This is a genomic window from Streptomyces sp. NPDC048590 (genome assembly GCF_043199535.1).
Taxonomy (GTDB): domain Bacteria; phylum Actinomycetota; class Actinomycetes; order Streptomycetales; family Streptomycetaceae; genus Streptomyces.
The window spans coordinates 57672-115342 of record NZ_JBICWC010000003.1 but is presented as its reverse complement, the minus strand read 5'-3'; the positions used below and the strand labels follow the sequence as shown (position 1 = coordinate 115342).

The following is a 57671-nucleotide window of genomic DNA, read 5'->3' as shown; positions in this document are numbered from 1 at the left end:
CGGTGTCCTGCTCGAGCTGAAGTGCGAGACGGACTTCGTCGCCAAGGGTGACAAGTTCCAGGCCGTCGCCAACACGCTCGCCGCCCACGTCGCCGCCACCTCCCCGGCCGACCTCGAGGCGCTCCTGGCCTCGGAGATCGAGTCCGGCAAGACCGTGCAGGCGTACGTCGACGAGGCCAACGCCAACCTCGGCGAGAAGATCGTCCTGGACCGCTTCGCGCAGTTCTCGGGCGCCTTCGTCCACGTCTACATGCACCGCACCATGCCCGACCTGCCCCCGCAGATCGGTGTCATGGTCGAGCTGGACAAGGCCGAGGCCGACCTGGCCAAGGGCCTCGCGCAGCACATCGCCGCCTTCGCCCCGAAGTACCTGTCCCGCGAGGACGTCCCGGCCGAGGTCGTCGAGGCCGAGCGCCGCGTCGCCGAGGAGACCACGCGCGCCGAGGGCAAGCCCGAGGCCGCCCTCCCGAAGATCGTCGAGGGTCGTGTCAACGGCTTCTTCAAGGAGGCCACCCTCCTCGGCCAGCCGTACGCGCTGGACAACAAGAAGTCCGTTCAGAAGGTCCTGGACGAGGCCGGTGTCACCCTGAAGCGCTTCACGCGTATCAAGGTCGGCATCTGAGTCCGTCCGCGAACAACGGTGGACCCCGATAGGGTCTAGTGCAGTCGACGGCCGCACTCATGCCGGACGACCGCAGATCTGACGAGGAGGCCATTGCCGCTGAGGGACACCAGACCCACCGGCAATGGCCTTCTTCGTATGTGCACGAGGAGAATTTCCATGGAAAAGGGCGCGGACGCCACACAGGGTGACCACAAGCGCGACGACGGCACGATTTCCGGGCGCTTCATGCTGAAGCTGTCCGGCGAGGCCTTCGCCGGCGGAGGCGGCCTCGGTGTCGACCCCGACGTCGTGCACGCCATCGCCCGCGAGATCGCCGCGGTCGTACGCGACGGCGCCGAGATCGCCGTCGTCATCGGCGGCGGCAACTTCTTCCGTGGCGCCGAGCTCCAGCAGCGCGGCATGGACCGGGCGCGGTCCGACTACATGGGCATGCTCGGTACGGTCATGAACTGCCTGGCGCTGCAGGACTTCCTGGAGAAGGAAGGCATCGACTCACGCGTCCAGACCGCCATCACCATGGGCCAGGTCGCGGAGCCGTACATCCCGCTCCGTGCCGTGCGGCACCTGGAGAAGGGCCGAGTCGTGATCTTCGGCGCCGGTATGGGAATGCCGTACTTCTCCACCGACACGACCGCGGCGCAGCGCGCCCTGGAGATCGACGCCCAGGCGCTGCTGATGGGCAAGAACGGGGTGGACGGGGTCTACGACTCCGACCCGAAGACCAACCCCGGCGCGGTGAAGTTCGACGCTCTGGAGTACGGCGAGGTGATCGCCCGGGACCTCAAGGTCGCCGACGCCACCGCCATCACCCTCTGCCGTGACAACCAGCTGCCGATCCTCGTCTTCGAGCTGACCGCGGAGGGCAATATCGCCCGTGCGGTCAAGGGTGAGAAGATCGGCACGCTGGTGAGCGACGAGAGCACCCGGGCCTGACAGCCCGAAAGATGGACAACGGCCTGCCGGTCGGACACCGTGCAGGTGAGGACGCGACGCAGGATCCGACGATGCCGGGTCCGCTCAAGACACGCAGGAGCACGTGGTGATCGAAGAAATCCTCCTCGAGGCCGAGGAGAAGATGGAGAAGGCCGTCGTGGTCGCGAAAGAGGACTTCGCGGCGATCCGTACCGGCCGCGCGCACCCGGCGATGTTCAACAAGATCGTCGCGGACTACTACGGCGCGCTGACCCCGATCAACCAGCTCGCCTCGTTCTCGGTCCCGGAGCCCCGGATGGCCGTGGTGACCCCGTTCGACAAGACCGCGCTGCGCAACATCGAGCAGGCGATCCGCGACTCCGACCTCGGCGTCAACCCGAGCAACGACGGCAACATCATCCGCGTGACGTTCCCCGAGCTCACGCAGGACCGCCGCAAGGAGTACATCAAGGTCGCCAAGACCAAGGCCGAGGACTCCAAGATCTCGATCCGCTCCATCCGCCGCAAGGCCAAGGAGTCGCTCGACAAGCTCGTCAAGGACAAGGAGTCCGGCGAGGACGAGGTCCGCCGCGCGGAGAAGGAGCTCGACGACACCACCGCGAAGTACGTCGCGCAGGTGGACGAGCTGCTCAAGCACAAGGAAGCCGAGCTGCTCGAAGTCTGATGAACGACTCTTCCTGGGGCGCCCCGCAGGGAGCCGGATACCGGAGCGCGCCCGAGATGGGCGCCGCCCCGGCGGGTCCCGCCTACGATGTGCACGCCGCCCAGCAGACTCGGCCCATGCCCATCGTGCCGGACGTTCCCGACGCAGGTAGAGACGCAGACGACCGCGACGACCGGAACGGGGACGCCGCGCGCGTCAGCGGCCCCCTGTTCCGTGACGAGAAGCCGCAGGAGCCCATGTCCACCCCGATGCCGTCCCCGCCGCAGAAGAAGCGCGCGGGGCGTGACCTGCGTGCCGCCATAGGGGTCGGTGTCGGTCTCGGTGCCCTGGTCGTCGGCGGTCTCTTCATCGTGAAGGCCGTCTTCGTCGGCGTCGTCGTGCTCGCGGTGGTGGTCGGCCTCTGGGAGCTCACATCCCGGCTCAAGGAGCGCAAGGGCATCAATGCCCCGCTCGTGCCGCTCGCCGTCGGCGGCGCCGCGATGGTGGTCGCGGGCTATGTGAGGGAGGCCGAAGGCGCGTGGGTCGCCATGGCGCTCACCGCACTCGCCGTACTCGTATGGCGGATGACCGAGCCTCCCGAGGGATACCTCAAGGACGTCACGGCGGGTGTCTTCGCCGTGTTCTACGTGCCGTTCCTGGCCACCTTCGTCGCCATGATGCTCACCGCGGACGACGGCGCGTGGCGGGTCCTCACCTTCCTGCTGCTCACCGTGGTCAGTGACACCGGTGCGTATGCCGTCGGCTGGCGCTTCGGGACGCACAAGCTGGCCCCGCGCATCAGCCCCGGGAAGACCCGCGAGGGTCTGCTCGGAGCCGTCGGTTTCGCGATGGTGGCCGGCGCCCTGTGCATGGAGTTCCTGATCGACGACGGGACCTGGTGGCAGGGGCTGCTGATGGGCCTCGCGGTCGCGGCCAGCGCCACGCTGGGGGATCTCGGCGAGTCCATGATCAAGCGGGATCTCGGCATCAAGGACATGGGCACCCTGCTGCCCGGGCACGGCGGAATCATGGACCGGCTCGACTCGCTCCTGCCGAGCGCCCCGGTCGTCTGGCTGCTGCTGGTGCTGTTCGTGGGATCGGGCTGAGTCCACCCGTACGTTGTGGCCGTGGGGGCCGTCGCGCGGAAGCGACGGCCCCCACAGCTGTGTCGCGTGGCACTGCGGGGTGCTCCACCGGGACGGTGAACGGCGCGGCGCGGGGTACCCGGAGAGCGACGGCGTCATCGTGTCGAGTCCCTGGAGGTGGGTGGCCGTGCGCACCCTGAAGGCCGTGCTCGACCGCAGTCTGACCGCACAGGCCATAGTGATCTTCGTCTTGGGCGTCGGGGTCTACGCCCTGATACGGCGCGACACGAGCCCCGTCCTGTGGGTGGTACAGAGCGCTCTCATCACCGCCATGGCCGTCGGAGCCATCGCCGTGCAGCGCCGGAGAGCCGGCCGCGCGGCCGGCACCGACGCGCGTGGGATCGCCGAGCTCAACCGGAAGATACGGCACCGTGACGTGCCCCGGGACCCGCGGGAGCGGGCAGCCATGGGCCGACTGGTCGCCGAGCAGTTGGGCAGGATGGAGCGCGGCGGCCGCTGGCTGCCGTACTGGCTGGGGTGCATGGGCCTGATCGCGGTGGGCCTGCTGGTCCTGGGTATCACCACCGGTTCGCTGGTCTACCCGCTGGTCTTCGCCGTGGGGACGGTGGCGTTCTGCTGCTGGGTGATGTGGATGCGCCGGCGCGCCATGGAACTCCACCGCCACATGCGCGCGGCCCTGGAGGGGCAGGGCTGACAGTCAGCGGGTCCGCCCGTGTGATCCGTCACGGCCCCGGGGCCGTGTCCGGGCCGCAGTGGCGCTCCGCGAGGCCCTGCCGGCCCTCCCCGGCCCCTCGGCGGCCCTGAGTACCACGGCGTGTCTGCCACACTGGAAGAACCATGCCTAAGCCCGGAGAACTCACTTTCGTCGCGCCCCGCGGAGCCAAGCGGCCGCCGCGGCACCTCGCCGACCTCACGCCCGCCGAGCGCAAGGAAGCAGTCGCCGCGACCGGCGAGAAGGGCTTCCGCGCCCAGCAGCTGTCGCAGCACTACTTCACGCGGTACTCGCACGACCCGGCGGAGTGGACCAACATCCCGGCCGCCTCGCGGGAGAAGCTCGCCGAGGCGATGTTCCCCGACCTGATGTCGGTCGTGCGGCACATCAGCTGCGACGACGACACCACGCGTAAGACGCTCTGGAAGATGCACGACGGCACCCTCGTGGAGTCCGTCCTGATGCGGTATCCCGACCGGGTGACCATGTGCATCTCCTCGCAGGCGGGCTGCGGGATGAACTGCCCTTTCTGCGCCACCGGGCAGGCGGGCCTCGACCGCAACCTCTCGACCGCGGAGATCGTGCACCAGATCGTGGACGGCATGCGGGCGCTGCGCGACGGCGAGGTCCCGGGCGGGCCGGCGCGGCTCTCCAACATCGTGTTCATGGGCATGGGCGAGCCGCTGGCCAACTACAACCGCGTGGTCGGGGCGATCCGCCGGCTGACCGACCCGGAACCGGACGGCCTGGGGCTCTCGCAGCGCGGGATCACCGTCTCCACGGTGGGCCTGGTCCCGGCGATGCTGCGCTTCGCCGACGAGGGCTTCAAGTGCCGCCTCGCCGTGTCGCTGCACGCGCCGGACGACGAGCTGCGCGACACCCTCGTCCCCGTGAACACCCGCTGGAAGGTCCGCGAGGTCCTGGACGCGGCGTGGGAGTACGCGGAGAAGTCGGGGCGTCGCATCTCCATCGAGTACGCGCTGATCCGCGACATCAACGACCAGGCCTGGCGTGGCGACCGGCTGGGTCGGCTGCTCAAGGGCAAGCGGGTGCACGTCAACCTCATCCCGCTGAACCCCACCCCGGGCTCGAAGTGGACCGCGTCGCGGCCCGAGGACGAGAAGGCCTTCGTCGAGGCGATCGCCGCCCACGGCGTGCCGGTCACCGTCCGGGACACCCGCGGTCAGGAGATCGACGGAGCCTGCGGGCAGCTCGCCGCGTCCGAGCGCTGAGCCGCCCGGCAGGGGAGCGCCATCCGGCCGGTTCGCCACGATCCGGCCGGTGTAGCCTGGCGCCGTCATCAACTTCATATTCCGACAGGGGAGCGCCACAGCGCTGAGAGTGCGGCACCGAGGACAGGTCGGCCGCAGACCCTCTGAACCTCGCCCAGGTCATTCCGGGTAGGAAGTTCGGACCTTACTCAAGCTGTTGCGCCCTGCCCGCTCGCCGAGCGGGCAGGGCCGCGTCTCTTCCTGGTCACTTCCAGGAGGAATCACATGAACACCACCAGGTACGCGGCGACCGCCGTGGCCGCCGCGCTCGGCGTGACCGTGCTCGCGGGATGTGGCGGATCCGACGACGAGTCGTCCGGTGACACCGGGACCGGCTCGAAGACCGTCACCCTGGTCAGCCACGACTCCTTCAACGCCTCGGACGCGGTCCTGAAGGCGTTCACGAAGGAGACCGGCTACAAGGTCAAGGTGCTCAAGAGCGGTGACGCCGGAGCCGCGCTCAATCAGGAGATCCTGACCAAGGGCTCCCCGCGGGGCGACGTCTTCTTCGGCGTGGACAACACCCTGCTCTCCCGTGCCCTCGACAACGGCCTGTTCACGCCCTACGAGGCCAAGGGCCTCGACCGTGTCGCGGCCGACACCCAGCTCGATGCCGAGAAGCACCGGGTCACACCGGTCGACACCGGTGACATCTGCGTCAACTACGACAAGAAGTACTTCGCCGACAGGAAGCTCGACCCGCCGAAGACCTTCGACGACCTGCTGAAGCCCGCCTACAAGGACCTCCTGGTCACGGAGAACGCCGCGACGTCCTCTCCCGGCCTCGGCTTCCTGCTCGGCACCGTCGCCACCTACGGAGAGACCGGTTACCAGGACTACTGGAAGAAGCTGAAGGCCAACGGCGTCAAGACCGTCGACGGCTGGGAGCAGGCGTACAACGAGGAGTTCTCCGGTTCCGCCGGCGGCAGGAAGGCCAAGGCGGACCGGCCGCTCGTGGTCTCCTACGCCTCCAGCCCGCCCGTCGAGGTGCTGTACGCGGACCCGCGGCCCACCGAGGCCCCGACCGGCGTCGCCACCGGAACCTGCTTCCGGCAGACCGAGTTCGCGGGGCTGCTGGACGGCGCGAGGAACGAGGCGGGAGGCAAGGCCCTGCTGGACTTCCTGATCAGCAAGAAGTTCCAGGAGGACATGCCGCTGAACATGTTCGTGAACCCGGTGGTGAAGGACGCCGAACTGCCCGAGGTCTTCACGAAGTTCGGGGCGACCGTCGACAAGCCTGCGACGGTGGACCCCGAGAAGATCGCCAAGAACCGTGAGCAGTGGGTCCAGTCGTGGTCCTCGCTCGTCGTGAAGTAGCCGCGCGGCCCTCCGTGCGGGGAAGCGCGGTGCGGTTCGGCCTGATGGCCGTGCCCGTGCTGTTCTTCGCCCTGTTCTTCGCCTACCCGGTCGTCGCGATCGTCGGCCGGGGGCTGAGGACGGGGGGCCAGTGGCAGTTCGGCCGGATCGGCACGGTGCTGAGCCGGCCGGACATCCTGGACGTCCTCTGGTTCACCACCTGGCAGGCGGTCGCCTCGACCGCGCTCACCCTCCTCGTCGCGCTGCCCGGCGCCTATGTCTTCGCACGCCTGCGGTTCCCGGGCAAACAGCTGCTGCGGGCCGTGGTGACCGTGCCGTTCGTACTGCCGACCGTGGTCGTCGGCACCGCGTTCCTGGCGCTGCTGGGGCGAGGAGGCTTCCTCGACGAGCTGTGGGGGGTCCGGCTCGACACCACGGTGTGGGCGATCCTCCTCGCCCACGTGTTCTTCAACTACGCGGTCGTCGTACGGACCGTCGGCGGACTCTGGTCGCAGCTGGACCCGCGCCAGGAGGAGGCCGCCCGGGTGCTCGGGGCGGGCCGGTTCGCCGCCTGGCGGCGGGTGACCCTCCCCGCGCTCGGCCCGGCCGTGGCCGCCGCCGCGCTGATGGTCTTCCTCTTCACCTTCACCTCCTTCGGGGTCGTCCAGATCCTCGGCGGCCCGGCCTACTCCACCCTGGAGGTGGAGATCTACCGGCAGACCGCACAGCTGCTGGACCTGCCGACCGCCGCCGTACTGACGCTGGTGCAGTTCGCCGCGGTCGGCGGGATCCTCGCCCTGCACGCGTGGACCGTACGCCGCAGGGAGACCGCCCTCAGACTGGTCGACCCGGCACAGACCTCCCGCCCGCCCCGCGGAGCCGGGCAGCGCGCGCTGCTCGGTGGTGTCCTGCTGACCGTGCTCGTCCTCGTCCTGCTGCCGCTCGGCGTGCTGGTGGAGCGCTCCTTCGACACGTCGGGCGGTTACGGCCTCGCCTTCTACCGGGCGCTGCAGTCCGCCGACGCCAACGGCTCCACCTTCCTGGTGCCGCCGCTCGACGCCATCGGCAACTCCCTGCGGTACGCACTGGTGGCGACGCTCATCGCCCTGGTGATCGGGGGCCTCGCGGCGGCGGCCCTCAGCAGGCGGGCGGGGAAGCTGGTGCGCGGATTCGACGCCCTGCTGATGCTGCCGCTCGGGGTGTCGGCCGTCACCGTCGGCTTCGGCTTCCTGATCACCCTCGACGAGCCCCCGCTCGACCTCCGTACATCGTGGATCCTCGTGCCACTCGCCCAGGCGCTCGTGGGCGTCCCCTTCGTCGTACGGACGATGCTGCCGGTCCTGCGGGCCGTCGACGACCGGCTGCGGGAGGCCGCCGCGGTACTCGGCGCCTCACCGCTGCGGGCCTGGCGGGAGGTGGATCTGCCACTGGTCCGGCGTGCGGTGCTCGTCGCCGCGGGCTTCGCCTTCGCGGTCTCACTCGGCGAGTTCGGGGCGACCGTTTTCATCGCCCGCCCCGACAACCCCACCCTGCCGGTCGCCGTGGCCCGGCTGCTGGGGCGCTCCGGAGAGCTCAACTACGGGCAGGCGATGGCACTGAGCACGATTCTGATGCTGGTCTGCGCCGCCTCGCTCCTCCTGCTCGAACGTATCCGTACCGACCGATCCGGGGAGTTCTAGAGATGCTGGCAGTCGAGTCGGCCACCGTCCGTTTCGGGAAGCGGACCGCGCTGGACGCGGTGGACCTGGAGGTCGCCGACCACGAGATCGTGTGCGTGCTGGGTCCGAGCGGCAGCGGCAAGTCCACGCTGCTGCGCGCCGTGGCGGGGCTGCAGCCGCTGGACGGCGGGCGGGTGCTGCTGGACGGGGTGGACCAGGAGCCGCTGCCGGTGCACCGGCGCGGGCTCGGCCTGATGTTCCAGGACCACCAGCTCTTCCCGCACCGGGACGTCGGCGCCAACGTCGCCTTCGGCCTGCGGATGCACGGCGTCCCTCGCGCCGAGCGTGAGACCAGGGCCGGGGAACTGCTGGACCTGGTGGGGCTCCCGGGGGCCGCCCGGCGGGCCGTCGCCGCGCTCTCCGGCGGTGAGCAGCAGCGGGTGGCACTCGCCCGGGCCCTCGCCCCCCGCCCCAAGCTGCTGATGCTCGACGAACCACTGGGACAGCTCGACCGAGGTCTGCGCGAACGGCTCGTCGTCGAACTGCGCACCCTCTTCGGCCGCCTCGGCACGACGGTGCTCGCCGTCACCCATGACCAGGGTGAGGCCTTCGCTCTCGCCGACCGGGTCGTGGTCATGCGGGACGGCCGGATCGCGCAGGCGGGAAGTCCGCTGGAGGTGTGGCAGCGGCCGGCGTCCGCGTTCGTCGCCCGTTTCCTCGGCTTCGACAACCTGGTGGAGGCCACCGTCACCGGGACGGCTGCCGACACCGTCTGGGGCAAGATCCCGGTGCCGGACTCGTCCGTCCAGGGCCGGTGTGAACTGCTCGTACGGCCCGCCGGGGTCCGGCTGGGCGACGCGGCCGACGGCCTGCCCTGCACCGTGGGCGTACGTACCTTCCGGGGGCATCACGTCACCGTCGCCCTGCACCCCGCCGACGGGCCGGCCCTGGAGGCGGAGTGCGGGCTGCGGGACGCACCGGAGGAGGGGGCGGTGGTCGGCGTGACCTTCGACCCCGCGGAGACGGTGGTCCTTCCCCCGGTCTGACGCCCCGCGTCTCCGCCCGCCTCATGCGGGCCCAGGTCAGCCCGTCAGCCGGGCGAGTGCCGGGGCGGCCTCCTCGACGGTGTCGACCAGGGCGATACGGGACTCCATCGCCCGGCCCGACGCGAGCGCGCTCAGCAGCGGCCAGGCGGGCAGCTTCTCCGTCCAGTGCGAGCGGTTCACCAGCACCATCGGGGTCGGTGCGGAACGCGACTCGTAGTAGTTCGGCGTCGCGTTGTCGAAGATCTCCTGGACGGTCCCGGCGGCGCCGGGCAGGAAGATCACCCCGGCGGTCGAGCGGGCCAGCAGCCCGTCCTCGCGCAGGGCGTTCGCGAAGTACTTGGCGATGTGGTCCGCGAAGGCGTTCGGCGGCTCGTGGCCGTAGAACCACGTCGGCACCGCCACGGAGGAGCCTCCGTCGGGCCAGCGCTCCCGCACGGCGAAGGCCGCCTTCGCCCAGTCGGTGACGGAATCGGCGAACGAGGGCGCGGAAGCGAGGAGTTCGCACGCCTTGACCAGCATCGCGTCGGAGTGGGGAGCCGCGTACGCGCCGAGGTTGGCCGCCTCCATCGCGCCCGGGCCGCCTCCCGTGGCCACGGTCAGACCGCTGCGCGCCAGCTCCCTGCCGAGCCGGGCGGCCCCCGCGTACTCCCGCGAGCCGCGGGCCATCGCGTGACCGCCCATCACGCCCACCACACGCGCACCCACCAGGTGCTCGTCCAGTGCGTCGGAGACCGCGTCGTCGTGCAGGGCCCGGAGCATCGAGGCGAAGACGTCGCCGTTCGCCTTGGTCAGCTGGAACCAGCCGTACGCCCGGGCGTCGGGGGTGGCCGGGTAACCGCCCTCCGACAGGCCCTCGTACAGGGCGTCGGGGGTGTAGAGCAGGCCCCGGTACGGGTCGAAGGGCAGTCCGGGGACGGGTGGGAAGACGAAGGCCCCGTCGCCGCGGACCTTCGCCTCGGCGCGGGGCTCCATCCGGCAGCCGAGGAAGACCGCGCCTCGGGTGGCGGTGGTGAGGAGGGCGTCGGACCTGTCCGTCAGGTCGACGGACTGGACGCGGTGGCCGGCGAGCGTGCCGGCCCCGACCGCCTCGTCGAATGCGGTGAGCGTCTCTATCTCGACGCCGGGTTCACAGATGTTCTCGTCCGGTTTCTCCACGCCGCCATGCTACGGACCGGCCCGGCGGGAGGTGTCACCCCGTCAGAGGCAGTGCCGCGAGCTCAGCGATCACCCAGGTCAGGGGCACGAACACGATCACCAGAACCAGGGCGCGCAGGGCCGCGGCGCTGCGCAGCGCGGAAGCCGGCGCACCGAGCCGCAGCAGGGTCCTGGCCGTGCGGGCGCGTGCCTGACGGGCCTCGAGCGCGGTGGTCAGGAGGGTGGCCACGGTGCAGCCGATGACGAGCACGGCGCCGAGCGCCGTGAGAGGTCCGAAGGGCCGGGGGCCACCCGTGTACAGCACGGAGGCCGCGATCACCCCCGACACCACCGCGCAGACGATGCCCAGCGGCCGTCCGATGCGGGACGCCTCGTCCATCAGGACCCGGCCGGCCAGCAGCCGGACGGCACCCGGGCGCACCGACTGCAGCAGCCGGCCGCACAGATGGGTCAGGCCGGGGCCCACCATGGCCAGGCCGACCGCGGTGAGGACCCAGCCCGCGAGGACGGCCGTGGGCGTGGAGTCCAGGCGGCCGGGCAGCGGAAAGGGACTGCCGCCCGAGTTCCGGCTCGTGTACGCCTCCACCGCGAGGCCCGCGGCGGTGAGAGCGACGCCCCACGGGAGGCCCGTGGGCACCGGGGACGGCGCGAGGTCCTCCTCGGCCTCCTGCGCCTCGGACGGCGCGACCGGCCTCGAGCGTACGGCGAGGCCGGCGGCGACGGCCGAGGCCAGTGGCACCAGGGCCAGCAGCATCAGCGTCGCGGCGAGCGGCAGCGGCGTCCCCGCGCCCAGGAACTCCGCGGCCCCGCCGTCGAAGGGCAGACCGGTCAGGTCGCCGCGCAGATGCAGGAAGAACAGCAGCGCCAGGACCGACCCCAGCGTGGTGGACACCGCCGTGGAAACAGCCGCCAGGACCGAGAGCCGCGCGGGCCCGATGCCCGCCGCGAACAGCGAGGGCCGTGGGCGGGTGCTCGGATCGGTACGCGCCACGGCAACCGCCAGCTGGACGGTCGCGGCGAGCGGAATCGCGCACCACAGGAGCCGCAGGACGGAGCTCGATGCCTGCGCCGGGTGCCCGGAGGCGTATCCGAGGGTGCACAGGAGCAGGAAGCCGACCCCCGCGGACGCGGCGGCGAGGAACAGCCGCCGCATCAGGACCAGGGGGTGTGAACCACGGGTCAGACGGAGAGCGAGCACGCCGAGCGGCCTTCCGTATCGGACGCGGCGGGCAGGGAGACGTTGTTGACGCGGCGGCCGTCCAGCATGCCGACCACCCGGTCGGCGAGCGAGGCGACCTCGGCGTCGTGGGTGGCGAGCACGACGGTGATCCCGTGGGACCGCGCCGCGGTGGTGAGGGTACGCAGGAGCTGCGAGCGCTCCGCGTGGTGCAGCGTCGCGGTCGGTTCGTCCGCGAAGATCACGGACGGCGACGCGGCCAGCGCCCGGGCCACCGAGACGCGCTGGCGCTGCGACTGGAGGAGGGCGTGCGGTCGCTTCTTCGCGAGCGGACCGATGTCCAGGCGCTCCAGCCACTCGGTGGCCGCCTTCTTCGCCGCCCGGTGCGAGACACCCCGCAGCAGCAGCGGCAGGGCGGCGTTCTCCCAGGTGCTGAGCTCGGGCACGAGCTGAGGCTCGGCCGCGATCCAGCCGAATCTGTCCCGGCGCAGCTGCTCCCGCAGACGGGGACCCATGGTGTGCACGGGCACGCTGTTGAACCAGACCTCGCCCTGCTCGGGGACCAGCTGGCCGGAGAGGCAGTGCAGGAGCGTCGTCTTCCCGCACCCGCGGGGCCCGGCCACGGCGAGGATCTCGCCGTCGCGGACACCGAGGGAGACACCGCCCAGGCCCGGCGATCCGTTGTGGGAGTGGTGCAGGGAACGTGCCCAGATCACGTCGTTGTCGGGCGGGGCCACCATGGCGTACACCTCGGTTCGGATCAGATTTCCCGGTCCCCGTCACGGGGAACGAATACAACGAGAAAGCGGCCGATCGGTCACTCGGCACGCTAGGCAGCCGGACCGGGGTGTCGGGACAGTACGCGGCCCGGATACCCCCCTTCTCACTCGAAAGGGCGCATCCGGGCCGTGTGGTCCCCAGGCGGCGGCTGTCGGAGACAGCCGGTGTAGGTGCTCAGAGCTTCGTCCAGGCCTCCGTCAGGACGTGCCGCAGAATGCCCTCGATCTCGTCGAAGGTCGACTGGTCGGAGACCAGCGGCGGCGCGAGCTGCACGACCGGGTCGCCACGGTCGTCGGCCCGGCAGTAGAGGCCGTTCTCGTACAGCGCCTTGGAGAGGAAGCCGTACAGGACGCGCTCGGTCTCCTCGTCGGTGAAGGTCTGCTTGGTGGCCTTGTCCTTCACCAGCTCGATGCCGTAGAAGAAGCCGTTGCCGCGGACGTCGCCGACGATCGGCAGGTCGTGCAGCTTCTGCAGCGTCTTCAGGAAGGCGCCCTCGTTGTCGAGGACGTGCTGGTTGAGGCCCTCGCGCTCGAAGATGTCGAGGTTGGCGAGCCCGACCGCCGCGGAGACCGGGTGGCCGCCGAAGGTGTAGCCGTGCAGGAAGGTGTTGTCGCCCTGGTAGAACGGTTCGGCCAGCCGGTCGGAGACGATGCAGGCGCCGATGGGGGAGTACCCCGAGGTCATGCCCTTGGCGCAGGTGATCATGTCCGGCACGTAGCCGAACTTGTCGCAGGCGAACATCGTCCCGAGACGGCCGAACGCGCAGATGACCTCGTCCGAGACGAGCAGCACGTCGTACTGGTCGCAGATCTCGCGGACCCGCTGGAAGTAGCCGGGCGGCGGCGGGAAACAGCCGCCGGCGTTCTGTACCGGCTCCAGGAAGACCGCGGCGACGGTGTCGGGGCCCTCGAACAGGATCTGCTGCTCGATCTGGTCGGCGGCCCAGCGGCCGAACGCCTCAGGGTCGTCACCGTGGATCGGGGCGCGGTAGATGTTGGTGTTAGGCACCTTGTGCGCGCCGGGTACCAGCGGTTCGAAAGGCGCCTTCAGCGCGGGAAGACCGGTGATGGACAGGGCTCCCTGCGGGGTGCCGTGATAGGCGACCGCACGCGAGATGACCTTGTACTTGGTGGGCTTGCCCTTGAGCTTGAAGTACTGCTTGGCCAGCTTCCAGGCGGTCTCGACCGCCTCGCCGCCGCCCGTGGTGAAGAAGACCTTGTTGAGGTCGCCCGGGGCGTGGTGGGCCAGCCGCTCCGCCAGTTCGACGGCCTTGGGGTGGGCGTAGGACCACACCGGGAAGAAGGCCAGCTCCTGGGCCTGCTTGAACGCGGTCTCGGCCAGCTCGCGGCGGCCGTGTCCGGCGTTGACGACGAACAGGCCGGAGAGACCGTCGACGTAGCGCTTGCCCTTGTCGTCGAAGATGTACGTGCCCTCGCCGCGCACGATGGTGGGAACGGGCGCGTTCTCGTAGTCCGACATGCGGGTGAAGTGCATCCACAGGTGGTCGTACGCGGTTCGGCTGAGGTCCTTGCTCACGGCTATCGGGTTCCCCACATATAGGTCTGCTTCTTGAGCTTGAGGTAGACGAAGCTCTCGGTGGAGCGCACTCCGGCTATGGACCGGATGCGTTTGTTGATCGTTTCCAGCAGGTGGTCGTCGTCCTCGCAGACGATCTCCACCATCAGGTCGAAGGAGCCCGCGGTCATCACCACGTACTCGCACTCGTCCATGGCCGACAGGGCCTCGGCCACCGGGTCGAGGTCGCCGTCGACCTTGATGCCGACCATCGCCTGACGCCGGAAACCCACGGTGAGCGGGTCCGTGACGGCGACGATCTGCATCACGCCCTGGTCGAGCAGCTTCTGGACCCGCTGGCGTACGGCGGCCTCGGAAAGGCCCACGGCCTTGCCGATCGCGGCGTACGGACGGCGTCCGTCCTCCTGGAGCTGCTCGATGATTGCGAGGGACACGGCATCGACCGCTGGTGACGATCCGCTCCCGTTCCTGGAGTCTGCGCTACGACTGGCCACGCCCCCACTGTGCACCGATACTCATCCGTCTGGCAAGCCTGAATCGATGAAATTCGTTGTTTGTGTCTCCGAATCTCACTGAATCCGAAGGAGACGGCGGGTGGGTATGTCGAAAGCGTCACCGAACGGTCTAGGGTGGAAGTCTCACCCATCGGACAGCCGACAGGAGGGGTGGTCGTGACCACCGAGGTGCGCCGCCTGCGCAACTACATCAACGGAGAATTCCGGGACGCCGCGGACGGGCGGACCATCGATGTGGTCAATCCCGTGACGGAAGAGGTCTACGCGACCTCTCCGCTCTCCGGACAGGCCGACGTCGATGCCGCCATGGAAGCCGCCGCCGCGGCGTTCCCCGCCTGGCGTGACCTGACGCCCGGCGAGCGCCAGAAGGCACTGCTGAAGGTCGCCGACGCCTTCGAGGAGCGGGCCGAGGACCTCATCGCCGCCGAGTCGGAGAACACCGGCAAGCCGCTCGGTCTCACCCGCACCGAAGAGATCCCGCCGATGGTGGACCAGATCCGCTTCTTCGCGGGCGCCGCCCGGCTGCTCGAAGGCCGCTCGGCCGGCGAGTACATGGAGGGGCTCACCTCCATCGTCCGCCGCGAGCCGGTGGGCGTCTGCGCCCAGGTGGCTCCGTGGAACTACCCCATGATGATGGCCGTGTGGAAGTTCGCCCCGGCTCTCGCCGCGGGCAACACCGTCGTGATCAAGCCCTCCGACACCACCCCGGCTTCGACGGTGCTGATCGCCGAGATCATCGGGCAGATCCTGCCCAAGGGCGTCTTCAACGTCATGTGCGGTGACCGTGACACCGGCCGTGCGATGGTCGAGCACCCGACGCCGGCCATGGCCTCCATCACCGGGTCGGTGCGGGCCGGGATGCAGGTCGCCGAATCCGCGGCGAAGGACGTCAAGCGGGTCCACCTGGAGCTCGGCGGCAAGGCGCCGGTCGTCGTCTTCGAGGACGCCGACATCGCCAAGGCCGTCGGAGGGATCTCCGAGGCCGGCTACTTCAACGCCGGGCAGGACTGCACGGCCGCCACCCGTGTCCTCGTCCACGAGTCCGTCCACGACGAGTTCGTCACCGCCCTGGCCAAGGCCGCGGCCGACATGAAGACCGGCCTGCCGGACGACGAGGACGTCTTCTTCGGCCCGCTCAACAACGCCAACCAGCTGGCGCAGGTCAGCGGCTTCATCGAGCGGCTCCCCGCGCACGCCAAGGTCGAGGCCGGTGGTCACCGGGTCGGCGACAAGGGCTACTTCTACGCCGCGACCGTCGTCTCCGGCCTGCGCCAGGACGACGAGATCATCCAGAACGAGGTCTTCGGACCCGTCATCACCGTGCAGTCCTTCACCGACGAGTCCCAGGCCGTCCAGTACGCCAACGGCGTCGAGTACGCCCTGGCGTCCTCGGTGTGGACGAAGGACCACGCGCGTGCGATGCGGATGTCCAAGAACCTCGACTTCGGCTGCGTGTGGATCAACACCCACATCCCGCTGGTCGCCGAGATGCCGCACGGCGGGTTCAAGAAGTCCGGCTACGGCAAGGACCTCTCCGCGTACGGCTTCGAGGACTACACCCGCATCAAGCACGTCATGACGTCCCTCGACGGCTGATCCGTCCGCAGCGCCTGCCGCGGCCCCGGGCTCACGCCCGGGGCCGTCGGCGTGCCCGGCCGCGAACGGCGGCGGCCCGTCGTATGGACAGGGTGTGCGCAACAGGGCGCTCTCGCTGGACGATCGGTCGATTGCCCGCAGCGGAGACCCGCGGGCATGCTGCGCTGGTGCGCTCGAATCCGCCTCACCTCATGTCCCGCCGTTCCCTTCTGCGCGCCCTCGGCGCGGGGTCGGCCGGCGCCGCCCTGACCGCCTGCGGGGTGCCGGCCGCCTACGTGGAGCCGGGTGACCGCGCGGGCCACGACAGCTCGGGCACGGACCACACCCTGCACTTCGCCAACTGGCCGCTCTACATCGACACCGACGACGAGGACCTGTCGAAGCGGCCCACGCTCGCGGGGTTCTCGCGCCGGACGGGGATCTCCGTCACGTACACCGAGGAGATCAACGACAACGACGAGTTCTTCGGCAAGATCAGCCCCGCGCTGATGAACCACCAGTCGACCGGCCGCGACCTCGTCGTCATCAGCGACTGGATGGCCGCGCGCTTCGTACGCCTGGGCTGGGTGCAGGAGATGGACCGGTCCCGGCAGCCCAACGTCTCCCGGTACCTGGATCCCCAACTGCGCGGGCCCGCCTTCGACAAGGGGCGGCTGCACAGCGTGCCCTGGCAGTCCGGGATCACCGGGATCGCGTACAACCGGGCGAAGCTCGGCCGGGAGATCCGGCACACCGGTGAGCTCTGGGCGGACGACCTCCGCGGCAGGGTGACCCTGCTGTCCGGGCTCGACGAGGCCTTCGCCCTGCTGATGCAGGGCAACGGCGCCGACATCACCCGCTGGACCGCCGACGACTTCGACGAGATGTGCGAGCAGGTGGAGAAGCACGTACGGTCCCGCCACATCCGCCGCTTCACGGGCAACGACTACATCAAGGACCTGTCCAACGGCGACGTGCTCGCCTGCCAGGCCTACTCGGGAGACGTACTCCAACTCCAGGCCGACAACCCGGACATCGAGTTCGTCGTGCCCGAGGAGGGCGCCGAACTCTGGTCGGAGTCCCTGATGATCCCCAACCTCGCCTCGCACAAGCGCAACGCGGAGAAGCTCGTCGACTACTACTACGAGCCGGAGGTCGCGGCCGCCCTGGCCGCCTGGGTCAACTACGTCTGCCCGGTGCCCGCCGCCCGCGACGTCCTCGCCTCCGCCAAGGACGAGGAGACCGCCGCCCTCGCCGCCAACCCGCTGATCTTCCCCGACGACCCGATGCGGGAACGTCTGGCCATCGCGCGCGACATCACCTCCGAGGAGCGCACGGAGTACGCCAAGAGGTGGAACGCGATCGTCGGTCTGTGAGGCGGCCGGGAGCTCAGCCGAAGATCTCGTAGGTCCGCCGGTAGAGCGCGTCGGTGTGCTCGCGTACGTCCCGGTACACCGGCTCCAGGCGCCGGTACACCTGGTGGCCCTCGTGATCGGGCAGGAAGACCTCGCCGGGGCGGACCATGGCGTCGACGGCCTCGTCGAAGCCCGGGTACACACCCAGCCCCACGGCCGCGCAGATCGCCGAGCCCAGTCCGGCCGCGCTCGACGCCTCGGCACGACGGGCCGGCACACCGTACACGTCGGCGTGGATCCGCATCATCAGATCGGACCGTGAGCCGCCGCCGGAGACGATCACCTCCGTGTACTCGGTGCCGAGTTCGCCCGCCATCAGGTCCGCCGCGCCGTGGACGGTCATGGCGAGCGCCTCCAGGACGGAGCGGTAGATGTGGGAACGGCCGTGGCGGCCGTCGAACCCCAGCAGCGTCCCCTTGCGGTAGGGGGCGTCGCCGGGTGCGAGCCAGTCCAGGACCGTCATGAGGCCGTCGGAGCCGGCCGGCACCCTGGACGCCTCGGCGTTGAGGTGGTCCTCGATGCTCAGCCCCGCCTCGCGGGCGGCCTTCGCCGCCTCCTCGCCGAGCAGGTCGCGGTACCAGCTGACGGTCCACATGCCCCGGCGGACACCGCCCGACTCGTAAAGGTACGCGTGCGGCGCGCAGGCGTAGTTCGTCCAGAAGCCCTCGGCGTCCGCGATGTTGCGCGGCCCCGTCGCCATGCCGGCGACGTACGTCCCCAGGGACACCAGGAGCGAGTCCGGCGCGCGCAGGCCGCAGCCCAGGGCCTCCACCGCCTTGTCGTTGGCGGTCGCGACCACCGGGAGGCCGGCCGGGATGCCCGTGTGGAGGGCCGCGGCCCGGGTGACCTCGCCCAGCACCTCGCCGGGCAGCACCAGTTCGAACAGCATCTCTCGGGGGATCCCGGACGCGGCGAGGACCGGCTCCTCCTCGCTCCACCGCCAGGTGTCCGGGTCCAGGGGCCACATTCCGGCGTAGTTGGCCGCGGTGTCCCGGAACTCGCCCGTCATCCGGTGGCTGATGTAGCCCGAGGACGTCGTGACGTACGCAGCCTCGGGATCGGTGTGCGCGTAGGGCAGCCCGACCCGCTCGTCCATCCAGCTCATGACGGGCTGGGCCAGTGAGCCGTCCGCCTTCAGGACGGCACGGCAGAAGCGGATCGTGCACAGCCCCACACCCATGATGTCGGCCGGATCACCGCCGAATCCGGCCAGAGCGGCCCGGCTCGCCTCACCGATGGAGACCCACAGGTCGTCGTCGGGATGCTCCACCACGCCCGGACGGGGAGTGTCGTACGGGCGCAGCGCGGCGCGTCCCTCGCTGACGGCGCGGCCGCGGTCGTCGAAGACGGTCACCTTGGACGACTGGGAACCGTTGTCGATGCCGATGAAGTAGCGGGGACGCGTGCTGGTCATGCCCACTCCGGGGGACTCGTGGGGGACGGGGAGGAGGAAGGAGCCGTGGCCCCGGGCGTACCGCCCGGGGCCACGCGGCGAGGGGCGGCCTCAGGCGTCGATCGGGAAGATCGTGCCCTTGTTCATGATCCCGTTCGGGTCGAACGCCTTCTTCAGCCGGGCGAGGATCTCGTAGGCGCTGCCGTGCTCCTGGGTGGTCCACGGCGCGCGGTACTTGCCGATGCCGTGGTGGTGGACCATGGACCCGCCCACCTTCAAGGCCTCCTCGACGATGATCGCGTTGAGCGGGATGTGGTACTTCCCGATCTCCTCGCGCGGCTCGCAGTTGATCCTGTAGTCGTAGACGAAGTACAGATTCGTGCCGGTCTGGTAGCTGTGCGAGGAGTGGGCCCCGAGCATCACCAGGTCGTCGGCGTCCGGGAACTCCGAGCGGATGCGGCCGATCACGTTCTCGTACAGCTCGACGGTGTGAGACCAGTCGACGGACACCTCCGTGGTGTAGCCGAGTTCGGCCTTGGCGAGCATGACCTGCTTCTCGGCCTCGATCTTGTCGGTGCCCCAGTTGAGGTTGTCGAACCAGTTCTCGATGAGCTTCGGGTCGACCTTCTCGTGCGCGTACTGCTCGATCACGCGCTCGATCTCCTCGCTCGTGGCGCGCACCAGGCCCTTGGGACCCTCCGCCACGAACACGACGACGACCTTGTCCTTGTAGAAGTGGGCGAAGTGCTGGCGGGCGTCCTCGGGGGAGTAGACGCGGACCACCGACGGCTTGAAGCCGTTGGTGACGACCTCGCGGATCACCTTGATGCCGGTGGCCATGTCGTCGACCAGGAAGCCGTGGAACTCGTTGTTCTCCGGCTGGTACTTGAAGACCTTGACGGTCACCTCGGTGATGTAGCAGAGGGCGCCTTCGTTGCCGATGACGATGTGCCGGATGTCCGGGCCCGCGGAGCGGCGCGGGACGTTCTTGATACGCGTGACCGTGCCGTCGGGGAAGACCGCCTCCAGGCCGACGACCATGTCCTCGACGGCCCCGTACAGGGTGGAGAACTGGCCGATGGAGCGGGTGGAGACCAGGCCGCCGTACTGCGCGAGCGGCTTCGACTGCGGGGAGTGCCCGGTGGTCAGCCCCTGCTCGCGCAGCTTGTCCTCCAGAACCTGGAGCGGCACCCCGCACTGGACCGTGACCTGCATGTTCTCCACGTCGACCGAGATGATCTCGTCGAGTGACGAGCCGTCGAGCACGATCGTGTCCTCGACCGCGGTCTCCAGGCCGCCCTCGGTGCCGGTGCGGCCGGTGCGGGCCACCACGTTGATCCTGTTCTCGTCGGCGAAGGCCAGGACCCGTGACACGTCCTGGGTGGAGCGGGCGTTCACGATCGCGGCCGGGATCGGGCCGTCGAAGATGCCGTGCACCGACTGGTACTTCTTGAACCGGTCGACGCTCGCGAGCTTCAGCTGCTCCTCGTCGGTGACGATCTGCTCGGGGGTGAGCAGGGTGGTCAGACGGGCGACGATGTCGTCGCGGGTGAGTGCGGAGAGCGACTGGGTCATGGTGATCTACCTCGTTGTTCCGGTGTGGGGGGGAGGGCGGGCTGTGGGGTGTGGGCGGCGCGGTCGTCAGCGGACCAGATAGCCCCCGTCGACGGGCAGGACATGGCCGTTGACGTAGTCCGAGGCGCGGGAGGCGAGGAAGACCGTGGCTCCCATGAGGTCGGCGACGTCGCCCCAGCGGCCCGCGGGGATGTGCTCCAGCACGCGCCGGTTGGCCTCGGGGTCGGAGCGCGTCTCCTCGGTGATCCGGGTGGCGAAGTAGCCGGGGGCGATCGCGTTCACCTGGATGTTGTGCTGCGCGAGTTCGTCGCAGTACGCCTTGGTGAAGCCCGCGATGCCGTGCTTGGTGGCCGCGTAGGCGGGCGACCACTGTCCGCCGAGGAACGAGAACATCGACGCGATGTTGATGATCTTGCCTGAGCGCTGCGGGACCATGAAGCGGATCGCCTCATGGCTCAGTTCGAAGGGGGCGGTGAGGTTCACGCTCACCATCGGGTCCCACTGGCTCCGGTCGAACGCCTCCACGTCGGCGATGTTGCAGATGCCGGCGGAGTTCACCAGGATGTCGACCGATCCGAAGGCGTCCGCACAGCCCTCGATGATCCTCCTGGGGACACCGGGCCGGGTGAGATCCGCTTCCAGGAACTCCATGCGGCGCCCCTCGGCCTCGATGAGCTTCCGCGTCGTGCCGTCGTCGGCGGCGACCGAGGGCACGAAGACGTTCGCCCCGGCCTTGGCGAGAGCGAGGGAGAAGGCCTGTCCGAGGCCGGTGTTGCCGCCGGTGACGATGGCGTTCCTGCCGTCGAGCGAGAAGAAGTCCCGGTTGAACTCGGTGATCTCCATCGGGATTTCACCCTTTCCTGGTGCGGTGCGGTGCGGTGCGGTGCGGTGCGGTGCGGTTTCGGCTGTGGTGCAAGGTGGGTTCAGGCGGCCAGCGGGGCCGCCTCGGCGCCTGCGGGGGCGACGCGCGCGGCCAGTTCACGGCGCCTGGTGCGGTCGGTGAGCGTGGTCAGCCCCAGCCCGAGCAGTGCCACGGCGAGCAGGAAGACGAAGAGCGCGGTGTAGCCGCCGCCCTGTTCGGGCACCGCGGGGGTCGCCGAGGGGTCGCCGATCCACCAGGCGCTCAGGGTGGGAAGGAAGGCGTCGGGGAGGTAGGCGATTCCGGAGGCGAGGCCGATGACGCCGCCGCGCTCGTCCGGGTGGATCCCGGCCTCCCCTACCTGTGCCCAGTAGACGCCGCGGCTGGCGAACACCAGCAGGCAGAGCGCGAACATGAGGGCGAGGGCGACCCACTTGAAGGCGGAGTCGCGAGGCAGGACCAGGAACGACAGGGCGATCAGCGCGCAGCCGGCGAACATCCAGCGCAGGAAGCGGGGCGTCGAACGGGTGACCTTGTCCACGACGACACCACCCGCGGGTCCCGCCACGAACTGGAAGACATAGGTGCGGACGACCCCGATGACTCCGACGAGCGCGGCGGCCATGCCGTAGCGGTGCTCCAGGAGCGGCGAGAAGTAGCCGAGCGTGGTGTAGAAGCAGTACATCAGCATGACCGTGCCGCCGATCAGCCACGTGTACCTGTTGCGCGCGGCGCGCCAGAGCTGCCGCAGGGTCACGGTGCTGGAGCCGAGGCCGGCCAGTCGCCGGCCGTCGCCCTTGACGAACAGCCACACGAGCGCGGCGTAGACGAAGCACAGGATGCCGTAGAGCCGGATCAGCCAGAGCACACCCGCCGCCTCGGCAACACTGGCCGCGACGACGGCCGTACCCACGAAGCCGACGACCGTCGACGTGACACCGCGCACACCCTCCAGGAAACCGAACAGGCGGCCCTGTTCCGATGAATCGCCCAGCATTCCGATCGCTTTCACCAGGGCGGACCAGTACAGGCCCATTCCGGCGACGGCCATGACCACGTGCGCGGCGAGGATTCCCCAGTACCCGGGAACTGTCCCGAGATAGAGATCGGCGATTCCGGTGGCGGCGAGTGCGGTCACGATGAGGGTCTTCGGGGAGAGCCGGTCGGCGAACCAGCCGCCGAAGAAATACATCACCATGGCGACGATGCCGAAGACCGAGATGATGTTGGCGTAGTCCTGGGAGGAGAGGTCGAGAGCCCGAGCCGTGGGCCCCAGGAAGACGAACCGAATGTACGCGACCTGATAGATGACCCCGCAGGTCATCGACAGGATCAGGAAGCTGACCCACTTCTGGGACTTGGTCACGGCGCTCACCACCTCGTTGTGGAAATGCAGGACAGGGATGTGCCCGGAAAAGGGCACAAAAAAAGAACAGCAACTCTCCCCGAGGGGAAGGAGTTACTGTTCTCTGGTCTCTAGTAACTGCTCCGGTACGACGGCGCGGTGGCCGTGCCCGAAAGCCGGTATGTGATTTTTTCCAAGCGTGCCGCAGTGCCTGTGTCGGCCTGCTCGGCAAAAGTAAATCGGGGGTGTCTTCGATGTCAACCCCCGGTTTTCACATCGCCCAGACCTCGTGGTTCGAGGACGCGATCGCGCTGGCACCCGCCTTCAGGGCCGCGAACACGTCGTCCCGGTCGCAGACCAGGCCGCCCGCGATGAGCGGAACGTCGATGTCCGCGACGACCCAGGAGATGACTCGCGGCATGCAGCCCGGCAGGATCTCCACGCAGTCCGCCTTGGACATGCGGACCTGCGGGGCCAGGTTGCGGTAGGACATCGAGTCGATGAGGAAGAACCGGTGCACCGCGTAGAGCCCGAGCTCCCGTGCCGCGCGGACCATGAACGCCTTCGAGCTGAGGATCCCGTCCGCGGCCGTCCGCTCCTTGACGTACCGGACGACGATCTCCTTCCCCGCGAAGCCTTCGAGCAGGTCCACGTTGACCAGCACGATCCGGCCGTCGTCCTTGAGTCTCTGCACGATCGCCGGCAGGTCGAGGACGGTCCCGTGGAGCAGGAAGACGATGCGGCAGTCGGAGCGCAGCACGGCGTCGAGGTCCCCCGCGTCCTTGACGCTGGCGACGACCGGGTGCTCCTCCAGGAGTGAGGGCAGGGGCTTGGTGTCCAAGGGGGATCTCCTGGGTGCGGCTGAGCGGGAACACCCTCAGGGTACGGCCGTGACCTGGGACCCGGACATCCGGACGGGCGGACCGGGGGCGCCCCGTCCGTCCGTCGCTTCCCCCGCGTGTGCGGGGCGACGGCAGCCCCGGACCCCACTTTTTGAACGTGTTCATGATGGGCGTACGCTGCGGGGCATGAGCGAGCGAGCCCTCTTGCGGCGCATACGCGTGTGGTTGGTCGTCTTCATCGTCTGTCTGGTGCTCAGCGGTCTGACAGCCTTCCCGCTGGTCACCGAACTCCACTGGACGGAGGACCTGTTGCGCTCCTCCGTCTCTCCCGTCCCCGAACACGTCCCGGGCCTGCTGGACTGGATCACGAGGGTCCGCACCGGCCTCGACGAGGCGGACTCGGCCTATCCCTTCCTGCTGTACGGCACCGACTGGCTGGCCTTCGCGCACCTCGTGATCGCGGTCGCCTTCTACGGGCCCTACCGCGACCCGGTCCGCAACATCTGGGTCGTCGAGTTCGGCATGATCGCCTGCGCCGGGATCATCCCGCTCGCCCTGATCTGCGGACCGATCCGGGACATCCCCTTCTGGTGGAGCGTGATCGACATGTCCTTCGGCCTCTTCGGAATCGTCCCGCTGCTGATCGTGCGGCGCATGATCAAGCGGCTCGAGGCTGCGGCCCCCGTCGCCGTGTGAGGCGGCACCGAGCCGGAGGCCGTCAGGCCTTCCGGCCCACCGCCGCGAACTGTGCGACCTCGGGTGCCCGGCCGAAGGGGACGGCGCGCCAGCGCGAGCAGGAGACGATGCCGGGTTCGAGGACGGTCAGGCCGTCGAGGAACGAGGCGAACTCCGCGCGGCTGCGGGCGGTGATCGGCGGGGTCGCGTTCTCGTTCCAGAAGCGCATCGCGGCCTCGTTGCCCTCGCCGCCCAGTTCCAGCGTGGGGTGGGTGAGCACCAGATGGCTGCCCGGCGGCAGCGCGTCCATCAGCGTGCTGACTACGGACCGGGCCTCGTCCGTGTCCAGGACGAAGTTGAGGATGCCCAGCATCATCACCGCGACCGGTTGCCCCAGGTCCAGGGTCCGCCCGGCCGCCCGGAGGATCGTCTCGGGGTCACGGGCGTCCGCTTCCACGTACTCGGTGGCGCCCTCCGGGGTGCTGGTGAGCAGGGAACGGGAGTGGGCCAGAACGATCGGGTCGTTGTCGACGTAGACGACCCGGGCGTCAGGCGCGGTGTGCTGGGCGACCTCGTGGGTGTTGTCGGCGGTCGGCAGGCCGGTGCCTATGTCCAGGAACTGGCTGACCCCCGCGTCACCGGCCAGATGGCGAACCACCCGCCCCAGGAAGGCCCGGTCGGCCCGGGCCACCTCCCCGATGCTCGGATACATGCCGGTCACCCGGTCACCCACCGCGCGGTCGACGGGGTAGTGGTCGCCGCCGCCCAGCCAGTAGTTCCACACCCGGGCGTTGTGGGCGATGTCCGCGCGGACGCGGGTGGATGCCGGACGGTGGCCTGACTCGGGCACATCTGCTCCTGGGGTCACGGAGGTTACGGACCCGCCCATGATGCCGGACCGGTCAAACACCCTTCCGTGGAGCCGACTTCGCGAGCTGGGCGCGCAGCATGTCGATCCGGTTGGTGGTGATCGAGTCGACACCGTACGAGAGCAGCCGGCGCATCGTGCGCCGGGTGTCCGCCGTCCAGGCGGAGACCAGCAGGCCGTCGGAGTGGACGCGGTCCGCCAGCGCGCGGCTCAGCAGGCCGAACCGGTAGTTGAGCCAGCGAGGCCGCACCGCTTCGAGGAGCACGGGACGCGGTGGCGCGAGCGTGGTCCAGGTCAGGGCGATCTCGGCGGACGGATCGGCCGCACGCACCCGCAGCATCGCATGGGTGTCGGCGCAGTAGTACGCGCGCTCCTGGGCGCCGCACTCACGCACGGTTCCGACGACCTCCCGCACGGTGGACTCGGTCGCACCGGGCAGATCGATCATGACCCGTCGGTCCCCGGTGGCGGACAGGGCTTCGCGCAGGGTGGGGACCCCGCCGCCGGTCCTCCCCGTCAGCTCCTTGTGGTCCAGCCGGTCGAGACGCACGTCCTGGCCCCACAGCCGTTCGAGCGTGGAGTCGTGCAGCAGCACGGGGACCCGGTCACGGGTCGCCCGTACATCGATCTCGACCGCGTCCGCCCCCTGTTCCACTGCGGACAGGATCGAGGGCAGCGTGTTCTCACGGGCACGGTAGGGATCGCCGCGGTGCGCCACGGCGGTGACGGTGGTGGTCATGGGGCCATTGTGACCGCCGGGACTCACCGGCCCGGCGTCCGGAGCCAGTTCGCCGTGTACGTGTCGATCTCGTCGGCCAGGGTCCGCTTGCCGGCGGGGTCGAGGAACGAGGCCTCGACCGCGTTCTTCGCCAGCGAGGCCAGACCCCGCTCGTCCAGACCGAGGAGCCGGGCCGCGACCGCGTACTCGTTGTTGAGGTCGGTGCCGAACATCGGCGGATCGTCGCTGTTGACCGTGACGAGGACGCCGGCCTCGGCCATCTCCCTGATCGGGTGCAGGTCGAGATCGGCGACCGCCCGGGTGGCGATGTTCGAGGTCGGGCAGACCTCCAGGGCGATACGGTGCTCCGCGAGATGCGCGAGCAGCTCCGGGTCCTGGACGGAGCTCGTCCCGTGGCCGATGCGCTCGGCCCGCAGGGAGGTGAGCGCGTCCCACACGGTCCGCGGTCCGGTGGTCTCCCCGGCGTGCGGCACGGAGTGCAGCCCCTCGGCGATCGCCCGGTCGAAGTAGGGCTTGAACTGCGGGCGGTCCACACCGACCTCGGGACCGCCCAGGCCGAAGGAGACGAGCCCCTCGGGCCGCAGGTCCACGGCCAGCCGTGTCGTCTCCTCGGCGGCTTCCAGGCCGGCCTCGCCCGGGATGTCGAAGCACCAGCGCAGGACGGTACCGAGCTCCGCCTCGGCCGCCTTGCGCGCGTCCTCGATCGCCTCCATGAAGCCCTGCTCCGGGATGCCCCGGCGGGTCGAGCTGAAGGGGGTGACGGTCAGTTCCGCGTACCGGATGTTCTGCCTCGCCATGTCACGGGCGACCTCGAAGGTCAGCAGTCGCACGTCCTCGGGGGTGCGGACCAGATCCACGACGGAGAGGTAGACCTCGATGAAGTGCCCGAAGTCGGTGAAGGTGAAGAAGTCCTTCAGCGCCTCCGGATCCTTGGGAACCTTTGAGTCGGGGTGGCGGGCGGCCAGTTCGGCCACGATGCGCGGGGATGCGGACCCGACGTGGTGGACATGGAGCTCGGCCTTGGGCAGGCCGGCGATGAAGGGGCGCAGATCGCTCATCGGATACTCCCGGATTCTCTGTTCTGGGCCGGGTGGGCCGACCGTACCGATCATCGTATGCGGGGCTCGGCTCACGGAGGGCGGGCCGTAGCATGGCGGGACCACGATGGGGGAGGCCCATGTCAGACAACACACAGCAGCCGGGGGGCGAGGGCGCGCCGCGCGACCCGTGGGCGCCACCGGACAGCAGGGTCGAGCTGGGCAAGCAGCCCGCGGACGCTCCGCCGCCCGCGGTGCACGACCAGCAGACGGTCACATCGATGCCGAGTGCCGACGGTGCCACCGGCCCCGCCGGGGCCTTCGGACCGGTGCCCGCGCCCCCGGTAGGGCCGAACGGGCCGGGGGACTCCGGCCAGTACGGCTACCCCGGTGCTCCCGCCTCGGCCGCGTACGGCTACCCGGCGGCACCTGCCGCGCCCTCCGCGGGCTACGGCTACCCCGGCTATCCCGGATACGCCGGTCAGCAGCCCTGGGGCCCCGCGCCCGCGAACGGGCTGGGGATCGCGGCCATGGTCCTCGGGATCATCGCGGTCGTGGGCTTCTGCATGTGGGGCCTCGGCATCATCCTGGGCATCCTCGCCCTGATCTTCGGCATAATCGGCCGCGGCCGGGCCAAGCGTGGCGAAGCGACCAACGGGGGCATGGCACTCGCGGGGATCATCCTCGGGTCCGTGTCGATCGTCATCGGCGCGGTCTTCCTCGGATTCCTGATCTGGGCCGTCGCCAACGACGACTCCTCCGGTCGCTACAGCGACTACGACCCCTACGCCACGTCGCTGGTGGTCGACTCCGCCCGCTGAGCCCGCCGGGTGGTGAGGCCGCGGCGGGGTCCCGCCCCGTCGCGGCCGCGCTCCGTCACTCCCCGCTCAGCCTCGTCCGCGCCTCCATGAGCGCGAAGCCCAGCAGATTCAGCCCGCGCCAGGAAGCGGGGTCCCCGGTGCGCGGATCGTCCTTCGCCAGGCCGATGCCCCATATACGGTCCACCGGGCTGGCCTCGACGAGCACGCGGTCCCCCGTGCCCAGCAGATACGACCGCAGCGCGGAGTCCTGGCCGAACTTGTGGATACTGCCCGCGACGACCAGGGCGAACCGCTCCCGCTCCCAGACGGCGTCGTCGAACCCCTTCACCAGACGTCCCGCCTTCTTCGCCTCGGCGGGGGTGCGTGCCGTGAGGGCGAGCGTTTCCGCCCCGGCGTCCTTGAAGAGCCGCGCCTTGCCCGCCATCATCCAGTGCTCGGCCGAGGCGTAGGCCACCGCGTCCACGGTGAAGGGGGAAGGCCACCACTGGCTCAGGCAGCTCTCCGCGAGCCTGCCGTCCGGCCGGGGCCGGTGTCCCCAGAACGGCAGGTACTTCACACGTTCACCGCGCGCCGTGCGCGCCAGCAGCCCGTCCATGTGTTCCTGTCCCATGGCAGCCGAGTCTGGCATCCGCCACGGACAGCGAGTCCTGGTATTTCCTTGTTCACGCGACACATCGTCGACAGATTCCGTTGCGTAACCAAAAGGAAACAACGGAATCACTTGTTGGTGGAGGGTGCCTCTGCCAGGATCGGCACTCAATTCGTGAAGAAACTACGCCGCCCCAGATCGGGGGCAGGCGGAGGAGAGCGTCATGGGCAACGAATTCCAGGTGCGGGAACGCTTCGCCGCGGGTGCGCAGTACATCGGTGGACAGCTGCGCCGCGGCACATCGGGACGCGACCAGGAGGTGGTGAACCCGGCGACGGGTGAGACGGTCCTGCGTTACGAGCTGGCGAGCACCGACGACGTCGACGCCGCCGTGGCCGCGGCCCGCGAGGCGTTCCCCGGCTGGTCCGGGCTGAGCCCCGCCGAACGCTCCGACGCGCTCCACCGCTTCGCCGCCGTACTCGCGGACCAGGCCGAGGACTTCGCCCACGCCGAGTCGCTGCAGTGCGGCAAGCCCCTCAAGCTGTCCACCGAGTTCGACGTGCCCGGCACGGTGGACAACGCCGCCTTCTTCGCCGGCGCCGCCCGGCACCTGGAGGGCAGGTCGGCCGGCGAGTACAGCGGGGACCACACCTCCTACGTGCGCCGCGAGCCCATCGGGGTCGTCGGCTCCATCGCCCCCTGGAACTACCCGCTCCAGATGGCGGCCTGGAAGATCCTCCCGGCCGTGGCGGCCGGTAACACCATCGTGCTCAAGCCCGCCGAGATCACCCCGCTGACCTCCCTGATGTTCGCGCAGGCCGCGACGGAGGCCGGCATCCCCGACGGTGTGATCAACATCGTCTCCGGGGCCGGCAGGGACGCGGGAGAGCACCTCGTGGGCCACCCGGACGTCGTGATGACCTCCTTCACAGGGTCCACCGCCGTGGGCAAGAGGGTCGCCGAGATCGCCACGTCCACCGTGAAGCGACTGCACCTCGAACTGGGCGGCAAGGCACCCTTCCTCGTCTTCGACGACGCCGATCTCGACGCCGCGGTGAACGGGGCGGTCGCCGCCTCCCTCATCAACACCGGGCAGGACTGCACGGCCGCCACCCGCGCCTATGTCCAGCGGCCGCTGTACGACGCGTTCGTCGAGGGCGTCGCCGGGCTGATGGAGAGCGTCCGCCTCGGTGACCCCTTCGACCCGTCGACCGACCTCGGCCCGCTGATCAGCCACCAGCAGCGTGACCGGGTGGCCGGCTTCGTCGAGCGGGCCCGTGCCTACGCCACGGTCGTCACCGGCGGTGAGGCGCCCGGCGGTGAGCTCGCCGAGGGCGCGTACTACCGGCCGACGCTCATCGCCGGCGCCTCCCAGGACAGCGAGGTCGTCTGCTCGGAGATCTTCGGCCCCGTGCTCGTGGTGCTGCCCTTCGACACCGACGACGAGGGGATCGCCCTCGCCAACGACACCCCGTACGGTCTCGCCGCGTCGGCCTGGAGCCGCGACCTGTACCGGGCCAACCGCGCCACCCGCGAGATCGCGGCGGGCTGTGTGTGGATCAACGACCACATCCCGATCATCAGCGAGATGCCGCACGGCGGCTACAAGGCGAGCGGGTTCGGCAAGGACATGTCGTCGTACTCCTTCGAGGAGTACACACAGGTCAAGCACGTCATGTACGACAACACCGCGGTGGCCAGGAAGGACTGGCACCGCACCGTCTTCGGGGACCGATAGAAAGGGGCCGCCGTCCGGCGGCCCCTCCCACCCGGAAGGGCAACGCGTATGGAGCAGTACGAGCCCGAGCGCCTCTCCGCGCCCCAGCTCTCCGCCATGAGGCGGAGTCTCACCAGCGGCAGGGGCGCCCTCACCCGCCGTTCGCTTCTGAGGGCGTCCGCCACGGGTGCACTCGCGCTCGGCGGCCTCGGCACGCTCAGCGCCTGCGGAATCCCGCCCGCGGCGAGCGAGGGGGACGCGGCGGCGTCCGACGACCACTCCAAGACGGAGAAGCGGATCAACTTCTCCAACTGGACCGAGTACATGGACGTCAGCGACGACGAGAAGAGCCGTCCGACGCTGGCCGCCTTCACGAAACGCACCGGGATCACGGTCAAGTACACCGAGGACATCAACGACAACGTCGAGTTCTTCGGGAAGATAAAGCCGCAGCTCGCGGCGGGCCAGGACACCGGGCGCGATCTCATCATCGTGACCGACTGGCTCGCCGCCCGCATCATCCGGCTCGGCTGGGCGCAACGGCTCGACCCGGCCAACCTGCCGCACGCCTTCGCGAACCTGTCGTCCCAGTTCCGTACTCCCGACTGGGACCCCGGGCGCGCGTACTCCTATCCCTGGACGGGCATCCCGACCGTCATCGCCTACAACCAGAAGGCGACCGGTGGCCGGAAGGTCGACTCCGTCACCCAGCTGCTCGACGACCCGAAGCTCAAGGGGAAGGTCTCCTTCCTCTCGGAGATGCGCGACTCGGTCGGCATGACGCTCCTGGACATGGGCAAGGACCCGGGCTCCTTCACGGACGCCGACTACGACGAGGCGATCGGCCGGCTCCAGAAGGGCGTCGACAGGAAGCAGATACGCCGCTTCACCGGGAACGACTACACCGCGGACCTCAGCAAGGGCGACATAGCGGCGTGCGTGGCCTGGGCCGGCGACATCATCCAGCTCCAGGCCGACAACCCGGACATCAAGTTCACGATCCCGGCCGCCGGTTACATCACCTCCAGCGACAACATGCTGGTCCCGGCCCGGGCCAGGCACAAGACCAACGCCGAGAAGCTCATGGACTACTACTACGAGCCCCCGGTGGCGGCCCAGCTCGCCGCGTACATCAACTACGTCTGTCCGGTGGACGGGGTCCGCGAGGAGCTCGCGAAGATCGACAAGGCGATGGCGTCCAACACGCTGATCCTCCCCGACAAGGAGATGGCCGCGAAGTCGCGGTCCTTCCGCTCGCTCAGCCCCGAGGAAGAGACGGCGTACGAGGAGAAGTTCGCCAAGCTCATCGGCGCCTGACCGGCCAGACCTCCCGATCTCCCCCGACACCACTGGGACCGCGACCCATGACACAGCAGCAGACGGCGGGCGGCGACGTCCGCCTCACCGGGATCAGCAAGACGTACGGCTCCTTCACCGCCGTGCACCCCCTCGACCTGACCGTGCCGCAGGGCTCCTTCTTCGCCCTGCTCGGCGCGTCCGGCTGCGGCAAGACCACCACCCTGCGGATGATCGCGGGGCTGGAGGAGGCCACGACCGGCACGGTGTGGCTGGGCGACCGCGACATCACGGACCTGCCCCCGTACAAGCGGCCGGTCAACACCGTCTTCCAGAGCTACGCGCTCTTCCCTCACCTCGACGTCAGCGAGAACGTCGCCTTCGGGCTGCGCCGCCGCGGCATCAAGTCGGTGAAGAAGCAGGTCGACGAGATGCTGGAGCTCGTCCAGCTCGGCGACTTCGCCCACCGCAAGCCCCACCAGCTCTCCGGCGGCCAGCAGCAGCGCGTGGCCGTGGCACGCGCGCTCATCAACCACCCGCAGGTCCTGCTGCTCGACGAGCCGCTCGGCGCGCTCGACCTCAAGCTGCGGCGCCAGATGCAGCTCGAACTGAAGCGGATCCAGACCGAGGTCGGCATCACCTTCGTCCACGTCACCCACGACCAGGAGGAGGCCATGACCATGGCCGACACCGTCGCGGTGATGAACGGCGGCCGGGTCGAGCAGCTCGGCGCCCCCGCGGACCTCTACGAGAACCCGCGCACCACCTTCGTCGCCAACTTCCTCGGCACCTCCAACCTCATCGGCGGCGAGATCGTCTCCACCGGCACGGACGTCGTGGTCGCGGCGGGCGGCGGCAAGCTCACCCTGCCGAGCGAGCGCTGTCAGGCTCCCCTCACGTCCGGCGGGCGCCTCCTCCTCGGGGTGAGGCCCGAGAAGATATCGCTGGCCCACAGCGACGACGCCGACGCGATAGCCGCCGGCCGCAACCGGGTCACCGGCCGGATCGTCGACTCCAGCTTCATCGGAGTCTCGACCCAGTACGTGGTGGAGAGCCCGGCGGGAAAGGCCCTCCAGGTGTACGAGCAGAACGTCGACCGGCGCGAGGGACTCCGCCCCGGCTCCGAGGTCGTCCTGCACTGGGACCCGGCCCACACCTTCGGACTCGACGCCGACCAGGACATCGACGCGGGTGCGGCGAGCGTGGAGGACGCGGCGTGAGCCTCACCGAGGCGCCTCCCGCGCCGCCCGCCGGATCCGGGGACCCTGTGCTCCGCAAGCCCTCCACCCGCAAGCGTCTCGTGCCCTACTGGCTGCTGCTCCCCGGCATCCTGTGGCTGGTCGTCTTCTTCGCGCTGCCGCTCGTCTACCAGGCATCGACCTCGGTGCAGACCGGCTCGCTGGAGAAGGGCTTCGAGGTCACCTGGCACTTCCAGACGTACGCCGACGCCCTGCGCGACTACTACCCGCAGTTCATCCGGTCCCTGCTGTACGCGGGCACCGCGACGATCCTCTGCCTGCTGCTCGGGTACCCGCTGGCCTATCTGATCGCCTTCAAGGCGGGGCGCTGGCGCAACCTCGTGCTCGTGCTGGTCATCGCGCCGTTCTTCACCAGCTTCCTGATCCGCACCCTCGCCTGGAAGACGATCCTCGCCGACGGCGGCGCGGTCGTGGGAGCACTGGACACCCTGCACGTCCTGGACGTCACGAGCTGGCTCGGCTGGACGGAGAACAACCGCGTCCTCGCCACCCCGATGGCCGTCGTCTGCGGTCTCACGTACAACTTCCTGCCGTTCATGATCCTGCCGCTGTACACCTCGCTCGACCGGATCGACGGCCGGCTGCACGAGGCCGCGGGCGATCTCTACGCCACCCCGGCCACCACCTTCCGCAAGGTGACGTTCCCGCTCTCCATGCCGGGCGTCGTCTCCGGCACGCTGCTGACCTTCATCCCGGCCAGCGGCGACTACGTCAACGCGGAACTCCTCGGCTCCACCGACACCAAGATGGTCGGCAGCGTCATCCAGAGCCAGTTCCTGCGGGTCCTGGACTATCCGACGGCGGCCGCGCTCTCCTTCATCCTCATGGCGGTCGTCCTGCTCATGGTCACCGTCTACATCCGCCGCTCCGGTACGGAGGACCTGGTCTGATGCCCGTACTCCGATGGATCCGCCGGAACCTGGTCGTGCTCGCGGGCCTGCTGACGCTCGCGTACATGATCCTGCCCAACGTGATCGTGATGGTGTTCTCCTTCAACAAGCCGAAGGGGCGCTTCAACTACGCCTGGCAGGACTTCTCCCTGGACGCCTGGAAGGACCCCTGCGGGGTGGCCGACCTCTGCGGCTCGCTCTCCCTCTCGCTCCAGATCGCGTTCTGGGCGACGCTGGGGGCCACCGCGCTCGGCACGATGATCGCGTTCGCGCTGGTCCGGTACCGGTTCAGGGCGCGGGGCACGGTCAACTCGCTGATCTTCCTCCCGATGGCGATGCCCGAGGTCGTCATGGCGGCCTCGCTGCTGACGCTCTTCCTCAACATGGGCGCCCAGCTCGGATTCTGGACGATTCTGATCGCCCACATCATGTTCTGTCTCAGCTTCGTGGTGACCGCGGTCAAGGCACGCGTCATGTCGATGGACCCGAGGCTCGAGGAGGCCGCCCGCGACCTCTACGCGGGACCCGTCCAGACATTCGTACGGGTGACCCTCCCGATCGCGGCCCCGGGAATCGCCGCCGGGGCGCTCCTCGCCTTCGCGCTCTCCTTCGACGATTTCATCATCACCAATTTCAACGCGGGATCCACGGTGACCTTCCCCATGTTCGTCTGGGGATCGGCCCAGCGTGGAACACCTGTGCAGATCAACGTCATCGGCACGGCCATGTTCGCCATCGCCGTACTGATGGTTCTCGCCGGTCAGCTCGTATCGGGCCGCCGGAAGAGCAATGCGGGAAAATAGCACCAGAAGGAGTTGGAAACCATGGCCCCGGATGCCATGCGTACCGCCGCAGAATCGCTTCGCCACGCACGCCCCGTGTCCTACTGGCTCGACGACCCCGGGAAGCCGCAGGCCCAGCCGGCCCTGACCGGGGACGAGCACTGCGACCTCCTGGTCGTGGGCGGCGGGTACAGCGGACTGTGGACGGCCCTGCTCGCCAAGGAGCGCGACCCCGGCCGCGACGTCGTCCTGATCGAGGGCAACGAGGTGGGCTGGGCGGCCTCGGGCCGCAACGGCGGATTCTGCGCCGCCTCCCTGACCCACGGCCTGTCCAACGGCCTGGAGCGCTGGCCGGACGAGATCGGCACCCTGGAGGAGCTCGGCGCGCGGAACCTCGATGCCATCGAGGAGGCCGTCGCCCGCTACGGCATCGACTGCGAGTTCGAGCGGACCGGTGAGATCGACGTCGCCACCGAGCCCCACCAGCTCCAGGAGCTGCGGGAATGGCACCGTGAGATCCAGGACCTCGGCATCACCGGTGTGGAGTTCCTGGACCGCGACGCCCTGCGCGCCGAGGTCGACTCACCCGTCTTCCTCGGCGGGCTGCTGGACCGGCGCGGTGTCGCGATGCTGCACCCGGCCAAGCTCGCCTGGGGCCTGAAGCGGGTCTGCCTCGAACTCGGTGTCCGGATCCACGAGCACACCCGGGGCCTGGACCTCGTCCGCTCCGGCCCCGGGATGGCGGTCCGTACTCCTTACGGACGGGTCTTCGCCCGTAAGGTCGCGCTCGGGACCAACATCTTCCCCTCGCTGGTCAAGCGGGTCCGTCCCTTCACCGTGCCGGTGTACGACTACGCGCTGATGACCGAGCCGCTCACCCCGGAGCAGCTCGACTCCGTCGGCTGGAAGGGCCGTCAGGGGCTCGGTGACAGCGCCAACCAGTTCCACTACTTCCGGCTCTCCGCGGACAACCGGATCCTGTGGGGCGGATACGACGCCGTCTATCCGTACGGAGGCAGGCTCAGCGCCGATCTGGACCAGCGTCCGGAGACGTTCCTGAAACTCGCGGGGCAGTTCTTCGAGTATTTCCCCCAGCTTTCCGGAGTGCGTTTCACGCATGCCTGGGGCGGCGCGATCGACACGTGTTCCCGGTTCACCGCCTTCTTCGGGACGGCCCATCAGGGGCGCGTCGCGTACGCCGCCGGATATACGGGCCTGGGCGTCGGGTCCACCCGTTTCGGCGCGGACGTGATGCTCGATCTGCTCTCCGGCGAGGAGACGGAGCGGACCCGTCTGGAGATGGTCCGCTCGAAGCCGATGCCCTTCCCGCCGGAGCCGTTCGCCTGGGCCGGGATCGAGCTCACCAAGCGGTCCCTCGCCCGTGCGGACGACAACGGCGGACGGCGCAACCTGTGGCTGAAGACCATGGACAAGCTCGGCCTCGGCTTCGACAGCTGACGCATCCGGAGTGACGTACGTCACTCTCGACGGGTCGCCGGACCCGCGTCATGATCCGGCATCCACGCTCTCTCTCCCGTGTAAGCGCCCGCGGAATCCCGTCGGCGCCCACGGGAGAGGGAGACATGTCATGACTCGCACGGGGGCGAAGGCCGCGATCGCGTGGCTCGCGTCGGTGGCACCGAATCCCGCCGCGTGCAGGGCGGAATGGGAGCGCGATCCCAGGGGGGTCGCGCTCCTTCCCGCGGGCAGGCTCTGGGACGTGCTGATCGTCCCCGGCGGGCTGGGGCATCCGACACTCGATGTGCTCACCCGCCTCGTCAGCCGGCCCGGACCGGTGCTCGCCGGCTTCGGGGAAGCCCGGATGGGCTACTTCGTGCCCCCGGGCACGGCCGCACGCTGGGTCGGTACGGGCATCCGCGGCGTCGGCCGCGGGGCGTGGATCGTCGTCCCCCGGCCGGGCGCCACGGTGGGCGGCGCGCGCTGGATCATCCCGCCCGACGGTTCGGGTGTGCTCACCGACGCCACCCTGCTGGAACTCGCCCTGCACGAGGCGGCGGCCGCGATGCGCGGCGGGCCCGGTGGCGTGCGGTGACGGGCCGCCAGAGGTCTTGACAACCCGATTGGTCTGGACCATCTTGTGCGCGGACGGCTCAAATTCCCCCTGCACGGAGGCTGTTGTGGAACGTAGTGGACCACCCGTGAGACCTTCCGGACTTCTCGCCGCGTTCTCGGCGGCCCTCCTCGCGGCCGGCGCCCTCGTGGCGACCGCCCCCGCGGCCGGCGCGGCCGACTCCGAACTCGCGCGCAACGGAGGCTTCGAGTCCGGCCTGACCGGCTGGACCTGCTCGGGCGGCAGCGGAGCCGTCGTCAGCACACCCGTGCACGGCGGGACATCGGCACTCAAGGCGACCCCGGCCGGCAGCGACAACGCCCGCTGCTCCCAGACCGTGTCGGTGAAGCCCGGCTCCACCTACACACTGAGCGCCTGGGTGCAGGGCAGCTACGTCTACCTCGGCGCGTCCGGCACCGGCACCACCGACGTGTCCACCTGGACCCAGGCCGCCGGCGCGTACCAGAAGCTCACCACCAGCTTCACGACCGGTCCCTCCACGACCTCCGTGACCGTCTACACCCACGGCTGGTACGGCACCCCCGCCTACTACGCCGACGACCTCTCGCTGACCGGACCCGGCGGTGACCCCGTCACCCTGCCCGCCGTCCCCGCCGGACTGAAGGCCGGAACCGCCACCGCCACCACCGTCCCGCTGTCCTGGAACGCCTCCTCCGGCGCCACCGGGTACCGGGTCTACCGGTCCGGCACGAAGATCCTCGACACCACCGGAACCTCCGCCACCGTGGCCGGGCTGACCGCCTCGACCGCGTACAGCTTCCAGGTCTCCGCCGTCAACGACGCGGGTGAGTCGGCGAAGTCGTCGGCCGTGAACGTCACCACGGCCACGGGCGGCGGCGGGGGAGGGACCGACGCGGGCCTCCCGGCCCACGCGCTGGTCGGCTACCTCCACTCCAGCTTCGCCAACGGCTCCGGATACACCCGGATGGCGGACGTACCCGCCTCGTGGGACGTCATCAACCTCGCCTTCGGTGAACCGACGTCCGTCACCTCCGGCGACATCCGCTTCTCGCTCTGCCCCGTCGCCGAGTGCCCGAACGTGGAGAGCGAGGCGGAGTTCAAGGCCGCCATCAAGGCCAAGCAGGCGGCCGGCAAGAAGGTGCTGATCTCGATCGGCGGCCAGAACGGCCAGGTGCAGCTCGCCACGACCGCGGCCCGCGACACCTTCGTCACCTCGGTCAGCAAGATCATCGACACCTACGGCCTCGACGGCCTGGACATCGACTTCGAGGGCCACTCGCTCTCGCTGGCCACCGGGGACACCGACTTCCGCTCCCCGACGACGCCGGTCATCGTGAACCTGATCTCCGCGGTCAAGTCCCTCAAGGCCAAGTACGGCGACGACTTCGTCCTCACCATGGCCCCCGAGACCTTCTTCGTCCAGCTCGGCTACCAGTACTACGGCTCCGGCCCCTGGGGCGGCCAGGACCCGCGCGCCGGTGCGTACCTGCCGGTCATCCACGCGCTGCGTGACGACCTCACCCTGCTGCACGTCCAGGACTACAACTCGGGCTCGATCATGGGCCTCGACAACCAGTACCACTCCATGGGCGGCGCCGACTTCCACATCGCCATGACCGACATGCTGCTCACCGGCTTCCCGGTGGCGGGCGACCAGACCAAGGTCTTCCCCGCGCTCCGTCCCGAGCAGGTCGCCTTCGGCCTCCCCGCCTCCACCCAGGCGGGCAACGGCCACACCTCCCCGGCGGAGGTCACCAAGGCCCTGAACTGCCTCACCAAGAAGACCGACTGCGGCAGCTACCAGACCCACGGGACCTGGAGCGGACTGCGCGGTCTGATGACCTGGTCCATCAACTGGGACCGCTTCAACAACTGGGAGTTCTCGAAGAACTTCGACGCCTACTTCGGCGGCTGACCGGTCCCCGCGCCCGCCCGCAGGGCGAGCAGCAGGACGCCGCTCAGGCACCAGCCGGCCACCACGTCCAGCGGCCAGTGGTAGCCGCGCAGCACCAGACCGACGCTCGTCGCCGCCGTCAGCAGGACGGCGGCGACGAGCGTCACCCATGTCCGCCGCACGTACGGGGCGAGCAGCACGGCGGCCGCCCCGTAGGCGACCATCGCCGTGGTCGTGTGGCCGGAGGGGAAGTAGCCGGTCGCCTCCGTCAGCGGGCCCTGCCGGTCCGTCCAGAGCTTGAGCGGGATCACCAGTGCCGGCACGGCTGCCATGACCAGGACGGCGCACACGGCCGCCCGCCTGGCGCGGCGCACCCAGGCGACCAGCACCGCGCAGGCCAGTACCGGGACGGCGACCTGCATGTTGCCGAGATCGGCGAACAGGTCCGCGAGCGGGGCCGGGCCCCGGCCGGCGAGCTCAAGGCCGAGGCGTTCGTCAGGGCCGAGCAGAGGGCCGTCCGCGAGCACCTGCCAGGTGATCAGCGCGAAGAGGGCCGACAGTGTGACCACCGCCGCAACGAGAAGAACCGGCCACCGGGGAACAGGGGGGATTGTTCCGAGGTGGCCGGTCGGACCGGTTTGCCGCGCGCCCCGGGGGGTGTGGGGCGGGCGGCCATCCGATCGGTGAGGAGTCCTGGAGCCCGAAGGTCCAGTGGTGTGCGCGATGGCACGGCCGGTACGGCGCTGGGGGAGCTCCGGACCGGCATCGCCCGCAGTCCCCTGCGAGCGGGGTGTTTCTCTCATCTGGGAAAACCGTACGTCAGAGGAAGGGGGCGCCGGAAGCCACAACCGTAACCCGCCATGGGCCCCGCACACCTTCTTCACACGCCCGCACGCCGACGCCGGCCGCCACGTTCGCACGTGACGGCCGGCGCCTGGTGTGTCGTACGGATCAGAGCGTCGCGAACGCCTGCTCGATGACGTCGAGGCCCTCGTTCAGCAGGTCCTCCCCGATGACGAGCGGCGGCAGGAAACGCAGGACGTTGCCGTAGGTGCCACAGGTCAGCACCAGCACGCCCTCGGCGTGGCAGGCCTTGGCCAGCGCGGCGGCGGCGGCCGCGTCGGGCTCCTTCGAGCCGGACTTCACCAGCTCGATCGCGATCATGGCGCCGCGGCCGCGGATGTCGCCGATGATCTCGCCGTTGGGGAGCTTGGCCCGCATCTCGGAGAGGCGGCCCTTCATGATCTCCTCGATGCGCTTGGCCTTGCCGTTCAGGTCCAGCTCGCGCATCGTCTCGATGGCGCCGAGCGCACCCGCGCACGCCACCGGGTTGCCGCCGTAGGTGCCGCCGAGGCCGCCCGCGTGGGCGGCGTCCATGATCTCGGCGCGGCCGGTCACGGCGGAGAGCGGCAGACCGCCGGCGATGCCCTTGGCCGTGGTGATCAGGTCGGGGACGATGCCCTCGTCCTCACAGGCGAACCACTGGCCGGTCCGGCAGAAACCGGACTGGATCTCGTCCGCCACGAAGACGATGCCGTTGTCCTTCGCGAACTGGGCGATGGCCGGGAGGAAGCCCTTGGCCGGCTCGATGAAGCCGCCCTCGCCCAGGACCGGCTCGATGATGATCGCGGCGACGTTGTCCGCGCCGATCTGCTTGGTGATCTCGTCGATGGCCTGCGCGGACGCCTCGGCGCCGGCGTTCTCCGCGCCGGTCGGCCAGCGGTAGCCGTACGCCACCGGTACGCGGTAGACCTCGGGCGCGAACGGGCCGAAGCCGTGCTTGTACGGCATGTTCTTCGCCGTCATGCCCATGGTGAGGTTGGTGCGGCCGTGGTAGCCGTGGTCGAAGACGACCACCGCGGTGCGCTTGGTGTACGCACGCGCGATCTTCACGGCGTTCTCGACCGCCTCGGCGCCCGAGTTGAAGAGCGCCGACTTCTTGGCGTGGCTGCCCGGGGTCAGCTCGGCGAGCTGCTCGCAGACCTCGACGTAGCCCTCGTACGGCGTGACCATGAAGCAGGTGTGCGTGAAGTCGGCGAGCTGCGCGGACGCGCGGCGCACGACCGCCTCGGCGGAGGCGCCCACGGACGTCACGGCGATGCCCGAGCCGAAGTCGATGAGGCGGTTGCCGTCCACGTCCTCGATGATTCCGCCGCCCGCGCGCGCGGTGAAGACCGGCAGCGTGGAGCCCACGCCTGCGGCGACCGCCGCGACACGGCGGGCCTGCAGCTCCGCCGACTTCGGGCCGGGGATGGCGGTGACGACGCGGCGCTCCTGCGGGATGTCGGACATGCGGGGCTCCTGGGGGTGTTTCGGACGCTTCTGTTTCTGCAGGCTAGGGGCGGTCGGGGGCGCCGGTCATGCTCCGTTCGGGAGTGGTGCGGGCGTGTCCTTGTCCGTGACGGACAGATGGCCCCCGGGCCCCCGGCCAGGACGCCGCGGGCACCCGGCGCCGGCGCAGTGGGGCCGCATGGCTGAACTCCCGGTGCCCGGGCACTAGATTGGCCGGACCAGAAGGCGGACCTGGCTGGTCAGGGGGCAGCGGTTCATGGACACCGAAGGCACGTACGACGCACGCGGCACGGGAGCGGACCGGGTGCCGCGCCCGGCCGGGCCACCGCCCGCGGCGCCACCGCCCCCCACGTACGCCCCGCACCCCCGGCGCCCGCCGGCCGTGGAACCCGCGGGCGTCGAGGAGTGGCTGCGTACCCCGCGTCCGGTCCGGGAACCGGGCGTATGGCGGTACGGGCACGTCCCGCGTCCGCCCGAGCGCCCCGAGGGGGTCTCCGACCGCTCCCTCCTCGTGGGCGTGCTCATCTCCGCGCTCTGCGGACTGCTCCTGTGGTCCCTGTGGCGCAACGGCTACATCCCCTACCGCCTCGTCCCGCTGAAGCTGTTCACCCCGGGCGACTGGTGGTACGCGGGGACGTTCGGCGGCCCCCGCACGATCCAGGGCGCCGACGCCCTCACCGTCTACGAGGCCGTCCTCTTCGGGCTCCTGGTCTACGGCTGCGGGCGCCTGGGCAACTGGCCCGAGGTCTTCCGCCGCCATGTCGCGGGGCGGGGTCAGCCCTTCCTCGCGCTGGCAACCGCCGCCGCGGCCGCCCTCGCGCAACTCCTCGTGTGGAAGGACGCCGTGCCGGTCGTGCGGCCGGTCCTCATCCTCGTCGCCTCCGTCGCGGGTGGTGAGATCTACCAGAGCCAGACCGTCGTCAACCTCCTCTACGCGCTGATCACCCTCGGGGTCCTCTGGCCCTTCGCCCGCCTCGGCCGGTGGTGGCCGCTGCTCGCCGAGCGTCGCGCGAAGGCCACGGCCACGGCGCCCCGAGCCCCGTCCTCGCCCCCGGACGCCCCCACCCCCGACCAGTGGCCCGAGCTGCGGGCGGCGGGACGGACCGATGCCGCCGACGCCCTCACCGCCGCGGTGCGCACCGGCCGCATGAACGACGTCGACGTCGCCCGCCTGCGCCACGCCTGGGCCGTGGGCCGAGACGACCCTCGACGCCTCGACGCGCTGGACGAGGCCGTGCTGCGCGCCGGGGGCTCCGCCGCCCTCCACCCCTCGGGGGCCAGGGACCTGCCGCGCCGCACCGCCCGCCACGACCTGCTCACCGGGCAGGTCCGGATCGGCGCGTGCGCCGACGACCCGCACAACCCGTACGACCGCAGGGGGTCGGGCGTCGCCCTGGAGCCCGCGCTGCTCGGCACCTCCCTGCTCGCCGTCGGCCCGCCCGGATCGGGCAAGTCCGCCCGCCTGGTGCGGCCGGTCGTCGAGTCGCTCGCCCTGCAGGCGCTCGCCGGCCGCGCGGCGGTCCTCGCCGTCGGCGGCGCGGGGGACGAGTCCGGACCGGACGACGCCTTCGACGTCGTGGTGCGGATCGGCGACCCCGCATCCGGGCACGACCTCGACCTGTACGGAGGCACGACCGACCCGGACGAGGCGGCACGCGTGCTCGCGGAAGGCCTGGTCGGGGACGTCACCGCCCTGGACAGCCGGCGCGCCGCCACCACGCTCGCCCAGTTGCTCGGCCCCTACCGGGCCGTGCACGGCCACTTCCCCGGGGTGCCCGCGCTGCGGGAGCTCCTGGACGGGGACCTCGCCGCCGTCGAGGCGCTGCGGGAAGCGCTCACGGCAGGCGGACACGGCGCGATGCTGCGCGAGCTGGAGGCCCGGGCCCGGCAGCGGGGTGGGGCCGGCGACCCCGGACCGGTGCTCGCCGACCGGATCGCGCTGCTCGACCGGCCGGCCTTCGCCCCGTTCTTCGCCACCGGCGCCGACGCCCGGCCCTTCTCGCTCCGGTCGCTGGAACACCTCCCGCTCCGGGTCAGGATCGATCTGCCCGAGCGGGCGCACGCCGAGGCCTCACGGCTGCTCACCCGGCTGGTCCTCGCCCAGTTCACCGCGATCGCCGCCGCCCGGACCGACCGCTCGCTCTTCACCTGCCTGGTCCTGGACGACGCCACGCACGCGGTCACCGCCGAGACCGTCCGGGGCATCAGGCGGCTGCGGTCGGTCAACGCGGGAGCGGTCCTGGCGCTGCGCACCGTCGACGACGTCCCCGACGAGCTGCACACCGCGCTCCTCGGCGCGGTCGGCTGCCGCATGGCGTTCAGCGGTGTCACTACCTGGGACGGCAAGCGGTTCTCCGAGGTCTGGGGCAAGGAGTGGGTGGAGACCAGGGAGGTCGCCCAGCACGCGGTCTTCGCCGACCAGCCCTTCACCCGCGCCCTGCACGGCCTGCGCAAGCTCGTCACCGGAAAGGCCGTGACCAGGGACGCGGTGACCGTGCGCCGGGTGGAGCGGGAGCGCTGGTCCGCGTCCGAGCTGGCCTACCAGCTGCCCCCGGGACACGCGGTCCTCTCCCTGACCACGGTGGAGGGCGAGCACGTGTCACCCCTGCTGGTCGATCTGGGCTCCCGGTAGGGGAGGTCACGCGGACCCTGCCGCCCTGGCAGAATTGAGTGCGGCCGCCTGTACGGGGCGGCGCATTCGGCCCCCGTACCGGGCGGTCCCCTTCACGCCGTCCGCACGGACGGCGCCATCGATCCCCACAGGTCCGGCGGTCATCCCATGCCCCCCACGCTCGCCTCGCTGCTCCAGCACTCCTCGCTCAAGCTCACCGTCCGGGCGGGCGCCGACAAGCTCTCCACGCCGGTGCGCTGGGCGCACGCCAGCGAGCTGGCCGACCCGGTCCCGTACATGGACGGGGGCGAGCTGCTGCTCGTCACGGCGACCAACCTCGACGCCCGCGACCCCGCCGCGATGCTCCGCTACGTGCAGCGGCTCGTCGGCGCCGGGGTCGCGGGCATCGGCTTCGGTGTGGGCGTCACCTACGAGGAGATCCCGCCCGCCCTCGTGGACGCCGCGGAGGAGGCCGGGCTGCCGCTCCTGGAGGTGCCCAGACGCACCCCCTTCCTCGCCATCAGCAAGGCCGTCTCGGCGGCGATCGCCGCCGACCAGTACAGGTCCGTCACGGCCGGCTTCGAGGCCCAGCGCGAACTGACCCGGGCGGCCGTCGCCGGGGACGGGCCCACCGGACTGCTCACCCGCCTCGCCGCCACCGTGGACGGATGGGCCGCCCTCTACGACTCCTCGGGCGCCGTCGTGGCCGCCGCGCCCGACTGGGCGCAGCGCCGGGCCGCCCGGCTCACGCCCGAGGTCGAGCGCCTGAGGGAGCGGCCGGGCCCGGCCAGCGTCGTCGTCGGCGACAGCGACGGCGACGACCGGGTCGAGCTCCAGTCCCTGGGCGCCGGCCGCCGCAGCCGAGGGGCGCTGGCAGTCGGCACCGGGGCCGCTCTCGGCACCGCCGAGCGGTACGCGGTGCATTCCGCGGTCGCCCTGCTCACACTGACCACGGCCCGCTCGCGCGCCCTCCAGGGCGCGGAGCAGCGCCTGGGCACCGCGGTGCTGAGGATGCTCCTGGCAGGCGAGTCCGACCACGCCCGCGCCGTCGCGGGCGACCTGTACGGCGGACTGCTCGACGCCCCCTTCCGCCTCCTCATCGCCGAGGCCACCACGCAGGCGGGGACGGACGCGCTCGCCGAGGCCATGGAGTCCGCGGCCTCCCGGTCGGGCGAGACCCTGCTGACGGTGCCCGAGGGGGAGCGCCTCGTGATGCTCGCCGTGGACGGCGGGGCGGCGGTCGCGGCCTGCGCGGCCCACGCCAGGGCGGCGGACGACCTCCCGGCGCGCGAGGGCGGCGGCGACGACACCGGCGTGGTGGTCGGCATGTCGGCCCCCTCGGGACCGATCGCCGTGTCCGCGGCGTACAAGCAGGCCGAGCAGGCTCTCTCGGTCGCCCGCCGTCGCGGCAGGACCCTGGTCGAGCACGAGGAACTCGCGGCCGGCTCGGTCCTGCCGCTCCTCGCCGACGACGCCGTACGGGCCTTCGCCGACGGGATGCTGAGGCCGTTGCGGGAGCACGACGCCAAGGGCCGCGGCGATCTGGTCGACTCGCTGCGCGCCTGGCTCTCCCGGCACGGTCAGTGGGACGCCGCCGCCGCCGACCTGGGCGTGCACCGCCACACCCTGCGCTACCGGATGCGCCGGGTCGAGGAGATCCTCGGCCGGTCCCTGGACGATCCGGACGTCCGGATGGAGCTGTGGCTGGCCCTCAAGTCGACCGCCGCCTCGTCCGCTCCGCAGTAGCCCCGGCCCGCCTACGACAAAGCGGCGCACAGGCGCCCCGCTCCACTCCACGCAGGACAAACCTCATCCGCGCCCGCTCGCCCTACGGTGGGGCCGAAGGGCGCCCAGCCGCGCCCGGCGATCGTGTTCACCACCCCCGAAGGGCCGGAAACGCCATGACTTCCACCCACGCCTTCTGGCTCGCCGGCCGCCAGGCCACCGGCGAGGACAGCTTCGACGTCACCAACTCCTACGACGGACGCCTCGTCGGCACGGTCTCCGTGCCCACCGACGCCCAGGTCGAGGAGGCCGTCGCCGCCGCGTACGCCGTCCGCGAGGAGTTCGCCGCGACCCCGGCACACGTACGCGCGGCCGCCCTCGACCACGTCGTACGCCGCCTCACCGAGCGCACCGAGGAGATCGCCCAGATCATCTCCGCCGAGAACGGCAAGCCCGTCAAGTGGGCCCGCGGCGAGGTCGGCCGCGCCGTCTCCGTCTTCCGGTTCGCCGCCGAGGAGGCCCGCCGCTTCAACGGCGGCGACGCCCAGCGCCTCGACACCGACGCCGGCGGCACCGGCCGCCTCGGCCTGACCCGGCGCTTCCCGCGCGGACCGGTCCTCGGCATCGCGCCCTTCAACTTCCCGCTCAACCTGAGCGCCCACAAGGTGGCCCCCGCCATCGCCGTCGGCGCGCCGATCATCCTGAAGCCCGCTCCGGCCACCCCGATCTCGTCCCTGATCCTGGGCGAGCTGCTGGCCGAGACGGACCTCCCGGCCGGCTCCTGGTCCGTGCTGACCGTGCCCAACGACAAGATGCCCGCCCTCGTCAAGGACGAGCGGCTGCCCGTGATCTCCTTCACCGGCTCCGGCCCGGTCGGTTACTCGATCATGGAGTCGGTACCGCGCAAGCACTGCACCCTGGAGCTCGGCGGCAACGGCGCGGCCGTCGTGCTCGGCGACTACTCCTCCGAGGAGGACCTGGACTGGGCCGCGACCCGCATCGCGACCTTCTCCAACTACCAGGGCGGCCAGTCGTGCATCTCGGTGCAGCGGGTCATCGCCGACACCACCGTGTACGACCGGCTCGTCCCGAAGATCGTCGCCGCGGTCGAGGCCCTCGTGACGGGTGACCCGTCCGACGCCGCCACCGACGTCGGCCCGCTGGTCAGCGAGGACGCCGCCCGCCGCGTCGAGTCCTGGGTGGACGAGGCCGTCACCGCCGGCGCCACCCTGCTGACCGGCGGCAAGCGCGACGGTGCCACCTACGCCCCGACCGTCCTCACCGGCCTCCCGGACACCACCACCCTCGCCCAGGAGGAGGTCTTCGGCCCGGTCCTGTACATCACCAGGACGGACGGTGAGGCGGAGGCGTTCGCGGCCGTCAACGACTCCAAGTACGGACTCCAGGCGGGTGTCTTCACCCACGACCTCCAGACCGCCTTCCGCGCCCACCGCGCCCTGGAGGTGGGCGGCGTCGTCATCGGCGACGTGCCCTCCTACCGCGCCGACCAGATGCCGTACGGCGGAGCCAAGCAGTCCGGCGTCGGCCGCGAGGGCGTCCGCTACGCCATGGAGGACTACACCTACGAGCGAGTGCTCGTCCTCACCGGCCTGGCCCTGTAGCCGGCAGCGGGGAACGGAGAGGCCTGAGCCCGCTGTGCGGGGGCTCAGGCCTCTTCCGTGTGCCCGCGGGGAGGCGCCGCACGGTGGTGGGGGTGCCGGGGATCGGGTAGATACGGACAAGTGACACCGATCGGCACGCGTACGGCCCCACCCATATCCCGACTCGCGGCGAGGTGAGCTCCTCATGTCCGCCCCATCCGACACCCCCCAGGCCCCCAAAGTCACCGAGCGCGAAGCACGGCAGGTGGCCGAGGCCGCCCGTGAACAGGACTGGCGCAAGCCCAGCTTCGCCAAGGAACTCTTCCTCGGACGCTTCCGGCTGGACCTGATCCACCCCCACCCCCAGCCCGCCCCAGACGACGTACGGCGCGGCGAGGCCTTCCTCGCCCGGCTGCGTGAGTTCTGCGAGACCAAGGTGGACGGCGCCCTCATCGAGCGCGAGGCCCGCATCCCCGACGAGGTCATCGACGGCCTCAAGGAGCTCGGCGCCCTCGGCATGAAGATCGAGACCAAGTACGGCGGTCTCGGCCTGACCCAGGTCTACTACAACAAGGCCCTGGCACTGGCCGGTTCGGCCAACCCCTCGATCGGCGCGCTGCTCTCCGCCCACCAGTCCATCGGCGTACCGCAGCCGCTGAAGATGTTCGGCACCCAGGAGCAGAAGGACGCCTTCCTGCCCCGGCTCGCCCGGACCGACATCTCCGCCTTCCTGCTGACCGAACCGGACGTGGGCTCCGACCCGGCCCGGCTCGCCACCACGGCCGTCCCGGAGGGCGACGACTACGTACTGGACGGCGTGAAGCTCTGGACGACCAACGGTGTCGTCGCCGACCTGCTCGTCGTCATGGCCCGGGTCCCCGAGTCCGAGGGCCACAAGGGCGGGATCACCGCCTTCGTCGTCGAGGCGGACTCCCCGGGCATCACCGTCGAGCACCGCAACGCCTTCATGGGCCTGCGCGGCATCGAGAACGGCGTCACCCGCTTCCACCAGGTCCGGGTCCCCGCGGCCAACCGCATCGGCCCCGAGGGCGCCGGTCTCAAGATCGCCCTCACCACCCTCAACACCGGGCGCCTCTCGCTGCCCGCCATGTGCGTGGGCGTCGGGAAGTGGTCCCTCAAGATCGCCCGCGAGTGGTCGGCGGTGCGCGAGCAGTGGGGGAGGGCGGTCGCCCGCCACGAGGCGGTCGGCGCGAAGATCTCCTTCATCGCCGCCACCACCTTCGCCCTCGAAGCCGTCGTCGATCTCTCGTCCCAGATGGCCGACGAGAGCCGCAACGACATCCGCATCGAGGCGGCGCTCGCCAAGCTGTACGGCTCCGAGATGGGCTGGCTGATCTCCGACGAGCTCGTCCAGATCCGCGGCGGCCGCGGCTTCGAGACCGCCGCCTCGCTCGCCGCCCGCGGCGAACGGGCCGTCCCGGCCGAGCAGATGCTCCGTGACATGCGGATCAACCGGATCTTCGAGGGGTCCACGGAGATCATGCACCTGCTGATCGCCCGTGAGGCCGTCGACGCCCACCTCAAGGTCGCCGGCGACATCATCGACCCCGACAAGCAGCTGTCCGACAAGGCGAGGGCGGGCGTCAACGCCGCCGGCTTCTACGCTCGCTGGCTCCCGAAGCTGGTCAGCGGACCGGGCCAGCTGCCGAACTCGTACAGCGAGTTCCGGGTACCCGGGCACCCCGACCTCTCCGCGCACCTGCGGTACGTCGAGCGTGCCGCCCGCAAGCTGGCCCGCTCCACCTTCTACGCGATGTCCCGCTGGCAGGGCCGCATGGAGACCAAGCAGGGCTTCCTCGGCAGGATCGTCGACATCGGTGCCGAGCTCTTCGCGATGAGCGCCGCCTGCGTCCGCGCCGAACACCTGCGGGCCGACGACGACCACGGGCGCGAGGCCTACCAGCTCGCCGACGCCTTCTGCCGGCAGTCCCGCATCCGGGTGGAGGAGCTCTTCGGCCGGCTCTGGTCCAACACCGACGACATCGACAGGCGCGTCGTCGACGGAGTCCTGTCCGGCACCTACACCTGGCTGGAGGAGGGCGTCCTCGACCCCAGCGGCGACGGCCCCTGGATCGCCGACGCCACCCCCGGCCCGACGTCCGCGGACGACGTCCACCGCTCCGTCCGCTGAGCCCGGCACGCCCCGCGGGACGCGTCCACCGCCTGGACCCGTTCCGCGGGGCACACCCGCCGCAGGGCAAGATGGACGACCGTGACCGTCATCCACATCCCCGGCTCCAAGTCCGTCACCGCCCGCGCCCTGTTCCTCGCCGCCGCGGCGGACGGCACCACCACCCTCCTGCGTCCCCTCGACTCGGACGACACCGAGGGGTTCACCGAGGGTCTGACCCGCCTCGGATACGGCGTCAGGCGCGAGCCGGACCGATGGCACATCGACGGCCGTCCCGCGGGACCTGCCGCCACCGACGCCGAGGTCCACTGCCGCGACGGCGCCACCACCGCGCGGTTCCTCCCGACGCTCGCCGCGGCCGCGGCGAGCGGGACGTACCGGTTCGACGCCTCCGCCCAGATGCGCCGCCGGCCCCTCGCCCCGCTCACCGAGGCCCTGCGCACCCTCGGCGTCGACCTGCGTCACGAGGGCGCCGAAGGACACCACCCGCTCACCATCGAGGCGTCGGGCGTCAAGGGCGGCGAACTCACCCTCGACGCGGGGGAGTCGTCGCAGTACCTCACCGCGCTGCTGATGCTCGGTCCGCTGACCGCCGAGGGTCTGCGGATCCAGGTCACCGAACTCGTCTCGGCGCCGTACATCGAGATCACCCTCGCCATGATGCGCGCCTTCGGCGTCACGGTCGGGCGCGAGGGGAACACCTTCAGCGTGCCGCCCGGCGGCTACCGAGCCACCACGTACGCCGTCGAACCCGACGCCTCCACCGCGAGCTACTTCTTTGCCGCGGCCGCGCTCACCGGCGGTGAGGTCACCGTCCCCGGCCTGGGCGCCGACGCCCTCCAGGGCGACCTCCGCTTCACCGACGTGCTCGGGCGCATGGGCGCCGAGGTCCGCACCACCTCGGACTCCACGACGGTCCGCTCCTCGGGGCGGCTCCGCGGCCTGACCGTCAACATGCGCGACATCTCCGACACCATGCCGACCCTCGCCGCGATCGCCCCGTTCGCCACCTCGCCCGTACGCATCGAGGACGTCGCCAACACCCGGGTGAAGGAGTGCGACCGGCTGGAGGCCTGCGCGGAGAACCTCCGCCGCATGGGCGTCACCGTGCACACCGGACCCGACTGGATCGAGATCCACCCCGGGACCCCGCGCCCCACCGAGATCGCCACCCACGGCGACCACCGCATCGTCATGTCGTTCGCCGTCGCCGGGCTCCGCACGCCCGGCCTCACCTACGACGACCCCGGCTGCGTACGCAAGACCTTCCCCCGGTTCCACGAGGAGTTCGCCGCGTTCGTGGCGAGGAACGCCGCGCGGAAATGAGCTGCGGCCGGGGCGGAGGCGGACTACGGTCACCGGGATGATGACCCGGGACGACGTACTGTCCGTCCTCGCCCTGCTCCGCGACGCGGACACCGACGTGGTGATCGCCGGCGGCTGGGGCGTCGACGCACTGCTCGGCGAGGAGACCCGCCCGCACCGCGACCTCGACCTGCTGCACGTCGGTGAGCAGGAGCGTACCGTCGTCGCCGCCCTCGTGGCGGCCGGATACACCGAGACCCTGGACCAGCGCCCCGTCCGCTTCGTGCTCAGCCGCCCCGCCGGGGCGGAGATCGACCTCCACCCCCTGGACGTCGCCCCCGACGGCTCCGCCGTCCAGGCGTCCTTCGACCCCGCTGAGCCCTTCCACTACCCGGCCGCCTGCTTCGTCACCGGCACCATCGGCACGACGACGGTGCGCTGCATCTCCGCCGAGCAGCAGTTCCTCTTCCACCAGGGCTACGAACCGGCCGAGCGCGATGTGGCCGACATGCGGCGGCTGGGAGAGAAGTTCGGGATCGACACCCGTCTCTGACCCGCATGCCGCAGAATCGAGCCGCGACCGGGACACCGACCCCGGCGCGCCGACGGGAGAACGGGGCAGGGATGTTCGGGGTGTACGGGGCGGGACACCGGCGAGGTGCCACGGCGGCAGCGGGGGCGGCTCTCGCCCTGGCCGTTCTCACCGGGTGCGGCGACGGGGACGGTCAGAACACGGACAAGGCGGCCAAGGAGCCCGCCGCCACGCCCTCGCCGTCGGCGTCGGCCGGGGCGCTCACCAAGGCCCAGCTCACCGCCGTCGCCCTCACCGACGGGGAGCGGGCCGGGGATCTCAGCGCCTCCGAGTACGCCCTGGACGGACCGCTCGCGGACGCCTACACCGCGGACCCGGCCGTCTGCCAGCCGCTCGTCAGCCTCGCCGGCGACGTCAGCGGCCACGCCCCCGCGGCCCAGGTGCAGCGCAAGGCCGACGAGCCCGGGGAGATGCTCGGCGTGACCGTCGACATCACCCTGCGCTCCTACGCCGGCGACGAGGCGGCCGAGGTCATGGCCTCCCTGGACCGGGCGGGCCGCGCGTGCGCGGGCGGCTTCACCGAGGAGAGGGCCGTCGCACGAGCCGCCTACGAGAAGGCGGAACCGGCACCGCTGCCCGGCTTCGCGGCCGAGGCCGACGAGGCGAAGGCCTACCGCTTCACCATCCTCGACGTGAAGGGGAAGCTGAAGCTGTACGAATACCTCACGGTCCTGCGGTCCGGCACCACGACCCTCGCGTTCCGCGCGGAGATCCTGGGCACCAAGGACATCGGCGGGGTTCCGGAGGACGTCATGGCCGCCCAGTGGAAGAAATTCCGTGCCGGGAGGGCCTGAGGGACGCACCTACGGGGGCGCCCTGTCGGTGCGCACAGCGGATGCGGCAACAATGGGGGTCATGAGCGACAGCCCCTCACCCCTCGCCGATCCGCACCGTCTCTTCGACGCGGCGGAAGGCCGCCGCGATCTGGTGATCCTCGGCTCCACCGGGTCCATCGGCACCCAGGCCATCGACCTGGTCCTGCGCAATCCCGGCCGCTTCCGCGTCACCGCGCTCTCCGCCGCGGGCGGCAGGGTCCGGCTCCTCGCCGAACAGGCCGGCCGGCTGCGAGTGCGCACGGTCGCGGTCGCCGACGCGAGCGCCGTACCGGCGCTCCGCGAGGCCCTGGGCGAGGTCTACGGCGCCGGCGAGACGCTTCCCGAGATCCTGGCGGGCCCCGACGCGGCGGCCGAGCTGGCCGCGAGCGACTGCCACACCGTGCTGAACGGCATCACCGGGTCGATCGGCCTCGCTCCGACCCTCGCCGCGCTGAAGGCGGGCCGTACCCTCGCCCTGGCCAACAAGGAGTCGCTGATCGTCGGCGGCCCCCTGGTGAAGGAGCTGGCCGCCCCCGGACAGATCATCCCGGTCGACTCCGAGCACGCCGCGCTCTTCCAGGCCCTCGCCGCGGGCAAGCGGTCCGACGTCGGCAAGCTCGTGGTGACCGCGTCCGGCGGCCCCTTCCGCGGCCGCACCCGCGCCGAGCTGGCCGGGGTGACACGCGAGCAGGCCCTGGCGCACCCGACCTGGGCGATGGGACCGGTCATCACGGTCAACTCCGCGACGCTGGTCAACAAGGGGCTGGAGGTCATCGAGGCGCACCTGCTCTACGACATCCCCTTCGACCGCATCGAGGTCGTGGTCCACCCCCAGTCGTACGTGCACTCGATGGTGGAGTTCACCGACGGCTCCACCCTCGCCCAGGCCACCCCGCCCGACATGCGGGGCCCGATCGCCATCGGCCTCGGCTGGCCCGAGCGCGTCCCGGACGCGGCCCCCGCCTTCGACTGGACCAAGGCCTCCAGCTGGGAGTTCTTCCCCCTCGACACCGAGGCCTTCCCCTCGGTCGGGCTCGCCCGGCACGTGGGCACCCTCGGCGGCACGGCCCCCGCGGTCTTCAACGCGGCGAACGAGGAGTGCGTGGACGCGTTCCTGTCGGGCCGGCTGCCCTTCAACGGCATCATGGACACGGTCACGGCGGTGGTGGACGAACACGGCACCCCCGCCGCGGGAACTTCACTGACGGTCGCGGACGTCCTCGAAGCGGAGGCCTGGGCCCGGTCCAGGGCCCGCGAACTCTCGGCGGCAGCGACAGCGGAGGCGCACGTATGAGCATGACGACGATCCTGATGACGGTCCTCGGGATCGCCATCTTCGCCGTGGGTCTGCTGTTCTCGATCGCCTGGCACGAACTCGGCCATCTCTCGACGGCCAAGCTCTTCGGCATCAGGGTCCCGCAGTACATGGTCGGCTTCGGGCCGACGGTCTGGTCCCGGAAGAAGGGCGACACGGAGTACGGCATCAAGGCCATCCCCGCGGGCGGCTACATCCGCATGATCGGCATGTTCCCCCCGGGACCGGACGGCCGTCTGGAGGCCCGCTCCACCTCACCGTGGCGCGGGATGATCGAGGACGCCAGGTCGGCCGCGTTCGAGGAGCTCGAGCCGGGCGACGAGACGCGCCTCTTCTACACGCGCAAGCCGTGGAAGCGCGTGATCGTGATGTTCGCCGGCCCCTTCATGAACCTGGTCCTGGCCGTCGCGATCTTCATGGGCGTGGCCATGACCTTCGGCTTCCAGACCCAGACCACCGAGGTCGCCGGTGTCCAGCAGTGCGTGATCGCGCAGAGCGAGAACCGCGACACCTGCAAGGCGTCCGACCCGGTGTCCCCGGCCAAGGCCGCCGGGCTGAAGGAGGGCGACAGGATCGTCGCCTTCGACGGGCGGAAGATCGACGACTGGGCCACCCTCTCGGACCGGATCCGGCAGACCGTCGGACCGGCCACCATCACCGTCGAGCGCGACGGCCGGGAACAGACCCTGAACGCCGTGCTGAGGAAGAACGCCGTCGCGCAGAAGGACGCAGACGGCGAGGTCGTCCCCGACAAGTACGTCACCGCCGGCTACCTCGGCTTCGCCGCGAGGACCGAGATCCTGCCGCTCTCCTTCGGGGAGTCCGTCGTCCGCATGGGCGACATGATCGAGAACGGCGTCGACTCGATCATCGCCCTCCCCTCCAAGATCCCCGACCTGTGGAGCGCCGCCTTCGGTGACGGCGAACGGGCCGAGGACTCGCCCGTCGGCGTGGTCGGCGCGGCCCGGATCGGCGGAGAGGTGATGAACCTCGACGTCCCGGCCCAGAACCAGATCGCGATGATGCTGTTCCTGCTGGCCGGCTTCAACCTCTCGCTCTTCCTCTTCAACATGCTGCCCCTGCTCCCGCTGGACGGCGGGCACATCGCGGGCGCGCTGTGGGAGTCCCTGCGCCGCAACCTCGCCAAGGTCTTCAGGCGGCCCGACCCCGGGCCCTTCGACGTGGCCAAGCTCATGCCCGTCGCCTACGTGGTCGCCGGGATCTTCATCTGCTTCACCCTGCTGGTGCTCGTGGCCGACATCGTCAACCCGGTCAAGATCACCTGATGTCCCACACACCCCACGGACGGCGGGTGGCCCCATGCGTGTCGCCGGGCCACCCGCCGTCCGGCGGTTCGGCGACACGGGTGCATCCCGTGCCGCCCGGGTGCCGTAACCTCGGAGCCTGGAGCCCGCCGTGCTCGGGACCTCGATCCACACTGATCCACACCTTGGGGATGCTCAGCGCATGACTGCGATTTCTCTCGGAATGCCGGACGTTCCGACCAAGCTCGCCGACCGACGGGTCAGCCGACAGATCCAGGTCGGCACGGTGGCGGTCGGCGGAAACGCACCCGTGTCGGTGCAGTCGATGACGACGACACGTACGTCGGACATCGGCGCGACGCTTCAGCAGATCGCCGAGCTGACGGCCTCGGGCTGCCAGATCGTGCGAGTGGCCTGCCCGACCCAGGACGACGCTGACGCGCTGGCCACGATCGCGAAGAAGTCGCAGATCCCGGTCATCGCCGACATCCACTTCCAGCCGAAGTACGTGTTCGCGGCCATCGACGCGGGCTGCGCCGCGGTCCGGGTGAACCCGGGCAACATCAAGCAGTTCGACGACAAGGTCAAGGAGATCGCCAAGGCGGCCGGCGACGCCGGCACCCCGATCCGCATCGGTGTGAACGCCGGATCGCTGGACGCGCGGCTCCTCAAGAAGTACGGCAAGGCGACCCCCGAGGCCCTCGTCGAGTCGGCACTCTGGGAGGCGTCCCTCTTCGAGGAGCACGGCTTCCGGGACATCAAGATCTCGGTCAAGCACAACGACCCGGTCGTCATGGTGAACGCCTACCGCCAGCTGGCCGCCCAGAGCGACTACCCGCTGCACCTCGGCGTCACCGAGGCCGGCCCGGCGTTCCAGGGCACCATCAAGTCCGCGGTCGCGTTCGGCGCCCTGCTCTCCGAGGGCATCGGCGACACGATCCGGGTCTCGCTGTCGGCCCCTCCGGCGGAGGAGGTCAAGGTCGGCATCCAGATCCTGGAGTCGCTGAACCTCAGGCAGCGTCGGCTGGAGATCGTGTCGTGCCCCTCGTGCGGACGCGCCCAGGTCGACGTCTACAAGCTGGCCGACCAGGTCAGCGCGGGCCTCGAGGGCATGGAGGTCCCGCTGCGGGTCGCGGTGATGGGCTGCGTCGTGAACGGCCCGGGTGAGGCCCGTGAGGCCGACCTCGGCGTCGCGTCGGGCAACGGCAAGGGACAGATCTTCGTGAAGGGCGAGGTCATCAAGACCGTCCCCGAGTCCAAGATCGTGGAGACCCTCATCGAGGAAGCGATGAAGATCGCGGAGCAGATGGAGAAGGACGGCATCGCCTCGGGCGAGCCGCAGGTCTCCATCGCGGGCTGACCGCCGGTCCGGTGCCCCGCAGGACGCCGTCCTGCGGGGCACCGGCATGTCGCCCTCCCCGGTGCTTCCCCCGCGGGGGAAGCACCCCACAGTCAACTTGGGTACAGTGCGGACATCAGCAGACCGTTCGGTGAGGCCCCAGTGTTGACGCAGACCACTACCCGGGTCCTCGACCCCGGCGAGCTCCCCGCAGCGCTCGCCGTCCTTGAGAGCGCCCCCGTCGAGAACGCCTTCGTGACGTCCCGCGTCCAGGTCGCCGGACTCGACCCCTGGCGGCTCGGCGGTGAGATGTGGGGCTGGTACGCCGACGGCCGGCTCCGCTCGCTCTGCTACTCCGGGGCCAACCTCGTACCCATCTGCGCGACACCCGAGGCCGTCAGGGCCTTCGCCGACCGCGCCCGCAGGGCGGGCCGGCGCTGCTCCTCCATCGTCGGCCCCGCCGGGCCCACCGCCCAGCTGTGGCGTCTGCTGGAACCGAGCTGGGGCCCCGCCCGCGAGGTCAGGGCGAACCAGCCGCTCATGGTGACCGAGCACCCCTCGGCCGAGGTGGCGCCCGACCCCCTCGTACGCCGCGTCCGCAAGGACGAGATGGACATCCTGATGCCGGCCTGCGTGGCCATGTTCACCGAGGAGGTCGGAGTCTCCCCGCTGGCAGGCGACGGCGGCCTGCTCTACCAGGCCCGAGTCGCCGAACTCATCAGCACCGGACGGTCCTTCGCGCGGATAGAGGACGGCAGGGTCCTCTTCAAGGCGGAGATCGGCGCGGCCACCTCCCGCGCCTGCCAGATCCAGGGCGTCTGGGTCGCCCCCGAAGCACGGGGACAGGGCCTGTCCGAGACCGGCATGGCCGCCGTCCTGCGGCACGCGCTGAGGGACGTGGCACCGGTCGTCAGCCTGTACGTGAACGACTACAACACCCCCGCGCGCAAGGCGTACAGCCGCGTCGGTTTCCGTGAGACGGGCGCGTTCATGAGCGTGCTGTTCTGACCCGGAGACACGGCGCGTAGGGTTCCCGCATGGCAGCCACAACCCCCACGTCCCCCCAGGACCCCGGGACCCCCGACACCGTGGTCGGACCGATCGACCTCGCCGCCCGCGTCGACGAGGCACTGGCCGTACAGGCCCTCGCCTTCGGGCTCAGCCAGGACGAGATCGACGTACGCCGCCACATCGTGCTGCGCCACCTCGAACACCCGCAGGCCCGGGCCCTGGGCGCCACCACCGCCGACGGCCGGCTCGTGGGCTTCGTCTACGGGCTGCCCAACTCCCGGACCCAGTGGTGGTCCACGGTCGTCGAGCCCTACCTGCGCGCCACCGGAACCGACTCCTGGCTCGACGACTCCTTCGTGATCACCGAACTCCACGTCCACCCCGGCTTCCAGCAGCGGGGTCTCGGCCGCGGTCTCATCACCGCCATCACGGACGCCGTCGACCTGCCTCGCTCGATCCTCTCCGCGATCGACACCGAGAGCCCCGCCCGGGGTCTCTACCGCTCCCTCGGCTACCAGGACCTCGCCCGCCAGGTGCTCTTCCCGAGCGCACCCAAGCCCTATGTGGTGATGGGAGCGCCGCTCCCACTGCGCCGCGGCTGACAATTGGATTTCCGCCCGCGCGGGCCCCCCGGCTAACCTCGGGCTCACCACCCTTCCGAGCAGGAGTTCACCATGGCCCAGGTCCAGCGCATGTCCCGATTGATGATCAAGACACTGCGCGACGACCCGGCGGACGCCGAGACGCTCAACCACAAGCTCCTCGTCCGCGCCGGTTACGTACGCCGCACCGCGGCCGGCATCTGGTCCTGGCTGCCGCTCGGGAAGAAGGTGCTGGAGAACATCACCCGCGTCGTCCGCGAGGAGATGGACGCCATCGGCGGCCAGGAGGTCCTGCTCCCCGCGCTGCTGCCCAAGGACGCCTACGAGGCGAGCGGACGGTACGACGAGTACGGCGACCTGCTGTTCCGGCTGAAGGACCGCAAGGGCGCCGACTACCTCCTCGGCCCCACCCACGAGGAGATCTTCACCCAGGTCGTCAAGGACATGTGCTCGTCCTACAAGGACCTGCCCGTGATCCTCTACCAGATCCAGACCAAGTACCGCGACGAGGCCCGCCCCCGGGCCGGCGTGCTGCGCGGCCGCGAGTTCCAGATGAAGGACTCCTACTCCTTCGACACCACCGACGAGGGCCTCGCCGAGGCCTACCAGCTGCACCGCGCCGCGTACATCCGGATCTTCGACCGCCTCGGCCTCGACCACCGCATCGTCTCCGCGGTCTCCGGCGCCATGGGCGGCTCCGCGTCCGAGGAGTTCCTCGCCCCCGCCCCCGCCGGTGAGGACACCTTCGTCGACTGCCCCAACTGCGACTACGCCGCGAACACGGAGGCCGTGACCTACAAGGTCACTACCGTCGCCGACGCCTCCTCGACCGGCCCCGTCGAGGAGCTGGACACCCCCGACACCCCGACGATCGAGACCCTCGCCGCGCACCTCGGCGTCCCGGCCTCCGCCACGCTGAAGAACCTCCTGGTCAAGGTCGACGGCGAGATCGTCGCCGTCGGCGTGCCC

General features: G+C 70.5%; 50 protein-coding genes and 1 riboswitch (2 of these 51 cut by a window edge). Of the genes, 34 read left to right on the top strand and 16 right to left on the bottom strand.

All coding sequences use genetic code 11. From position 1 onward, the window contains the following. From tsf to ACGFNN_RS08740, 9 genes are all read left to right on the top strand, one after another. Positions 1-622: the 3' portion of a translation elongation factor Ts gene (tsf, locus tag ACGFNN_RS08780; RefSeq protein WP_393554162.1), read on the top strand. 215 nt of this gene lie to the left of the window's left edge; the window shows 622 of its 837 coding nt (coding positions 216-837); the start codon falls outside the window, past its left edge; its stop codon occupies positions 620-622. Positions 623-781: 159 nt separating this feature from the next. Then, on the top strand, positions 782-1558 hold the full coding sequence (gene pyrH, locus ACGFNN_RS08775) for a UMP kinase (protein ID WP_362555085.1): 777 nt from the start codon (positions 782-784) through the stop codon (positions 1556-1558). Positions 1559-1664: 106 nt separating this feature from the next. Continuing rightward, the gene (frr, locus tag ACGFNN_RS08770; protein ID WP_031100531.1) at positions 1665-2222 is read left to right on the top strand and encodes a ribosome recycling factor; all 558 of its coding nucleotides are present in this window, start codon (positions 1665-1667) and stop codon (positions 2220-2222) included. Continuing rightward, a complete protein-coding gene (locus ACGFNN_RS08765) occupies positions 2222-3307 on the top strand; it encodes a phosphatidate cytidylyltransferase (protein ID WP_393554159.1) in 1086 nt (361 codons plus the stop codon). Before frr ends, ACGFNN_RS08765 begins: the two co-directional genes overlap by 1 nt. A 166-nt stretch (positions 3308-3473) precedes the next feature. After that, entirely contained in the window at positions 3474-4001 is a 528-nt protein-coding gene (locus ACGFNN_RS08760) for a hypothetical protein (protein WP_393554157.1), read from the top strand. A 143-nt stretch (positions 4002-4144) separates the two neighbouring features. Beyond that, positions 4145-5251, top strand: a complete 1107-nt coding sequence (gene rlmN / locus ACGFNN_RS08755) for a 23S rRNA (adenine(2503)-C(2))-methyltransferase RlmN (RefSeq protein ID WP_393554156.1) — start codon at positions 4145-4147, stop codon at positions 5249-5251. A gap of 76 nt (positions 5252-5327) precedes the next feature. After that, positions 5328-5444: riboswitch (TPP riboswitch) on the top strand. Positions 5445-5515: 71 nt separating this feature from the next. Then, the gene (locus ACGFNN_RS08750) at positions 5516-6607 is read left to right on the top strand and encodes a thiamine ABC transporter substrate binding subunit (protein ID WP_393554154.1); all 1092 of its coding nucleotides are present in this window, start codon (positions 5516-5518) and stop codon (positions 6605-6607) included. Between the two features lie 44 nt (positions 6608-6651). Continuing rightward, the gene (locus ACGFNN_RS08745) at positions 6652-8265 is read left to right on the top strand and encodes an ABC transporter permease (protein ID WP_393555083.1); all 1614 of its coding nucleotides are present in this window, start codon (positions 6652-6654) and stop codon (positions 8263-8265) included. 2 nt (positions 8266-8267) lie between these two features. Then, positions 8268-9290 carry an ABC transporter ATP-binding protein gene (locus tag ACGFNN_RS08740; protein ID WP_393554152.1) on the top strand — a complete coding sequence of 341 codons (1023 nt, stop codon included), beginning with the start codon at positions 8268-8270 and terminating at the stop codon, positions 9288-9290. Positions 9291-9326: 36 nt separating this feature from the next. Here the strand turns inward: ACGFNN_RS08740 and ACGFNN_RS08735 are convergent, their stop codons facing one another. From ACGFNN_RS08735 to ACGFNN_RS08715, 5 genes are all read right to left on the bottom strand, one after another. After that, positions 9327-10445, bottom strand: coding sequence for an LOG family protein (locus ACGFNN_RS08735; protein ID WP_393554150.1), 1119 nt, complete (start codon positions 10443-10445; stop codon positions 9327-9329). A 34-nt stretch (positions 10446-10479) separates the two neighbouring features. Beyond that, positions 10480-11643: a hypothetical protein gene (locus ACGFNN_RS08730; protein ID WP_393554148.1), complete on the bottom strand. Its 1164-nt coding sequence runs from the start codon at positions 11641-11643 to the stop codon at positions 10480-10482. Next, positions 11625-12362, bottom strand: a complete 738-nt coding sequence (locus ACGFNN_RS08725; protein ID WP_362668429.1) for an ATP-binding cassette domain-containing protein — start codon at positions 12360-12362, stop codon at positions 11625-11627. The genes ACGFNN_RS08730 and ACGFNN_RS08725 overlap by 19 nt, the downstream gene beginning before the upstream one ends. A gap of 214 nt (positions 12363-12576) precedes the next feature. Continuing rightward, the gene (locus ACGFNN_RS08720) at positions 12577-13956 is read right to left on the bottom strand and encodes an aspartate aminotransferase family protein (protein ID WP_362668427.1); all 1380 of its coding nucleotides are present in this window, start codon (positions 13954-13956) and stop codon (positions 12577-12579) included. Then, positions 13941-14447, bottom strand: a complete 507-nt coding sequence (locus ACGFNN_RS08715; RefSeq protein ID WP_362555065.1) for an Lrp/AsnC family transcriptional regulator — start codon at positions 14445-14447, stop codon at positions 13941-13943. The genes ACGFNN_RS08720 and ACGFNN_RS08715 overlap by 16 nt, the downstream gene beginning before the upstream one ends. A gap of 162 nt (positions 14448-14609) precedes the next feature. Here ACGFNN_RS08715 and ACGFNN_RS08710 point away from each other — a divergent pair, with 162 nt between their 5' ends. Together ACGFNN_RS08710 and ACGFNN_RS08705 are read left to right on the top strand one after the other, a co-directional pair. Beyond that, complete coding sequence (locus tag ACGFNN_RS08710) at positions 14610-16049, top strand: gamma-aminobutyraldehyde dehydrogenase (RefSeq protein ID WP_393554145.1); 1440 nt, start codon at positions 14610-14612, stop codon at positions 16047-16049. Positions 16050-16240: 191 nt separating this feature from the next. Further along, complete coding sequence (locus ACGFNN_RS08705; RefSeq protein WP_393554143.1) at positions 16241-17404, top strand: spermidine/putrescine ABC transporter substrate-binding protein; 1164 nt, start codon at positions 16241-16243, stop codon at positions 17402-17404. Positions 17405-17417: 13 nt separating this feature from the next. On the opposite strand, the gene ACGFNN_RS08700 is transcribed toward ACGFNN_RS08705, so the two are convergent. From ACGFNN_RS08700 to ACGFNN_RS08680, 5 genes are all read right to left on the bottom strand, one after another. Next, entirely contained in the window at positions 17418-18857 is a 1440-nt protein-coding gene (locus ACGFNN_RS08700) for an FGGY-family carbohydrate kinase (protein ID WP_393554141.1), read from the bottom strand. Positions 18858-18947: 90 nt separating this feature from the next. After that, positions 18948-20411 (bottom strand): FAD-binding oxidoreductase, encoded by a 1464-nt coding sequence (locus ACGFNN_RS08695; RefSeq protein WP_393554139.1) that lies wholly within the window; start codon positions 20409-20411, stop codon positions 18948-18950. Positions 20412-20477: 66 nt separating this feature from the next. Continuing rightward, positions 20478-21254 carry an SDR family NAD(P)-dependent oxidoreductase gene (locus tag ACGFNN_RS08690; RefSeq protein WP_393554137.1) on the bottom strand — a complete coding sequence of 259 codons (777 nt, stop codon included), beginning with the start codon at positions 21252-21254 and terminating at the stop codon, positions 20478-20480. A gap of 80 nt (positions 21255-21334) precedes the next feature. Further along, on the bottom strand, positions 21335-22636 hold the full coding sequence (locus tag ACGFNN_RS08685; protein ID WP_393554135.1) for a nitrate/nitrite transporter: 1302 nt from the start codon (positions 22634-22636) through the stop codon (positions 21335-21337). A 250-nt stretch (positions 22637-22886) separates the two neighbouring features. Beyond that, a complete protein-coding gene (locus tag ACGFNN_RS08680) occupies positions 22887-23456 on the bottom strand; it encodes a glycerol-3-phosphate responsive antiterminator (protein ID WP_393554133.1) in 570 nt (189 codons plus the stop codon). 187 nt (positions 23457-23643) lie between these two features. Here ACGFNN_RS08680 and ACGFNN_RS08675 point away from each other — a divergent pair, with 187 nt between their 5' ends. Further along, entirely contained in the window at positions 23644-24153 is a 510-nt protein-coding gene (locus tag ACGFNN_RS08675; protein WP_393554131.1) for a hypothetical protein, read from the top strand. A 22-nt stretch (positions 24154-24175) separates the two neighbouring features. Here the strand turns inward: ACGFNN_RS08675 and ACGFNN_RS08670 are convergent, their stop codons facing one another. The 3 genes from ACGFNN_RS08670 to ACGFNN_RS08660 are packed head-to-tail and all read right to left on the bottom strand — an operon-like array spanning position 24176 to position 26797. Further along, entirely contained in the window at positions 24176-25021 is an 846-nt protein-coding gene (locus ACGFNN_RS08670; RefSeq protein ID WP_393554129.1) for an SAM-dependent methyltransferase, read from the bottom strand. 13 nt (positions 25022-25034) lie between these two features. After that, a complete protein-coding gene (locus ACGFNN_RS08665) occupies positions 25035-25739 on the bottom strand; it encodes a glycerophosphodiester phosphodiesterase (protein WP_393554127.1) in 705 nt (234 codons plus the stop codon). A gap of 23 nt (positions 25740-25762) precedes the next feature. Continuing rightward, a complete protein-coding gene (locus ACGFNN_RS08660) occupies positions 25763-26797 on the bottom strand; it encodes an adenosine deaminase (RefSeq protein WP_393554125.1) in 1035 nt (344 codons plus the stop codon). 119 nt (positions 26798-26916) lie between these two features. On the opposite strand from ACGFNN_RS08660, the gene ACGFNN_RS08655 reads away from it, so the two are divergent. Further along, positions 26917-27597, top strand: coding sequence for a DUF4190 domain-containing protein (locus ACGFNN_RS08655; protein ID WP_393554124.1), 681 nt, complete (start codon positions 26917-26919; stop codon positions 27595-27597). Between the two features lie 55 nt (positions 27598-27652). On the opposite strand, the gene ACGFNN_RS08650 is transcribed toward ACGFNN_RS08655, so the two are convergent. Beyond that, complete coding sequence (locus ACGFNN_RS08650; protein WP_393555081.1) at positions 27653-28192, bottom strand: NADAR family protein; 540 nt, start codon at positions 28190-28192, stop codon at positions 27653-27655. Between the two features lie 217 nt (positions 28193-28409). Between ACGFNN_RS08650 and ACGFNN_RS08645 the strand changes: the two genes are divergently transcribed. From ACGFNN_RS08645 to ACGFNN_RS08610, 8 genes are all read left to right on the top strand, one after another. Further along, complete coding sequence (locus tag ACGFNN_RS08645; protein ID WP_393554122.1) at positions 28410-29924, top strand: gamma-aminobutyraldehyde dehydrogenase; 1515 nt, start codon at positions 28410-28412, stop codon at positions 29922-29924. Between the two features lie 48 nt (positions 29925-29972). Then, on the top strand, positions 29973-31220 hold the full coding sequence (locus ACGFNN_RS08640) for a spermidine/putrescine ABC transporter substrate-binding protein (RefSeq protein WP_393554120.1): 1248 nt from the start codon (positions 29973-29975) through the stop codon (positions 31218-31220). 47 nt (positions 31221-31267) lie between these two features. Beyond that, positions 31268-32419: an ABC transporter ATP-binding protein gene (locus ACGFNN_RS08635; RefSeq protein ID WP_393554119.1), complete on the top strand. Its 1152-nt coding sequence runs from the start codon at positions 31268-31270 to the stop codon at positions 32417-32419. Then, entirely contained in the window at positions 32416-33348 is a 933-nt protein-coding gene (locus tag ACGFNN_RS08630) for an ABC transporter permease (RefSeq protein ID WP_362668386.1), read from the top strand. The genes ACGFNN_RS08635 and ACGFNN_RS08630 overlap by 4 nt, the downstream gene beginning before the upstream one ends. Then, positions 33348-34151: an ABC transporter permease gene (locus ACGFNN_RS08625; RefSeq protein WP_393554116.1), complete on the top strand. Its 804-nt coding sequence runs from the start codon at positions 33348-33350 to the stop codon at positions 34149-34151. Before ACGFNN_RS08630 ends, ACGFNN_RS08625 begins: the two co-directional genes overlap by 1 nt. A 21-nt stretch (positions 34152-34172) precedes the next feature. Then, positions 34173-35588, top strand: a complete 1416-nt coding sequence (locus tag ACGFNN_RS08620) for an NAD(P)/FAD-dependent oxidoreductase (RefSeq protein ID WP_393554114.1) — start codon at positions 34173-34175, stop codon at positions 35586-35588. 130 nt (positions 35589-35718) lie between these two features. Continuing rightward, positions 35719-36183 (top strand): hypothetical protein, encoded by a 465-nt coding sequence (locus tag ACGFNN_RS08615; RefSeq protein WP_393554112.1) that lies wholly within the window; start codon positions 35719-35721, stop codon positions 36181-36183. 85 nt (positions 36184-36268) lie between these two features. Beyond that, positions 36269-38098 (top strand): chitinase, encoded by a 1830-nt coding sequence (locus ACGFNN_RS08610; protein WP_393554110.1) that lies wholly within the window; start codon positions 36269-36271, stop codon positions 38096-38098. Here the strand turns inward: ACGFNN_RS08610 and ACGFNN_RS08605 are convergent. Together ACGFNN_RS08605 and gabT are read right to left on the bottom strand one after the other, a co-directional pair. Then, on the bottom strand, positions 38083-38646 hold the full coding sequence (locus ACGFNN_RS08605) for a phosphatase PAP2 family protein (protein ID WP_362551461.1): 564 nt from the start codon (positions 38644-38646) through the stop codon (positions 38083-38085). The two genes, ACGFNN_RS08610 and ACGFNN_RS08605, sit on opposite strands and share 16 nt — an antisense overlap. Before the next feature lie 382 nt (positions 38647-39028). Further along, the gene (gene gabT, locus ACGFNN_RS08600) at positions 39029-40369 is read right to left on the bottom strand and encodes a 4-aminobutyrate--2-oxoglutarate transaminase (protein WP_393554108.1); all 1341 of its coding nucleotides are present in this window, start codon (positions 40367-40369) and stop codon (positions 39029-39031) included. A gap of 256 nt (positions 40370-40625) precedes the next feature. On the opposite strand from gabT, the gene ACGFNN_RS08595 reads away from it, so the two are divergent. From ACGFNN_RS08595 to ACGFNN_RS08535, 13 genes are all read left to right on the top strand, one after another. Beyond that, positions 40626-43001 (top strand): ATP/GTP-binding protein, encoded by a 2376-nt coding sequence (locus ACGFNN_RS08595; RefSeq protein WP_393554107.1) that lies wholly within the window; start codon positions 40626-40628, stop codon positions 42999-43001. Between the two features lie 147 nt (positions 43002-43148). Next, positions 43149-44726, top strand: a complete 1578-nt coding sequence (locus tag ACGFNN_RS08590; protein ID WP_393554105.1) for a PucR family transcriptional regulator — start codon at positions 43149-43151, stop codon at positions 44724-44726. A 155-nt stretch (positions 44727-44881) separates the two neighbouring features. After that, complete coding sequence (locus tag ACGFNN_RS08585; protein ID WP_393554103.1) at positions 44882-46327, top strand: aldehyde dehydrogenase family protein; 1446 nt, start codon at positions 44882-44884, stop codon at positions 46325-46327. A 184-nt stretch (positions 46328-46511) separates the two neighbouring features. Then, positions 46512-48458: an acyl-CoA dehydrogenase family protein gene (locus tag ACGFNN_RS08580; protein ID WP_393554101.1), complete on the top strand. Its 1947-nt coding sequence runs from the start codon at positions 46512-46514 to the stop codon at positions 48456-48458. An 81-nt stretch (positions 48459-48539) separates the two neighbouring features. After that, positions 48540-49784, top strand: coding sequence for a 3-phosphoshikimate 1-carboxyvinyltransferase (gene aroA, locus ACGFNN_RS08575; protein ID WP_393554099.1), 1245 nt, complete (start codon positions 48540-48542; stop codon positions 49782-49784). A gap of 37 nt (positions 49785-49821) precedes the next feature. After that, the gene (locus ACGFNN_RS08570) at positions 49822-50316 is read left to right on the top strand and encodes a nucleotidyltransferase domain-containing protein (protein WP_393554097.1); all 495 of its coding nucleotides are present in this window, start codon (positions 49822-49824) and stop codon (positions 50314-50316) included. A gap of 5 nt (positions 50317-50321) precedes the next feature. Further along, the gene (locus ACGFNN_RS08565) at positions 50322-51149 is read left to right on the top strand and encodes a hypothetical protein (RefSeq protein ID WP_393554095.1); all 828 of its coding nucleotides are present in this window, start codon (positions 50322-50324) and stop codon (positions 51147-51149) included. A gap of 61 nt (positions 51150-51210) precedes the next feature. After that, positions 51211-52464, top strand: coding sequence for a 1-deoxy-D-xylulose-5-phosphate reductoisomerase (gene dxr, locus ACGFNN_RS08560; protein WP_393554093.1), 1254 nt, complete (start codon positions 51211-51213; stop codon positions 52462-52464). Continuing rightward, on the top strand, positions 52461-53771 hold the full coding sequence (locus ACGFNN_RS08555; protein WP_362668354.1) for a site-2 protease family protein: 1311 nt from the start codon (positions 52461-52463) through the stop codon (positions 53769-53771). The genes dxr and ACGFNN_RS08555 overlap by 4 nt, the downstream gene beginning before the upstream one ends. A 181-nt stretch (positions 53772-53952) precedes the next feature. After that, a complete protein-coding gene (gene ispG, locus ACGFNN_RS08550; protein WP_362551428.1) occupies positions 53953-55110 on the top strand; it encodes a flavodoxin-dependent (E)-4-hydroxy-3-methylbut-2-enyl-diphosphate synthase in 1158 nt (385 codons plus the stop codon). 141 nt (positions 55111-55251) lie between these two features. Next, positions 55252-56097, top strand: coding sequence for a GNAT family N-acetyltransferase (locus ACGFNN_RS08545; protein ID WP_365521320.1), 846 nt, complete (start codon positions 55252-55254; stop codon positions 56095-56097). 29 nt (positions 56098-56126) lie between these two features. Continuing rightward, entirely contained in the window at positions 56127-56702 is a 576-nt protein-coding gene (locus tag ACGFNN_RS08540) for a GNAT family N-acetyltransferase (protein ID WP_393554090.1), read from the top strand. A 72-nt stretch (positions 56703-56774) separates the two neighbouring features. Beyond that, positions 56775-57671, top strand: partial view of a proline--tRNA ligase gene (locus tag ACGFNN_RS08535; protein ID WP_393554088.1) — the 5' portion only. The gene runs 807 nt beyond the window's last position; 897 of the gene's 1704 nt are visible here — the first part of the coding sequence; it begins with the start codon at positions 56775-56777; its stop codon lies off the right edge, out of view.

What these genes read in the sequence shown, in the direction of transcription:
- ACGFNN_RS08740 (WP_393554152.1), top strand. Translation starts at nt 8,268, where the DNA reads ATGCTGGCAGTCGAGTCGGCCACCGTCCGTTTCGGGAAGCGGACCGCG.
- ACGFNN_RS08650 (WP_393555081.1), bottom strand. Translation starts at nt 28,192, where the DNA reads ATGGACGGGCTGCTGGCGCGCACGGCGCGCGGTGAACGTGTGAAGTAC.
- ACGFNN_RS08555 (WP_362668354.1), top strand. Translation starts at nt 52,461, where the DNA reads ATGAGCATGACGACGATCCTGATGACGGTCCTCGGGATCGCCATCTTC.
- ACGFNN_RS08615 (WP_393554112.1), top strand. Translation starts at nt 35,719, where the DNA reads ATGACTCGCACGGGGGCGAAGGCCGCGATCGCGTGGCTCGCGTCGGTG.
- ACGFNN_RS08670 (WP_393554129.1), bottom strand. Translation starts at nt 25,021, where the DNA reads ATGGGCGGGTCCGTAACCTCCGTGACCCCAGGAGCAGATGTGCCCGAG.
- ACGFNN_RS08585 (WP_393554103.1), top strand. Translation starts at nt 44,882, where the DNA reads ATGACTTCCACCCACGCCTTCTGGCTCGCCGGCCGCCAGGCCACCGGC.
- ACGFNN_RS08620 (WP_393554114.1), top strand. Translation starts at nt 34,173, where the DNA reads ATGGCCCCGGATGCCATGCGTACCGCCGCAGAATCGCTTCGCCACGCA.
- pyrH (WP_362555085.1), top strand. Translation starts at nt 782, where the DNA reads ATGGAAAAGGGCGCGGACGCCACACAGGGTGACCACAAGCGCGACGAC.
- ispG (WP_362551428.1), top strand. Translation starts at nt 53,953, where the DNA reads ATGACTGCGATTTCTCTCGGAATGCCGGACGTTCCGACCAAGCTCGCC.
- ACGFNN_RS08580 (WP_393554101.1), top strand. Translation starts at nt 46,512, where the DNA reads ATGTCCGCCCCATCCGACACCCCCCAGGCCCCCAAAGTCACCGAGCGC.
- rlmN (WP_393554156.1), top strand. Translation starts at nt 4,145, where the DNA reads ATGCCTAAGCCCGGAGAACTCACTTTCGTCGCGCCCCGCGGAGCCAAG.
- ACGFNN_RS08565 (WP_393554095.1), top strand. Translation starts at nt 50,322, where the DNA reads ATGCCGCAGAATCGAGCCGCGACCGGGACACCGACCCCGGCGCGCCGA.
- ACGFNN_RS08645 (WP_393554122.1), top strand. Translation starts at nt 28,410, where the DNA reads ATGGGCAACGAATTCCAGGTGCGGGAACGCTTCGCCGCGGGTGCGCAG.
- ACGFNN_RS08640 (WP_393554120.1), top strand. Translation starts at nt 29,973, where the DNA reads ATGGAGCAGTACGAGCCCGAGCGCCTCTCCGCGCCCCAGCTCTCCGCC.
- ACGFNN_RS08540 (WP_393554090.1), top strand. Translation starts at nt 56,127, where the DNA reads ATGGCAGCCACAACCCCCACGTCCCCCCAGGACCCCGGGACCCCCGAC.
- ACGFNN_RS08570 (WP_393554097.1), top strand. Translation starts at nt 49,822, where the DNA reads ATGATGACCCGGGACGACGTACTGTCCGTCCTCGCCCTGCTCCGCGAC.
- ACGFNN_RS08595 (WP_393554107.1), top strand. Translation starts at nt 40,626, where the DNA reads ATGGACACCGAAGGCACGTACGACGCACGCGGCACGGGAGCGGACCGG.
- ACGFNN_RS08750 (WP_393554154.1), top strand. Translation starts at nt 5,516, where the DNA reads ATGAACACCACCAGGTACGCGGCGACCGCCGTGGCCGCCGCGCTCGGC.
- ACGFNN_RS08660 (WP_393554125.1), bottom strand. Translation starts at nt 26,797, where the DNA reads ATGAGCGATCTGCGCCCCTTCATCGCCGGCCTGCCCAAGGCCGAGCTC.
- ACGFNN_RS08695 (WP_393554139.1), bottom strand. Translation starts at nt 20,411, where the DNA reads ATGACCCAGTCGCTCTCCGCACTCACCCGCGACGACATCGTCGCCCGT.
- dxr (WP_393554093.1), top strand. Translation starts at nt 51,211, where the DNA reads ATGAGCGACAGCCCCTCACCCCTCGCCGATCCGCACCGTCTCTTCGAC.
- ACGFNN_RS08635 (WP_393554119.1), top strand. Translation starts at nt 31,268, where the DNA reads ATGACACAGCAGCAGACGGCGGGCGGCGACGTCCGCCTCACCGGGATC.
- ACGFNN_RS08590 (WP_393554105.1), top strand. Translation starts at nt 43,149, where the DNA reads ATGCCCCCCACGCTCGCCTCGCTGCTCCAGCACTCCTCGCTCAAGCTC.
- ACGFNN_RS08745 (WP_393555083.1), top strand. Translation starts at nt 6,652, where the DNA reads ATGGCCGTGCCCGTGCTGTTCTTCGCCCTGTTCTTCGCCTACCCGGTC.
- ACGFNN_RS08665 (WP_393554127.1), bottom strand. Translation starts at nt 25,739, where the DNA reads ATGACCACCACCGTCACCGCCGTGGCGCACCGCGGCGATCCCTACCGT.
- ACGFNN_RS08675 (WP_393554131.1), top strand. Translation starts at nt 23,644, where the DNA reads ATGAGCGAGCGAGCCCTCTTGCGGCGCATACGCGTGTGGTTGGTCGTC.
- ACGFNN_RS08700 (WP_393554141.1), bottom strand. Translation starts at nt 18,857, where the DNA reads ATGACCAGCACGCGTCCCCGCTACTTCATCGGCATCGACAACGGTTCC.
- ACGFNN_RS08625 (WP_393554116.1), top strand. Translation starts at nt 33,348, where the DNA reads ATGCCCGTACTCCGATGGATCCGCCGGAACCTGGTCGTGCTCGCGGGC.
- gabT (WP_393554108.1), bottom strand. Translation starts at nt 40,369, where the DNA reads ATGTCCGACATCCCGCAGGAGCGCCGCGTCGTCACCGCCATCCCCGGC.
- ACGFNN_RS08725 (WP_362668429.1), bottom strand. Translation starts at nt 12,362, where the DNA reads ATGGTGGCCCCGCCCGACAACGACGTGATCTGGGCACGTTCCCTGCAC.
- ACGFNN_RS08765 (WP_393554159.1), top strand. Translation starts at nt 2,222, where the DNA reads ATGAACGACTCTTCCTGGGGCGCCCCGCAGGGAGCCGGATACCGGAGC.
- ACGFNN_RS08655 (WP_393554124.1), top strand. Translation starts at nt 26,917, where the DNA reads ATGTCAGACAACACACAGCAGCCGGGGGGCGAGGGCGCGCCGCGCGAC.
- ACGFNN_RS08705 (WP_393554143.1), top strand. Translation starts at nt 16,241, where the DNA reads ATGTCCCGCCGTTCCCTTCTGCGCGCCCTCGGCGCGGGGTCGGCCGGC.
- ACGFNN_RS08690 (WP_393554137.1), bottom strand. Translation starts at nt 21,254, where the DNA reads ATGGAGATCACCGAGTTCAACCGGGACTTCTTCTCGCTCGACGGCAGG.